Source organism: Phaeobacter sp. QD34_24 (genome assembly GCF_028890115.1).
In the GTDB taxonomy this organism is placed as follows: domain Bacteria; phylum Pseudomonadota; class Alphaproteobacteria; order Rhodobacterales; family Rhodobacteraceae; genus Phycobacter.
This window is the reverse complement of the sequence record NZ_JARCJD010000001.1, coordinates 1-56,008: the sequence shown is the minus strand read 5'-3', so window position 1 is coordinate 56,008 and position 56,008 is coordinate 1. Positions and strand designations below refer to the sequence as shown.

Annotated in this window: 51 protein-coding genes and 2 tRNA genes (1 of these 53 cut by a window edge); 29 read left to right on the top strand and 24 right to left on the bottom strand. The window is 61.4% G+C overall.

Translation table 11 applies throughout. The annotated features are described in order from the left end of the window. Nucleotides 1–554: the 5' portion of a DsbA family oxidoreductase gene (locus PXK07_RS00265; RefSeq protein ID WP_274846181.1), read on the bottom strand. Its footprint begins 115 nt before the window's first position; only the first 554 of its 669 coding nucleotides appear in the window; the start codon lies at nt 552–554; its stop codon lies beyond the left edge, outside the window. Between the two features lie 7 nt (nt 555–561). Next, nucleotides 562–2,070, bottom strand: coding sequence for a class I adenylate-forming enzyme family protein (locus PXK07_RS00260; protein WP_274846180.1), 1,509 nt, complete (start codon nt 2,068–2,070; stop codon nt 562–564). A 64-nt stretch (nt 2,071–2,134) separates the two neighbouring features. Between PXK07_RS00260 and PXK07_RS00255 the strand changes: the two genes are divergently transcribed. Continuing rightward, complete coding sequence (locus PXK07_RS00255) at nt 2,135–2,761, top strand: helix-turn-helix domain-containing protein (RefSeq protein ID WP_274846179.1); 627 nt, start codon at nt 2,135–2,137, stop codon at nt 2,759–2,761. A gap of 50 nt (nt 2,762–2,811) precedes the next feature. Here PXK07_RS00255 and PXK07_RS00250 read toward each other — a convergent pair whose 3' ends face one another. Together PXK07_RS00250 and PXK07_RS00245 are read right to left on the bottom strand one after the other, a co-directional pair. Then, nucleotides 2,812–3,048: a hypothetical protein gene (locus PXK07_RS00250; protein WP_274846178.1), complete on the bottom strand. Its 237-nt coding sequence runs from the start codon at nt 3,046–3,048 to the stop codon at nt 2,812–2,814. Nucleotides 3,049–3,204: 156 nt separating this feature from the next. Continuing rightward, nucleotides 3,205–5,025, bottom strand: coding sequence for an extracellular solute-binding protein (locus PXK07_RS00245; protein ID WP_274846177.1), 1,821 nt, complete (start codon nt 5,023–5,025; stop codon nt 3,205–3,207). A gap of 341 nt (nt 5,026–5,366) precedes the next feature. On the opposite strand from PXK07_RS00245, the gene PXK07_RS00240 reads away from it, so the two are divergent. Then, nucleotides 5,367–6,140, top strand: a complete 774-nt coding sequence (locus PXK07_RS00240) for a 3-hydroxybutyrate dehydrogenase (protein ID WP_274846176.1) — start codon at nt 5,367–5,369, stop codon at nt 6,138–6,140. A gap of 80 nt (nt 6,141–6,220) precedes the next feature. On the opposite strand, the gene PXK07_RS00235 is transcribed toward PXK07_RS00240, so the two are convergent. The 4 genes from PXK07_RS00235 to PXK07_RS00220 form a co-directional block, all read right to left on the bottom strand. After that, complete coding sequence (locus PXK07_RS00235) at nt 6,221–6,913, bottom strand: DUF502 domain-containing protein (protein ID WP_274846175.1); 693 nt, start codon at nt 6,911–6,913, stop codon at nt 6,221–6,223. A 92-nt stretch (nt 6,914–7,005) separates the two neighbouring features. After that, a complete protein-coding gene (locus tag PXK07_RS00230; RefSeq protein WP_274846174.1) occupies nt 7,006–7,920 on the bottom strand; it encodes a pseudouridine-5'-phosphate glycosidase in 915 nt (304 codons plus the stop codon). Continuing rightward, on the bottom strand, nt 7,917–8,840 hold the full coding sequence (locus tag PXK07_RS00225; RefSeq protein WP_274846173.1) for a PfkB family carbohydrate kinase: 924 nt from the start codon (nt 8,838–8,840) through the stop codon (nt 7,917–7,919). Before PXK07_RS00225 ends, PXK07_RS00230 begins: the two co-directional genes overlap by 4 nt. Nucleotides 8,841–8,927: 87 nt before the next feature. Beyond that, the gene (locus PXK07_RS00220) at nt 8,928–9,560 is read right to left on the bottom strand and encodes a thiamine phosphate synthase (RefSeq protein ID WP_274846172.1); all 633 of its coding nucleotides are present in this window, start codon (nt 9,558–9,560) and stop codon (nt 8,928–8,930) included. Nucleotides 9,561–9,738: 178 nt separating this feature from the next. Here PXK07_RS00220 and PXK07_RS00215 point away from each other — a divergent pair, with 178 nt between their 5' ends. The 3 genes from PXK07_RS00215 to PXK07_RS00205 all read left to right on the top strand — a co-directional run bounded on the left by PXK07_RS00215 (nt 9,739) and on the right by PXK07_RS00205 (nt 13,178). After that, nucleotides 9,739–10,485 (top strand): RNA methyltransferase, encoded by a 747-nt coding sequence (locus PXK07_RS00215; RefSeq protein ID WP_274846171.1) that lies wholly within the window; start codon nt 9,739–9,741, stop codon nt 10,483–10,485. Between the two features lie 70 nt (nt 10,486–10,555). Then, a complete protein-coding gene (ctaA, locus tag PXK07_RS00210; protein WP_274846170.1) occupies nt 10,556–11,704 on the top strand; it encodes a heme A synthase in 1,149 nt (382 codons plus the stop codon). A 4-nt stretch (nt 11,705–11,708) separates the two neighbouring features. Further along, nucleotides 11,709–13,178, top strand: a complete 1,470-nt coding sequence (locus tag PXK07_RS00205) for a carboxypeptidase M32 (RefSeq protein ID WP_274846169.1) — start codon at nt 11,709–11,711, stop codon at nt 13,176–13,178. A 54-nt stretch (nt 13,179–13,232) separates the two neighbouring features. On the opposite strand, the gene PXK07_RS00200 is transcribed toward PXK07_RS00205, so the two are convergent. Beyond that, complete coding sequence (locus PXK07_RS00200; RefSeq protein ID WP_274846168.1) at nt 13,233–13,583, bottom strand: DUF6614 family protein; 351 nt, start codon at nt 13,581–13,583, stop codon at nt 13,233–13,235. Nucleotides 13,584–13,715: 132 nt separating this feature from the next. Then, on the bottom strand, nt 13,716–16,433 hold the full coding sequence (gene gyrA, locus PXK07_RS00195) for a DNA gyrase subunit A (RefSeq protein ID WP_274846167.1): 2,718 nt from the start codon (nt 16,431–16,433) through the stop codon (nt 13,716–13,718). Nucleotides 16,434–16,638: 205 nt separating this feature from the next. On the opposite strand from gyrA, the gene PXK07_RS00190 reads away from it, so the two are divergent. Then, nucleotides 16,639–16,908, top strand: coding sequence for an usg protein (locus PXK07_RS00190; RefSeq protein WP_274846166.1), 270 nt, complete (start codon nt 16,639–16,641; stop codon nt 16,906–16,908). Nucleotides 16,909–16,914: 6 nt separating this feature from the next. On the opposite strand, the gene PXK07_RS00185 is transcribed toward PXK07_RS00190, so the two are convergent. Continuing rightward, nucleotides 16,915–17,868, bottom strand: a complete 954-nt coding sequence (locus PXK07_RS00185; protein WP_274846165.1) for a radical SAM protein — start codon at nt 17,866–17,868, stop codon at nt 16,915–16,917. 146 nt (nt 17,869–18,014) lie between these two features. On the opposite strand from PXK07_RS00185, the gene zwf reads away from it, so the two are divergent. Continuing rightward, nucleotides 18,015–19,490, top strand: a complete 1,476-nt coding sequence (gene zwf / locus PXK07_RS00180; RefSeq protein ID WP_274846164.1) for a glucose-6-phosphate dehydrogenase — start codon at nt 18,015–18,017, stop codon at nt 19,488–19,490. Further along, the gene (pgl, locus tag PXK07_RS00175) at nt 19,487–20,158 is read left to right on the top strand and encodes a 6-phosphogluconolactonase (RefSeq protein ID WP_274846163.1); all 672 of its coding nucleotides are present in this window, start codon (nt 19,487–19,489) and stop codon (nt 20,156–20,158) included. The genes zwf and pgl overlap by 4 nt, the downstream gene beginning before the upstream one ends. 9 nt (nt 20,159–20,167) lie before the next feature. Here the strand turns inward: pgl and PXK07_RS00170 are convergent, their stop codons facing one another. Beyond that, nucleotides 20,168–20,650 (bottom strand): acyl-CoA thioesterase, encoded by a 483-nt coding sequence (locus PXK07_RS00170; RefSeq protein ID WP_274846162.1) that lies wholly within the window; start codon nt 20,648–20,650, stop codon nt 20,168–20,170. A gap of 122 nt (nt 20,651–20,772) precedes the next feature. Continuing rightward, nucleotides 20,773–20,846 (bottom strand) — tRNA-Gly (locus tag PXK07_RS00165). A gap of 184 nt (nt 20,847–21,030) precedes the next feature. Here PXK07_RS00165 and PXK07_RS00160 point away from each other — a divergent pair. Further along, a tRNA-Arg gene (locus PXK07_RS00160) sits at nt 21,031–21,107 on the top strand. Between the two features lie 212 nt (nt 21,108–21,319). Here the strand turns inward: PXK07_RS00160 and PXK07_RS00155 are convergent. After that, entirely contained in the window at nt 21,320–21,889 is a 570-nt protein-coding gene (locus PXK07_RS00155; RefSeq protein ID WP_274846161.1) for a YcbK family protein, read from the bottom strand. Between the two features lie 362 nt (nt 21,890–22,251). On the opposite strand from PXK07_RS00155, the gene PXK07_RS00150 reads away from it, so the two are divergent. The 4 genes from PXK07_RS00150 to PXK07_RS00135 are packed head-to-tail and all read left to right on the top strand — an operon-like array spanning nt 22,252 to nt 26,535. After that, nucleotides 22,252–23,877, top strand: coding sequence for a L,D-transpeptidase family protein (locus tag PXK07_RS00150; RefSeq protein WP_274846160.1), 1,626 nt, complete (start codon nt 22,252–22,254; stop codon nt 23,875–23,877). Nucleotides 23,878–23,918: 41 nt separating this feature from the next. Beyond that, nucleotides 23,919–24,992 carry a UDP-3-O-(3-hydroxymyristoyl)glucosamine N-acyltransferase gene (lpxD, locus tag PXK07_RS00145; protein ID WP_274846159.1) on the top strand — a complete coding sequence of 358 codons (1,074 nt, stop codon included), beginning with the start codon at nt 23,919–23,921 and terminating at the stop codon, nt 24,990–24,992. A gap of 48 nt (nt 24,993–25,040) precedes the next feature. Next, the gene (locus PXK07_RS00140) at nt 25,041–25,298 is read left to right on the top strand and encodes an acyl carrier protein (protein WP_274846158.1); all 258 of its coding nucleotides are present in this window, start codon (nt 25,041–25,043) and stop codon (nt 25,296–25,298) included. A 28-nt stretch (nt 25,299–25,326) separates the two neighbouring features. Further along, nucleotides 25,327–26,535, top strand: coding sequence for a beta-ketoacyl-[acyl-carrier-protein] synthase family protein (locus PXK07_RS00135; protein WP_274846157.1), 1,209 nt, complete (start codon nt 25,327–25,329; stop codon nt 26,533–26,535). A gap of 145 nt (nt 26,536–26,680) precedes the next feature. Here the strand turns inward: PXK07_RS00135 and PXK07_RS00130 are convergent, their stop codons facing one another. Beyond that, nucleotides 26,681–27,295, bottom strand: a complete 615-nt coding sequence (locus tag PXK07_RS00130) for an invasion associated locus B family protein (RefSeq protein WP_274846156.1) — start codon at nt 27,293–27,295, stop codon at nt 26,681–26,683. Between the two features lie 492 nt (nt 27,296–27,787). On the opposite strand from PXK07_RS00130, the gene PXK07_RS00125 reads away from it, so the two are divergent. Continuing rightward, nucleotides 27,788–29,335: a helicase HerA-like domain-containing protein gene (locus PXK07_RS00125; protein WP_274846155.1), complete on the top strand. Its 1,548-nt coding sequence runs from the start codon at nt 27,788–27,790 to the stop codon at nt 29,333–29,335. Nucleotides 29,336–29,404: 69 nt separating this feature from the next. Here the strand turns inward: PXK07_RS00125 and PXK07_RS00120 are convergent, their stop codons facing one another. The 5 genes from PXK07_RS00120 to PXK07_RS00100 all read right to left on the bottom strand — a co-directional run bounded on the left by PXK07_RS00120 (nt 29,405) and on the right by PXK07_RS00100 (nt 34,657). Continuing rightward, complete coding sequence (locus PXK07_RS00120; RefSeq protein WP_274846154.1) at nt 29,405–30,730, bottom strand: branched-chain amino acid ABC transporter permease; 1,326 nt, start codon at nt 30,728–30,730, stop codon at nt 29,405–29,407. Next, a complete protein-coding gene (locus PXK07_RS00115; RefSeq protein WP_274846153.1) occupies nt 30,727–31,737 on the bottom strand; it encodes a branched-chain amino acid ABC transporter permease in 1,011 nt (336 codons plus the stop codon). Before PXK07_RS00115 ends, PXK07_RS00120 begins: the two co-directional genes overlap by 4 nt. Nucleotides 31,738–31,740: 3 nt before the next feature. After that, nucleotides 31,741–32,574, bottom strand: a complete 834-nt coding sequence (locus tag PXK07_RS00110) for an ABC transporter ATP-binding protein (RefSeq protein ID WP_274846152.1) — start codon at nt 32,572–32,574, stop codon at nt 31,741–31,743. After that, on the bottom strand, nt 32,571–33,359 hold the full coding sequence (locus PXK07_RS00105) for an ABC transporter ATP-binding protein (RefSeq protein WP_274846151.1): 789 nt from the start codon (nt 33,357–33,359) through the stop codon (nt 32,571–32,573). The genes PXK07_RS00110 and PXK07_RS00105 overlap by 4 nt, the downstream gene beginning before the upstream one ends. Before the next feature lie 104 nt (nt 33,360–33,463). Next, on the bottom strand, nt 33,464–34,657 hold the full coding sequence (locus tag PXK07_RS00100) for an ABC transporter substrate-binding protein (protein WP_274846150.1): 1,194 nt from the start codon (nt 34,655–34,657) through the stop codon (nt 33,464–33,466). Between the two features lie 198 nt (nt 34,658–34,855). On the opposite strand from PXK07_RS00100, the gene PXK07_RS00095 reads away from it, so the two are divergent. After that, nucleotides 34,856–35,965, top strand: coding sequence for a PQQ-dependent sugar dehydrogenase (locus tag PXK07_RS00095; protein WP_274846149.1), 1,110 nt, complete (start codon nt 34,856–34,858; stop codon nt 35,963–35,965). Between the two features lie 8 nt (nt 35,966–35,973). Here PXK07_RS00095 and PXK07_RS00090 read toward each other — a convergent pair whose 3' ends face one another. After that, on the bottom strand, nt 35,974–36,975 hold the full coding sequence (locus PXK07_RS00090) for a GlxA family transcriptional regulator (protein ID WP_274846148.1): 1,002 nt from the start codon (nt 36,973–36,975) through the stop codon (nt 35,974–35,976). Nucleotides 36,976–37,158: 183 nt separating this feature from the next. Between PXK07_RS00090 and PXK07_RS00085 the strand changes: the two genes are divergently transcribed. Then, the gene (locus PXK07_RS00085; protein WP_274846147.1) at nt 37,159–38,541 is read left to right on the top strand and encodes a class II 3-deoxy-7-phosphoheptulonate synthase; all 1,383 of its coding nucleotides are present in this window, start codon (nt 37,159–37,161) and stop codon (nt 38,539–38,541) included. A 233-nt stretch (nt 38,542–38,774) separates the two neighbouring features. On the opposite strand, the gene PXK07_RS00080 is transcribed toward PXK07_RS00085, so the two are convergent. Then, nucleotides 38,775–39,593 (bottom strand): PAS domain-containing protein, encoded by an 819-nt coding sequence (locus PXK07_RS00080; protein WP_274846146.1) that lies wholly within the window; start codon nt 39,591–39,593, stop codon nt 38,775–38,777. 266 nt (nt 39,594–39,859) lie between these two features. On the opposite strand from PXK07_RS00080, the gene PXK07_RS00075 reads away from it, so the two are divergent. From PXK07_RS00075 to phoB, 11 genes are all read left to right on the top strand, one after another. Continuing rightward, nucleotides 39,860–40,756 carry a YicC/YloC family endoribonuclease gene (locus PXK07_RS00075; protein WP_274846145.1) on the top strand — a complete coding sequence of 299 codons (897 nt, stop codon included), beginning with the start codon at nt 39,860–39,862 and terminating at the stop codon, nt 40,754–40,756. Nucleotides 40,757–40,800: 44 nt separating this feature from the next. Beyond that, nucleotides 40,801–41,442, top strand: coding sequence for a guanylate kinase (gene gmk / locus PXK07_RS00070; protein WP_274846144.1), 642 nt, complete (start codon nt 40,801–40,803; stop codon nt 41,440–41,442). Beyond that, nucleotides 41,439–41,963, top strand: a complete 525-nt coding sequence (locus tag PXK07_RS00065; protein ID WP_274846143.1) for a gamma carbonic anhydrase family protein — start codon at nt 41,439–41,441, stop codon at nt 41,961–41,963. The genes gmk and PXK07_RS00065 overlap by 4 nt, the downstream gene beginning before the upstream one ends. Continuing rightward, on the top strand, nt 41,964–43,148 hold the full coding sequence (locus tag PXK07_RS00060; RefSeq protein WP_274846142.1) for a trans-sulfuration enzyme family protein: 1,185 nt from the start codon (nt 41,964–41,966) through the stop codon (nt 43,146–43,148). A gap of 53 nt (nt 43,149–43,201) precedes the next feature. After that, on the top strand, nt 43,202–44,242 hold the full coding sequence (locus PXK07_RS00055) for an ATP-binding protein (protein ID WP_274846141.1): 1,041 nt from the start codon (nt 43,202–43,204) through the stop codon (nt 44,240–44,242). Between the two features lie 216 nt (nt 44,243–44,458). After that, a complete protein-coding gene (locus PXK07_RS00050; protein ID WP_274846140.1) occupies nt 44,459–45,514 on the top strand; it encodes a substrate-binding domain-containing protein in 1,056 nt (351 codons plus the stop codon). A 104-nt stretch (nt 45,515–45,618) separates the two neighbouring features. After that, a complete protein-coding gene (gene pstC / locus PXK07_RS00045; RefSeq protein ID WP_274846139.1) occupies nt 45,619–47,097 on the top strand; it encodes a phosphate ABC transporter permease subunit PstC in 1,479 nt (492 codons plus the stop codon). Then, nucleotides 47,097–48,464, top strand: a complete 1,368-nt coding sequence (pstA, locus tag PXK07_RS00040; RefSeq protein WP_274846138.1) for a phosphate ABC transporter permease PstA — start codon at nt 47,097–47,099, stop codon at nt 48,462–48,464. Before pstC ends, pstA begins: the two co-directional genes overlap by 1 nt. Nucleotides 48,465–48,475: 11 nt before the next feature. Next, on the top strand, nt 48,476–49,270 hold the full coding sequence (pstB, locus tag PXK07_RS00035; RefSeq protein ID WP_274846137.1) for a phosphate ABC transporter ATP-binding protein PstB: 795 nt from the start codon (nt 48,476–48,478) through the stop codon (nt 49,268–49,270). Nucleotides 49,271–49,291: 21 nt separating this feature from the next. After that, entirely contained in the window at nt 49,292–50,002 is a 711-nt protein-coding gene (gene phoU / locus PXK07_RS00030; RefSeq protein ID WP_274846136.1) for a phosphate signaling complex protein PhoU, read from the top strand. Nucleotides 50,003–50,004: 2 nt separating this feature from the next. Further along, nucleotides 50,005–50,694, top strand: coding sequence for a phosphate regulon transcriptional regulator PhoB (phoB, locus tag PXK07_RS00025; RefSeq protein ID WP_274846135.1), 690 nt, complete (start codon nt 50,005–50,007; stop codon nt 50,692–50,694). 82 nt (nt 50,695–50,776) lie between these two features. Here phoB and PXK07_RS00020 read toward each other — a convergent pair whose 3' ends face one another. Beyond that, nucleotides 50,777–51,688, bottom strand: a complete 912-nt coding sequence (locus PXK07_RS00020; RefSeq protein WP_274846134.1) for a LysR substrate-binding domain-containing protein — start codon at nt 51,686–51,688, stop codon at nt 50,777–50,779. Nucleotides 51,689–51,795: 107 nt separating this feature from the next. Here PXK07_RS00020 and PXK07_RS00015 point away from each other — a divergent pair, with 107 nt between their 5' ends. Continuing rightward, nucleotides 51,796–53,016 carry an acyl-CoA dehydrogenase gene (locus PXK07_RS00015; protein ID WP_274846133.1) on the top strand — a complete coding sequence of 407 codons (1,221 nt, stop codon included), beginning with the start codon at nt 51,796–51,798 and terminating at the stop codon, nt 53,014–53,016. 45 nt (nt 53,017–53,061) lie between these two features. Here the strand turns inward: PXK07_RS00015 and PXK07_RS00010 are convergent, their stop codons facing one another. Continuing rightward, nucleotides 53,062–53,217: a hypothetical protein gene (locus tag PXK07_RS00010; RefSeq protein ID WP_274846132.1), complete on the bottom strand. Its 156-nt coding sequence runs from the start codon at nt 53,215–53,217 to the stop codon at nt 53,062–53,064. 537 nt (nt 53,218–53,754) lie between these two features. Here PXK07_RS00010 and PXK07_RS00005 point away from each other — a divergent pair. Next, nucleotides 53,755–55,506 carry a SulP family inorganic anion transporter gene (locus PXK07_RS00005; protein WP_274846131.1) on the top strand — a complete coding sequence of 584 codons (1,752 nt, stop codon included), beginning with the start codon at nt 53,755–53,757 and terminating at the stop codon, nt 55,504–55,506. Nucleotides 55,507–56,008: the final 502 nt, after the last annotated feature.

The window sequence follows — 56,008 nt, the reverse complement described above, 5'->3', positions numbered from 1 at the left end:
GGCACCGAATTCACCCCCATCTTGCGGGAATGGGCATCGCGGGACTGGATCGCGTCGCGGTCGCTGTCACCCTCCAGCAGTTTCAGCACCACGTCCCGGTCCATGCCGATCTCTGCGGCGATATCGGCCAGGGTGCCGTGATCGCCGATATCCTGTCCTTTGGTGAAATAGGCCTCGAACAGGGCATCCACCGCGGCGGTCTGCTTGCCTTCGATCCCGGCCCAATGGATCAGCCGGTGCGCATCCAGCGTGTTCGGGGTGCGCTGCATGGCCTCAAAATCGATCGAAAGCCCCGCTTTTTCAGCATGTTCCACCACCGGGGCATAGGCGCGTACGGCCGCCTCCTTGCCGCCGAACTTGCCTTCCAGATAGGCGCGCCGGTCCATGCCTTCTACGGGCATCTCGGGGTTGAGCTGGAACGGATGCCATTCGATCACAAAGGGATGGTCCGGCACCTCGGCCAGCGCCTTGTCGAGGTGGGTCTTGCCGATATAGCACCAGGGGCAGATCGGATCCGAAAGAATGTCGAGCTTGACCGTGGGGAGTTGCGTCATGGGGCGGTTATCCTTCGAAATAGGCGGGCAGGGCGCGGCGCAGAAGTTTGCCGTTGGCGCCCGTGGGCAGGGCGTCCAGATGCACATAGGCACGCGGTTGCTTGTACCGGGCAAGCCGGGAGGAGGCAAAGTCCATAAGCGCCTCGGTCGCGATAACGTGAGTGCCTGTGTAAAAGGCGACGATAATATGGGTGTCTGCCTTAACCTCGACCGAGGCCACGCCCACCTGGGCAATATCCGGATGGGTGGCCAGGACCGTTTCCACCTCGATGGGAGACACCCGGAACCCGCCCGCGTTCATCATGTCATCGGCCCGGCCCAGATAGGTCACCTGGCCATCAACGGCCATGGCGCCTTGATCGCCGGTCAGGAACCACTCTCCCTGCATGCGGGCCTCGGTCTCTTCCGGCGCGTTCAGATAGCCCAGCATGAGGCCTGGATCGCTGCGGTGAACGGCAATGGTGCCTTCGGTACCCTGCGGCACCGGGCCATCGGGGCCAAGGATGGCGACCCGGCGCCCGGGCTGCGGCTGGCCCAGGGCATCGCCGCGCGCGGGATGGGCCGGGGAGGCGGAAATGAAGGTGGAGCATTCCGACATGCCATAGGCTTCATAGAGCGCGGTTTCGCTGTGCTGGCGCCACTGCTCGGATAGGTGCTGCGACAGTTTCTCTCCGGCGCATAGCCCATGACGCAGGCTTGGAATGCTCAGATCGCCACCTTGGCTGAGGATCTTTCGATAAACTCCTGGTGCAGCGGCGAAAATCGTCGCCTGATACTGGCGCAGCAAGGCTGGTATTGCAGTGGGGTCTGTCTCCGGCTCGGGGATCAGGGCGGTGGCGCCCATGGCCCAGGGATCCATCAGCCCGGTGCCAAGGGTGAAGGTCCAGTTGAAGGCGCCCGCATGCAGCAGCCGGTCGGTTTCGGTGAGGTCGTACCAGTCGCGGATCATCATTTGCCGCGCCCAGATCGCCCGGTGGGCATGGGCCACGGCGCGTGGCTTGCCACTGGTGCCGGAGGTATAGACCACGTAGGCCAGCCGCTCCGGGTCGCCCATCTGATAGTCACAGGGCGGCAGGCTGCGCATTGCCGTCAAATCCTCCAGGGGGATCTCCTTGCGGTGTTCGGTCGAGGCCACGGCGGGATCGCGCAACACGGCTGCAACATCCAGTTCCGCGACCATCTTGGCAATTTCCGGCGGTGTCAGCTGCGATGAGGTGGGAACGGGGATGATCCCGGCTGCGATGGCACCAAGATAGGCGATGGGAAAGTCGACCGTATTGCCAAGACGCATCAGCACGATATCGCCGGGCTGCAGGCCAGCCTCCAGCAGGCCGGTGCCGGTGCCCCGCACGGCGGCCTCCAGATCGGCGTAGCTCCAGATCTGGGACGCGGTTTGCCCAAGCACCTCCAGGGCGATCTTGCCGGGGTGATCGACGGCGGGGCGCAACACATGGGCGGCCAGGTTGAAGGGGGCGGGGCAGGGCGCAAAGGCGCCTTTGTCAAATATCGAGATCATAGGGCGTGGCTATAGCGGGACGTGGCGCGTTGCAAGCGGCAGTCCTGCGTCCTATAGAGGCGGAATGACAACCGGACGCGACCCCAAATCCCTGATTACCATCGCCCGTTCTGGCGGAGACAGCCCAGAGGCCGAACCCCTGGACCTGGGCGCCCGTGTGCGCGAACTACGCAAGGCCCGCGATTGGACGCTGGAACATGCGGCCAATCAGGCCGGGCTGGCGCGCTCGACCCTGTCCAAGATCGAAAACGGCCAGATGTCGCCCACCTATGAGGCGTTGAAAAAGCTGGCGGTGGGGTTGGAAATCTCGGTGCCGCAGCTGTTCACGCCGCCGCAGCGCGAGCAGGTCAACGGCCGCATGACCGTGACCAAATCCGGCGAAGGCTCCGCCCAGGCGACGGCCACCTATGAACACGAATTGCTGGCCGAGGGGCTGACCCGCAAGCAGATGCTACCCTATCGCGCCCGTGTACGTGCCCGCTCGATGGAAGAATTCGACGGCTGGGTTCGCCATGATGGCGAGGAATTCCTCTATGTGCTGACCGGTGTCATCATGCTGTATACGGAGTTCTACGAACCGGTGGAAATGCGCCGGGGAGACAGCGCCTATTATGACGCCGCCATGGGGCATAATGTGATCTCGGTCAGCCCCGAGGACGCCACCATCCTATGGGTAACCTCTCTGGTCTAAGTTATTATAAGGGAGCATTTTCCACAACATCGACAGCCGTGATCCGGCGGTCAGATGTTGTCGAGTTCCAGTTCCAGCTCTTCGTGCAGGCTTTCCCAGAACAGGAAATCATCGGCCTCTTCGCGGGCCTCGGTCAGGGTCAGGTGATGGGATTGCGCCAGATAGGCGATGAAGCCGTCCTTGTCCCGCACCGGGCAGGGCGCCAGGCGACGCTGCAGATAGGGAAACCGCTGTTTTGCGCGGGGAAAGCGGACAGCCCAGCTGGCAGAGGCGAACAGCTCCGACATGTGTCTCTCCCACGTGAACAAACACCCAATTACCGCCCCATGGTAGCAAATGTGGAAAAAAAGAAAACATTTCTGTTAGAGACGTCAATTCCCGGGCGCCTTCACGCGCAATGATGCCACTCAGGCTCAGGAGCCATTTCCGGTGGAGTCTGGGCGCTACTTGTTGGGCTGGTACCACCAGACGTCCGGGAAAAACTCGGTACGGTCGCCGTAGATCGGCAGGGTTTCAGGGTGGTGAAGCTCGGAGAGATGCGCGATGCGGCCCTTGTCATATTGCCAGATCGGGATCACGTAGCGGCCAGCCGTCAGGATCCGGTCAAGGGCACGCACGGCGGCGGTGAACGCCTCTGTGGTTTCTGCCGACAGCATGTGGTCGATCATCGCGTCGACCGCCGGGCTGTCGATGCCCATCAGGTTGCGGCTGCCCGGCTGGTCAACGCCAGCGCGGCCCCAATACAGACGCTGTTCGTTTCCGGGGCTCAGGGACAGGTCACGGCGCAGGCGCGTAAGATCAAAATCGAATTCGGATTGGCGTGCCACATATTGTGCATTATCAACAAGTTCCGGCGAAAGTGTGATCCCAAGCCGCTCCAGGGCGCGGGCATAGATCTCCACCACAGTCTTCATTTCCGCATCGCCCTGGCGCAGCAGCACCGACAGCACCAGAGGCTCACCATCCTGGTTTTTCAGGACACCTTCGCGGACCTCCCATCCGGCCTCTGCCAGCAGCTTTACGGCGCGCCGCAGATTCTTGCGGTTGCGGCTGGTGCCGTCGCTTTGAGGCAGCTCATATCCCTCGAGGGTGCCGGGCAAGAGCTGATCGGCAAAGGGGGCAAGCAGATCCCGCACCTGCCCCGTGGCTGGCCCGGGACCCAGGCCCAGGTCGGAGTTGGAGAAATAGGAGGTGATCCGGGGCTGCACGCCGCCGGTGACGGTGCCATTGATATATTCGAAGTTGAAGGCCAGGAGCAGCGCCTCGCGCACGCGCCAGTCATCCAGCGGCGCCCGGCGGGTGTTCATGGCCAGACCGGTCATGCCCGATGGGCGTTGATGGGGGATCTCGGTTTTGGTGATATCCCCGCGCGTTACGGCGGGAAAGTCATAGGCGTTGGCCCATTTGTCCGGGTTGAACTCGCGATAGGCGCTCAGCTCCCCGGCCTTGAAGGCCTCGAACAGGACGGTTTCATCGCCAAAGAAATCGATCCGCAGCTCGTCGAAATTCCGGGTGCCGCGCCGAAGCGGCAGATCGCGGCCCCAGTAATCGGGATTGCGGGTCAGGGTGACATGGCGCCCGGCCTCGAAATCGCTCACCACATAGGCGCCCGTGCCGATGGGGGCTTCGCTCAGGCCCGATGCGGCAAAGTCCTTCCCCTGCCACTGCGCTTTCTTCAGGATGGGTCTCAGCCCCGCGATCAGCGCCAACTCGCGGTCGGCGACATTGAAGCTGAGGCGCAGGCTGCGCGGGCCGGTTTGCTCGATTGTGTTAACCTTTGACCAGAAACCGCGATACCTCAGGTGGCCCTCGGTGCCCAGGGTCTGATAGGACCAGATCACATCCTCGACCGTGACCGGGCTGCCATCCGAAAACCGGGCCTCGGGGCGCAGGGTGAATTCCACCCAAGAGCGATCGTCAGGAACTACAACTGATTCGGCCAGTAACCCATACAAGGTAAAGGGTTCATCCCAGGAGCGGCCCATCAGGCTTTCATAGGCCCAGGACCGAAGCTGCCAGGGCGGCGTGCCTTTCTGCGCAAAGGGGTTCAGGGTATCGAAGCCGCCGGTATTGCCGACCACTAACCGCCCGCCTTTGGGCGCATCTTGGTTAACGTAAGGGAGCGCTGAAAACCCCGGATCCAGGGCAGGTTTTCCATACATTGCAATGGCATGGGATGATTCTGCAGATGCAGATACCGCCCCGAGTGACAGGGCGATTCCAAATGTGAGGGCGCGAACGGCAGGGAAATAATCAGAACTCACTTTGGCAACAATCCCATTCTACCCTTATTTTGCTGAGGCTTAACGCTAAAGCCTCATCTTCCTCATTTCAAACTTTTAGCTTGGAGGGAAGCCAGAAATTGCGTATAAGAGAGTTACTGCTCGATAGGTTTCTTGCCTGTATGAAACCTGCCTCAATAACTTAACGCCCGCCTTGTGCGGGCGTTTTTTTCTGGGTTTTTCCCGGGATTGCGGCTGGCGGAAAATCCCTCTCATAGAGTTGTGAACTCTCAGGTGCAACTCAGTAGTCCTACGCGTTTTCTTCCGGATGCCCGCATGGCAAAATGGCGCGCAAACACACTCTGTTCGAAGGACTATCTAGCATGACACTAAAGGGTAAGACGGCTGTTGTGACCGGATCCAATTCCGGCATTGGCCTTGGCGTTGCACGCGAACTGGCCAAGGCCGGTGCGGATGTGGTTCTGAACTCCTTTACGGATCGGGATGAGGATCATGCGCTAGCGGCTCAGATCTCCGACGAGTTTTCCGTCTCGGCGCGATATATCAAGGCCGACATGTCCAAAGGCACCGACTGCCGCGCCCTGATCGAGCAGGCGGGTAGCTGCGATATCCTGGTCAATAACGCCGGGATCCAGCATGTCGCCCCGATCGACCAGTTCCCGCTGGACAAATGGGACGCGATCATCGCGATCAATCTTAGTTCCGCCTTCCACACAACCGCAGCGGCGCTGCCGCTGATGCGCGCCGCCGGATGGGGCCGGGTGGTCAATATCGCCTCGGCCCATGGCCTGACCGCCTCGCCCTATAAATCGGCCTATGTGGCGGCGAAACACGGTATTGTCGGCATGACCAAGACGGTGGCGCTGGAAACCGCGGAAGAGCCGATCACCGCCAATGCGATCTGCCCCGGCTATGTGCTGACCCCGCTGGTGGAGGCACAGATCCCCGACACCATGGAGAAATACAACATGGGTCGCGAAGAGGTGATCAAGAAAGTGATGCTGGAGCGCCAGCCCTCGCGCGAGTTTGCCACTGTCGAACAACTGGGGGGCACCGCGGTGTTCCTGTGCTCCGATGCGGCGGCACAGATCACCGGAACCACCATCAGCGTGGATGGCGGCTGGACTGCGCTCTGACAGATAGCTTCCGACAGATCAACAAAGGCGGATCTTACTCAGGTCCGCCTTTCGTTTTATCGCTTGGACCTTGAGGCCTGTTACCCGGCCTGCTTGTCTGCTGGCGGCTGGCTCGGATCCTTGGGGTTTGGGTAGACCAGCCCGGCCGAGATCACCAGCTTGGCGGCGTCCTCCACCGACATGTCCAGCATGGTCACATCCTCTTCCGGCACGAACAGCAGAAAGCCCGAGGTCGGGTTGGGGGTGGTCGGGATGAAGACGCTCATCAGCCCGCCGGAGGTCTGTGCCCGCTTGGCGATTTCACCCTTCGCCTTGGTGGAGACGAATCCGATCGCCCAAATGCCGCGGCGCGGGTATTCGATCAGGCAAGCCTGGTCAAAGCTGCTTTCGGCCTGGGCGAATACGGTTTCCGAGATCTGCTTGATGCCGGAATAGATCGACCGGACCACAGGCATCCGGTTGACCAGGTTCTCGGCAAACCCGATCAGCGACCGCCCGATAATCCCCTTGGCGATCCAGCCGACCGCGATGGTGAACAGCAAAAAGAAGATCAGCCCGACGCCGCGCAGGTTGATCCCGATATATTGCTCGGGACGCAGGTTGTGGGGCACCAGCGGCAGAACCACGCCATCGATCCAGCCCATAACGGTCCAGAGCAGCCAGAGCGTCAGCCCCACCGGGGCGATCACCACGATACCGGTCAGAAAAGACGAGCGCAGCCGCGCAAATAGCCCGGGTTTGCGTTGGGGTTCGTGGTCAAAGGGCGTGGTCATTTTTGTTTTCTTGGCGCAGTCGCAGGGAAGGTTGCCGGGAACCTAGGCACTGTTGTCCGGCAGAGCAATGGGCTTGCTTGGCAAAACCGGGATCAGGGCGCAATTGCGTTCAATTCCTGTGCGATCTTTGCCGCAAGGCGGGCATTGTTGCGGACCAATGCGATATTGGCGACCAGCGACCGTCCTTCGGTCAGTTCAAATATCCGCTGCAACAGGAAGGGGGTCACGGCCTTGCCGGAAATGCCTTCTGCATCGGCCTCTGCCTGGGCCTGCGCGATCACGGGGGTCAGCTCCTCTGCCGGGATCTCTGCCTCGGTCGGGATGGGGTTCGCGATCAGCTGTCCGCCCGGCAGCTCCATCGCCCTGCGCAGGGCATGGGCGCGCGCGATATCGCGGGCGCTGTCCATGCGCAGCGGTGCCGCGAGATCGGACTGCGAGGACCAGAAGGCGGGAAAGGCATCCTGACCGTAGGCAATCACCGGAACCCCTTGTGTTTCCAGAACTTCCAGGGTTTTGGGGATGTCCAGGATCGCCTTTGCACCGGCCGCCACAACGGTGACCGGGGTCTGTGCCAGTTCCAGCAGATCGGCGGAGATATCAAAGCTGGTCTCGGCTCCCCTGTGAACACCGCCAATGCCGCCGGTGGCAAACACCTCGATCCCTGCAAGCCGCGCCGCGATCATCGTGGCCGCCACGGTTGTTGCACCGGTGCCGCCGGTGGCGATACAGGCCGCCATATCGGCGCGCGAAACCTTTGCAACCCCGCTTGCCTGTCCCAGCTCCTGCAGCTCATCCTGCTCTAGCCCCACATGCAGAGTCCCATTGAGGATCGCCATGGTGGCCGGGACAGCCCCCGCATCGCGGATCTCCTGTTCGACCTCACCTGCGGTATCGACGTTCTGCGGGTAGGGCATGCCATGGGTGATGATGGTGCTTTCGAGCGCCACCAGCGGCTTGCCCTCTGCCTTGGCTTCAGCAACTTCGGTGGAATAGCGAATGGGGATCACAGCGGGGGTTCTCCTGAAACGTAGCTGGCAGCCGCTGCCAGGGCAGAGGCAAGGGCCGTATCGGCCGCCTCGCCGCGGGCCTCGGCGGCGATATGGGCGGCCATGAAGGTATCGCCCGCACCGGTGATGCGCGCGACACGGACCTTTGGGGGCTCAAGCGTGTGAACTTGGTCTTTGTCTGCCTTGGTTGCAGCGCTGCTGCCATCGGTCACCAGCACCCGCGCGGCGCCGCGATCCAGCAGGGCCCGCGCGGCACTCTCGCTATCGGTGAAGCGGTCCTGGCACAGGAGACCGGCCTCCTCGAGGTTGACATACAGTGTGCCCCGGCCATGCACCAGAAACGGACGCAACCGCTCTGCCTTGCCGGGAGAGGCCGGAGCCACCCGCAGATCGGCGGCGGCAAAGGCCGGGCTGATGGCAATCTCATCCAGCAGCGACAGGGTCAGGTTGCCATCCAGCGCAATGGGCCCGCCATAGGGCGCGACCTCTGACCCCAGGGTGCCATCAAACAGTGGGTTCAGGATCTTGGCGCCTGCCGCCTCCAGCGAGTGGGCATCGGCAATGGCGGCGATCAACCCGTTGGCGCCTTCGACCGCCATATAGCGATCGGTGGGCAGGTCCGCCGAGCGATAGAGGTAACCGGTTTCAAGGCCCAGGTGGCCACAGGCCGCAATCAGTTCGGCGCCTTCGGCGTCTTGCCCAACCGCGCTCAGCAGCACCGGCTTCATCCCAAAGCGCGCCAGGGTCATGGCGATATTCATCGCAACACCGCCGGGCAACCGGGTGATCCGCCCCGGCCTATCGGCGCCATGGGGCATCTCTGCGGGGCACCGGCCGATGATGTCCCAGAGAACCGACCCGATACAGAGCACCTGCGCCGGGTCTTGCTGCAGGGGCTGTGAAGAAGAATGTGACGTCATTCCTTCGTCTTGCCGCCTTTTGCCGCCCCTCGCAAGCGGTATCACGCGCCATTTACCAAAGAGGACAAACCTCTGTCGGTTGGGCTCTTAGCCCATCGCCTTGAGAAAGGATTGGAGGGTTGCGGCGGGATCGTCGCTGCGCCAGATCTCGTCACCGATGCCAAAGAAATCGGTGAAGGGGGCGAAGCGGGTGATCAGCTCTTCGGTCAGGCCGCCCTCGGCCACCACCGGCACCTCGATCATCTCGGACCACCACTGGAACAGGTCCAGCTCGGGCTGGGCGCCATCGCCCAGGCCGGAGGTGCCCACCGGGCCAAAGCTGACGTAATCGGCGCCGGCCTCACCGGCCGACATGCCGTCATGGCGCGAGGCACCGCAGAAACTGCCGACGATGGCGTCTGCGCCAAGTGCCTTGCGGGCGCTGCGCACCGATTTCGAGGCATCGCTCAGATGTACACCGTCCAGACCCAAGCGTTCGGCCAGGATCTGATGATCCGAGATCACGATGGCCACGTCGCGGGCATGGCAGACCTCGCGCAGGGCATCCCCGGCACGGCTGAGCGTATCTTCATCACGGCTGGCCATATCGAGGCGCACACAGGCGATCTCGACGCTGTCGAGCACTTTTGCCAATTGATCGGGGAACCGGCCCAGCTCAAAACTTGGCGGCGAAATCAGATAGATCTGAGGTGTTTCTACTGTATCCGCGGCGGTATCCATGACGGGGCGCTCCTGTTCTTTCATGGCAGGTGTTTAACGCATCTTACGCCGGACGCAAGGATCCGGCATGCAGGCGGCGCTTTCATTGCCGCCCTGGCAAGCCTTGCCGTTCCCGCGCCCTGCCATTAGAGCAGGGAAAATCGCCTAAAATTGCCCCAGCGGCGCAACGGAGAAAGACATGCCCAGCGAGACCCCTCAGCCCGCCTTTGTTCTGGTCCGCCCGCAGATGGGGGAAAACATCGGTGCCGCCGCCCGCGCCATGTGGAACTTCGGCCTGGACCGGATGCGGATCGTGGCGCCGCGCGATGGCTGGCCGAACCCGAAATCGGTGGCCATGGCCTCGGGCGCGGGCAGGCTGCTGGACGAGGCGCAGCTGGCGCCTGATGTGCCCGGCGCGCTGGAGGATTGCTCCTTTGTCTTTGCCACCACGGCGCGGCCGCGTGAGCTCACCAAACCCGTCTACAGCCCTGAAGCGGCGATGAAATTGGCGCTGGAGAAGATCCGGAGCGGCGAAAAGGTGGCGGTGATGTTCGGCCCCGAACGGGCGGGCCTTGAGAATGACGATATCGCCAAGGCCAATGCCATCATCACGGTGCCGGTAAACCCCGAGTTCCCCTCGCTGAACCTTGGGCAATGCGTGCTATTGACCGCTTATGAATGGCGCCGTCAGGCCGATGAGATCCAGCATGAAAACTTTGAAATCGGCAAATCCGACTGGGCCACGGGTGTCGAAGTCGAGGCGCTGGTGAAACACTATGAAGAGCGCCTGGATGAGGCCGGCTATTTCTTCCCGCCGGAAAAGGCACCGGGCATGAAGGTTGTGTTCCGCAACCTCTTTAGCCGCATGCGCCTGACCCGGGCCGATGTGCAGATGCTGCACGGGATCATGCGGCAGATGGTCCGCTGGAAGAAAAATGGCGAATGACCCCTGACCGGGGCCTTGCGATGATCTATATCTCGCGCGCAAGCGAGACCCGCAATCAAGAGAGACGAGCATGAGCAGCAAGCGCAATATCTTCGAAGAGGTGAGTGAAGCGCAGCCGGTACAACAGGCCGCGCAGCCGGGTGCAATCGACCGGGGCAGGGGCGGTACACGCCGGGCGATCCGGCTCTGGCTGATGCTGCTCTTTGTGCTTGTGATGGCGATGATTGCCGTGGGCGGGCTGACCCGGCTTACGGATTCCGGCCTGTCGATCACCGAATGGCGCCCGGTGACCGGTGCCATTCCGCCGCTAAGCGAGGCCGACTGGCAGGCGGAATTCGAGAAATACAAGCAGATTGACCAGTGGCGGCTGCACAACCAGTGGATGGATCTCTCTGATTTCAAACAGATCTACTGGTGGGAATGGGGGCATCGCCAACTGGGCCGGGTGATCGGCTTGGTCTGGGCAATCGGTTTCTTCGGCTTCCTTCTGGCACGCAAGATCCCCACGGGCTGGACCGGGCGCCTGATCCTGCCCGGCGCCCTTGGCGGTGTTCAGGGCGCGATTGGCTGGTGGATGGTGGCCTCGGGCGTGACCCAGGGCGAGGGCGTGACGACGGTTGCCTCTTATCGGCTGGCCACCCACCTGGGGCTGGCATTTGTGATCCTGGGCTATATCGCCTGGTATGCCTTCCTGCTGGCGCGGGAAGAGCGCGAGCTGATGCAGGCCCGCCGCGCCAAGGAAGCCAAGCTTTTTGGTCTCTCGACCGGGCTGTTGCATTTTGCAGGGCTGCAAATCCTGCTCGGCGCGCTGGTGGCAGGCATCGATGCCGGCCGCTCTTACACCGACTGGCCCTTGATGGGCGGGCAGGTGATCCCGCCGAACCCGTTGATGATTGAACCAATCTGGAAGAACTTCTTTGAAAACCCGGGCCTTGTACAGTTTATCCACCGGATCTGCGGCTATCTCCTGTTTGCCTTTGGCGTGGTTGTCTGGCTGCGGGGCCGCAAGAGCGCCCATGGCCACACCCGGTTTGCCTTCAATGCGGTCTTTGCAGCCCTGTCGGTGCAGATCCTTCTGGGCATCGTTACCGTGATCTACGCCGCCCCCTGGCAGGCGGCGATCCTGCACCAGGTCATGGCTGTGATCCTCTGGGTGTTGATCCTGCGGGCGCGCTTCCTGGCGGCCTATCCCATTGCAACCTCGATCAAGGACGTTTGAGCCCATGACCGCATTCGATCAATTGATGGCCTATGAGCGCGACACCCAGGCGCTGGGGCAGATTTCCGGCCGCCTGGGCTGGGATCAGGAAACCGTGATGCCGCGCGGCGCCACCAGCCAGCGCGGTGCCGAGATGGCCGCGCTTGAGGCGGTTCTGCACGCCCGCCGCAGTGCGCCCGAAGTCGGAGCCTGGCTGGAGGCCGCCGAAGCCCCGGACGAGGTCGGTGCAGCGCACCTGCGGGAAATCCGCCGCAGCTATGAGCGCGCCGTGAAGGTTCCGGCCGATCTGGCCAAGAAACTGGCGCAGGTCACCTCTGAAGCGCAAGGAAAATGGGCACAGGCCCGCGCCGATGAAGACGTCGCCGCCTTTGTTCCGGTCCTGGAAGAGGTCGTTGCCCTGAAGCGGCAAGAGGGCCAGGCGCTGGCAGCCGGGGGGGATCTCTATGACGCGCTGGTCGCCGATTACGAGCATGGAACGACTGCGGCCGAGATTGCCGCGATCTTTGAAGCGATGCGCCCGGCGCTGGTTGATCTGCGCGCCCGCGTTCTCGACCGTCCGGCGCCCAAGGGGTTGGACGGCAGCTTTGACGAATCCAAGCAGATGAAACTGGCCCGCAAACTGGCGCGTGCCTTTGGCTATGACATGGCGCATGGTCGCGTGGACAAGGCGGTGCACCCGTTCAGCTCTGGCTCGGGGTTGGACGTGCGGATCACCACGCGTACCAGCGAAAGCGACCCCTTCAACTGCTTCTACTCCACCATCCATGAGGTCGGCCACGCCGCCTATGAGCAGAACATCAGCCGCGATTACCTGCTGACGCCGCTGGGCCGGGGCGTGTCGATGGGGGTGCATGAAAGCCAAAGCCGGATCTATGAGAACCAGCTGGGCCGCAGCCGTGCCTTCACCGGCTGGCTGTTCGAGCAGATGAAAGACAGCTTTGGTGATTTCGGGATTGCCGATGCCGATGCCTTCTACGCGGCGGTGAACAAGGTTCACAACGGATACATCCGGACCGAAGCGGACGAGCTGCAATATAACCTGCACGTGATGCTGCGTTTCGATCTGGAACGGGCATTGATGCAAGGCGATCTGGAGGTCTCTGACCTGGAGGCGGCCTGGAATGATCGTTTCAAGGCGGACTTCGGCTATGCGGTGGACAAGCCCTCCAACGGCTGTCTGCAGGACGTGCATTGGTCTGTGGGCCTGTTTGGCTATTTCCCGACTTATTCCCTGGGCAATGTCTATGCCGGCTGCCTGCACGAAGCGCTGCGTCGGGATGTGCCGGATCTGGATGACCAGCTTGCCCGGGGTGACACCTCGACAGCTACCGGATGGCTGGGCGAAAACCTGCAACAGCACGGCGGTTTGCGCAGCCCGCGCGACACGATTGCACAGGCCGCCGGCATGGCTCCGGATCATGCGCCTCTTTTGGCCTATCTGGACCGGAAGTTCGCTGACCTCTACGACCTGTAACAGAAAAGGCCGGGCGTACTGCCCGGCCTTGTTCCTGTTCCGATTTCGATCCGCTCAGATCAGCGCCATGCGTTCGGCGCGTTCCGGATCGGGGAAGGGGCGGTACAGCCCGAAATCCGAATGGGCCACCAGCGCCGAGACGTTGGCATATAGCTTCTCGATCTCTTCGTCCTTTTCGCCAAGCACGCGAAAGGCTTGATCCAGCTGGGTCATATTCTCGAATTCGATCTCCAGCAGGAAATCGCGGCAGGAGTCGCTGGCAAGGTTCAGCTTGCGGCGCAGCAGGCGCCAGCCTTTGATCACCTTGCGCTCCTTCAGATAGGACATCCACTGGTCCACCGCGCTGGAAAACGCCAGGGCCTTGGCTTCGTGCTGCAGGTCGATATAGCAATGATAAAGGTTCATCGGGCGCTCCCTCCCGTAAAGACAATCGTTTGCGCAGGAGCTTAGGGGAAATTGTTTAGTCTTTGGTAAAGAGAAATGCCGCCCCGGTTTGGGACGGCATTTCCTGAGTTTCGTTCACCGAGCAGAGCCAGATCAGCCTTCGCTGGCCTCGCCCTCTTCCTCGTCGCCGCTGTCGGCAATCCAGGCGACCGAGACGACCTCTTCGCCCTTGCCGGTGTTGAAGACGCGCACGCCACCTGCCGAGCGGGAGCGGAAGGAAATGCCTTCGACTGGCACCCGGATCGACTGCCCCTTGGAGGTCGCCAGCATGATCTGATCTTCCAGTTCAACCGGGAAGGAGGCCACCAGTTCACCGCCGCGCATGCCCTTGTCCATGGCGGTGACACCCATGCCACCGCGCCCACGTACCGGGTAATCATGGCTGGAGCTGAGCTTGCCCTGGCCGCCCTTGGTGATGGTCAGGATCAGGTTCTCGGAGGCCGACATCTCGGCATAAAGCTCGGTCGAGAAGTTGGGATCCGCCACCACATCCTCATCCGAAGTCTCGGCATCATCGGCAATCCCGGCCATGGCGCGGCGCATCTTGAGATAGGCAGTGCGCTGCTCCGGCGTGTATTTCGAATGGCGGATCACCGACATCGAGACGACCTCGTCGCCCTCGTTCAGCTTGATGCCGCGCACGCCCACCGAATTGCGGCTGTTGAAGACGCGCACCTCGGTCGACGGGAAGCGGATCGCGCGGCCGGTGTTGGTGACCAGCATGATATCGTCATCCTCGGAGCAGATCCGCGCATTGATCAGCTTGGTGTCGGCGTTGTCATCCTCGAACTTCATGGCGATCTTGCCGTTGCGCATCACATTCGTGAAGTCCGAAAGACGGTTACGACGCACAGTTCCAGCAGAGGTTGCGAACATGATCTGCAGGTCGGCCCATTCATCCTCGTCCCGGTCCACCGGCATGATGGCGGCAATCGAGACGCCAGTGGGGATCGGCAGGATATTGACGATCGCCTTGCCCTTGGAGGTACGTCCCCCTTGCGGCAGGCGCCAGGTCTTCAGCTTGTACACCATGCCATCGGTGGTGAAGAACAAGAGCTGCGTATGGGTATTGGCCACAAAGAGGGTGGTGACCACATCCTCTTCCTTGGTTTGCATGCCCGAGAGCCCCTTGCCACCGCGTTTCTGGGCGCGGAAATCGGCCAGCGGCGTGCGCTTGATGTAGCCGCCCGAGGTCACGGTCACCACCATGTCCTCGCGTTCGATCAGATCCTCGTCATCCATGTCTCCGGACCAATCGACAATCTCGGTCCGGCGCGGCACGGCGAAATTATCGCGGACCTCGCGCAGCTCATCGGCGATGATCCCCATGATACGTTCACGAGAACCAAGAATTTCGAGGTATTCCTTGATCTTGGCAGCCAGATCTTCAAGTTCGTCGGTGACTTCCTTGACGCCGATCTGGGTCAGGCGTTGAAGGCGCAGTTCAAGGATAGCGCGGGCCTGGGTTTCCGACAGGTTGTAGGTGCCGTCCTCGTTCATCGTGTGGGTCGGATCGTCGATCAGGCGGATGTAATCGGCGATGTCCATCGCGGGCCAGCGCCGGGTCATCAGCTTTTCGCGGGCCTCTGCCGCATCTGCTGACGAGCGGATGGTGGCAACGATTTCATCCACGTTGGACACGGCAACCGCCAGACCGCAGAGGATATGGCTGCGCTCGCGCGCCTTGCGCAAAAGGTAGGCGGTACGGCGCGCCACCACATCTTCGCGGAAGTCGATGAAGGAGGTCAGGAACCGGCGCAGGGTCAGCTGTTCGGGGCGGCCGCCATTCAGCGCCAGCATGTTGCAGCCAAAATGCGTCTGCATCGGCGTGAAGCGATACAGCTGGTTCAGCACCACCTCGGCGGTGGCGTCGCGCTTCAGCTCGACAACGACACGCACCCCGTTACGGTCCGATTCATCCTGCACATGGGCCACGCCTTCGATCTTCTTGTCGCGTACCTGTTCGGCGATCTTCTCGATCATCGAGGCCTTGTTCACCTGATAGGGAATCTCATCCACGACAATGGCATAGCGGTCTTTCCTGATCTCCTCCACGCGGGTCTTGGCGCGGATGATGACGCTGCCGCGCCCCTCCAGATAGGCCTTGCGCGCGCCAGAGCGGCCCAGCATCACACCGCCGGTGGGAAAGTCCGGCCCCGGCACATAGTCGATCAGCTGTTCGCTGGTGAGATCCGGTTCCTCGATCAGCGCGAGCGTCGCATCGATCACTTCGCCCAAGTTATGCGGCGGGATATTGGTCGCCATGCCCACGGCGATACCGCCGGCGCCATTGACCAGCATGTTCGGGAACCGGGCTGGCAGCACCGTCGGTTCCTGGTCCTTGCCATCGTAGTTGTCCTGGAAATCGACGGTTTCCTTGTCGATATCTGAGAGCATGAAGGCGGCCGGCTTGTCCATGCGCACCTCGGTGTAGCGCATGGCAGCGGGGTTATCGCCATCCATGGAGCCGAAGTTGCCCTGGCCATCGAGCAGCGGCAGAGACATGGAGAAATCCTGTGCCATGCGCACAAGAGCGTCATAGATCGCGCTGTCCCCATGGGGGTGGTATTTACCCATGACATCGCCCACCGGACGGGCCGACTTGCGATAGGCCTTTTCGTGAGTATTTCCAGTCTCGTGCATCGCGTAGAGGATGCGCCGATGGACCGGTTTCAGACCGTCGCGCAGGTCCGGAATGGCCCGGCTGACGATGACCGACATGGCATAGTCCAGATAGGAGGTGCGCATCTCGGATTCGATGGATACCGTCGGGCCATCGTAGGCTGGCTTTGACGGTGGGGTTTCATCCATATTTTCAGGAGTTTCCGGCGTATCGCTCACGTTTGCTGCCCGTTCTGTGGTAGGGGTCTGTCTTGTGTCAGGACACCCTATCAGACACCCCATGTGGGGCGCAAGCAAGGTGAGCCCGCGCCATGCCGCTGCCTCCGCCTTTGGGGACTGTTAACCTTTGTCGGCCTAGGATTCCTGTTGGGGGGCTTCACAAAGGAGGCCACAGATGGAGACGCGTGAAACCGAACTCATGCTCAAGGGCTACGGGCTCACCACCGCGGAATTCTGCTATCACATGCCAGACCATCCGCATGTTCTGAACACCTTTATCTGGCAGGACTACGATCTGGCACCCGACCATGATCGCATGTTCAAATTCATCGAATTCTGGCACCGGGAAATAGACGGACCGCTGCATTCGGTCCGCTTTACCCATCGCAAGATGATCAGCGCGGGGGAATGGCGCCATGTGACCGGTGAATTTCGCATTCACTGAAGGGGGTTAAGCCGAACAGCTTGCCCCGCCAAGGACGCAGAACTTGGCGCAATGAGGGTGGTTCAGGGCCACCGGGCGCTCGGCTGCAGCCAATGTCGCACCCAGTTCGAACTCGGGCGCATAGGGCAACAGGGTGCAGGCCAGAACCACGGGCCCAGCGGCCCCTTTGCGCTTTACCACCATGCGCGAGGAGGCGCACATGACATCATCCGGGGATTTGTTCAGGATCCCCCAGCACGCGGTGGTGATTTCAGGCACTTCGACGCTTTCATCCATTTCCGGAAACAGCACAGTCTGACCGGGGTCTGCCGCATCCACCGCAAACCCATGCGCGGCAAAGAGATCGGCAAAACCGCTGCGCGCCTCGGCCTCGCTTTCGGCAAAGGTGATCCGGCCGGCAACCGCCATCTGAAACCCATTGTCGCGCAGCCAGCCCATGCCCTCCAGCGTCTTGGCGAAACTGCCCGCTCCGCGCTCTGCATCGTGAATCGGGCCAGTGTGGTGATCCAGCGACACGCGTAGGGTCATCTTGCCGGGAAAGGCCTGGTTCAGCCGCAACAGATCGCGCCGCACGGATTTGCGCATCATCGGGCGCATGGCGTTGGTGAGGATCAAGACCTCATAGCCGCGCAGAAGGGCAGCCTCGGTCATCGCGCACATATCAGGGTTCATGAAGGGCTCACCGCCGGTGAAGCCGATTTCCCGGATCGGCCAGCCTTGGGCCTCGATCTGGTCCAGATAGGGTTCCACCTCTTTGGTGCTCAGATAGACCAGCGCATCATTGCGGGGAGAGCTGAGGATATAGCAATTCGCACATTCAATGTTGCAAAGGGTACCGGTGTTGAACCACAGGGTTTCGGGTCGGCTCAACGCCACAGTGGCCCGGTCACTACCGTCGGCCGTCACCAGACTGTCTTGAAATTTGCCTAGATTGGCAGCGGGCTGAGGCAGATCTTTCACGTGAATGTCCTTATGGGCCGTTCCTTTCACCAAAGGCTAGCCTATACTGCCGCAAAAGTGAAAGCCGCCAGTGGTCATATTGACGTGGATGTGAAGATGAAATTCCCGCATGATCAGCCGCTTGGCACAGGAAATTGGAACAGGTCATGTCCCCTCGTGTGATTCCGGTCGACCCTTTCGATCTGGTGATCTTTGGCGGCACCGGCGATCTGGCCCAGCGGAAGATTCTCCCGGCTCTTTATCGCCGGTTCTGCGGCGGTCACTTCCCGGATGACGCCCGTATCATCGGTGCCGCCCGCAGTGACATGAGCGATGACGACTATCGCGCCTTCGTGGCCGAGGCGATCACCAGCACGCTGACCGACCATGGCCCGGATGCCAGTGCCATGCCCGACTTCCTGAGCCGCGTCAGCTATGTGTCGCTCGATGCAAATGAGGATCGCGGCTGGGAGTATCTGGCGGGGCAGATCAAGGCGCGGTCAGAAAAACCGATCCGGGTGTTCTACTTTTCCGTTGCACCCTCTCTGTTCGGCCCCCTGGCCGAGCGCCTGCAGGCCCACGGGCTGTCAGACGCGGAAAGCCGGATCGTGGTGGAAAAACCCTTTGGTCATGATCTGGCCTCGGCGCGGGCACTGAACGCGACGCTGGCGGGCTATTTCTCAGAAAACCAGATATTCCGGATCGATCATTACCTGGGCAAGGAGACGGTGCAGAACCTGATGGCGATCCGCTTCGGTAACATGTTGTTCGAACCGCTGTGGAACAGCCAATACGTGGATCACATCCAGATCACCGTCGCAGAAACCGTCGGCGTGGCCGGGCGTGAAGATTATTACGACCGCGCCGGTGCGATGCGGGACATGATGCAGAACCACCTGATGCAGCTTCTGTGCCTGATCGCCATGGAGCCGCCCGCCAAATTCGATCCGGACGCGGTGCGCGACGAAAAGCTGAAGGTGATCCGCGCGCTGGAGCCGCTGGAGCCACATCATATCGTGCGCGGTCAATACTCAAAGGCGCCAGGGGATGACAGGGCGGACACCAATTACCGGGAAACCGTTGGAAATCCGCGCTCTACCACCGAAAGTTACATCGCCTTCAAGGCCCATATCAGCAACTGGCGGTGGGCGGGCACCCCCTTTTACCTGCGCACCGGGAAACGGCTGGCCGCGCGGTCCTCGGTGATCAATGTGTTGTTCAAGGATGCGCCCCATTCGATTTTCGGAGAGTCCGCCGGACGCCATGCCAACCACCTGAAAATCCGCCTGCAACCCAATGAGGGCATCACCCTCAGCGTGACCATCAAGGAGCCTGGTCCCGGCGGCATGCGGTTGATCGATGTGCCGCTGGACATGAGCTTTGCCACCGCGCTTGGCGCCGACGGCCAGAACCCGCCCGATGCCTATGAGCGCCTGATCACCGATATGATCCGTGGCAACCAGACCCTGTTCATGCGCGGCGATGAGGTCACCGCCGCCTGGGCCTGGACGGATCCGATCATCGCGGGCTGGCAGGCGCGGGGTGACGTTCCCAAACCCTATGACACCGGCAGCACGGGCCCCGGCGACGCAGATCTGCTGATGCGCCGCGATCGACGTGAATGGAGAGGGATAAACCCATGAATATCATCGATTATCCCGATCAGGAAATTCTTGCCATCGATGTTGCAAAACGCATCGCCGAGGATCTTGAGACGCATCTTTTACATCACGACAGCGCCTCCCTGGCGGTGGCGGGCGGGACCACGCCGGGGCCGATTTTCGACGATCTCTGCGCCGCTGCTTTGGATTGGGACCGCGTGCATGTGATGGCCAGCGATGAACGCTGGGTGCCCTCTGACAGCGATCGTTCCAATGCGCGGCTGATCCGGAACCGTCTGCTGACCGGACCAGCCGCCGCGGCCCGGTTCCTGCCGTTCTATGTGCCGGGCCGTCCCCCGGAAGAGGTGTTGGCGGAGGTCGAGGCGCTGATCATCCCGGAACTCCCTCTCTCCGTTGTGCTTCTGGGCATGGGAGAGGACATGCACACCGCCTCGCTGTTTCCCGGTGTTGCCGGGTTAGAGGCGGCCCTTGCCCGGGATGCGACGCCCCTGGCGGTACTGCGCCCCGAAAGCCAGCCCGAGGCCCGCGTCAGCCTCACAGCAGAGGTTCTGAACGGGGCGCTCTGCAAGCATCTGGTGATCTTTGGCGCCGCCAAGAGAGAGGCGCTGGAGCGCGCCTTGTCGCTGCCGCCGGAAGAGGCGCCGATACAGGCTGTTCTCAGCGGTGCCGAGGTGCATTGGGCGCCCTGACAGGCGCGCTCAATCCCGGCTCAGGTCGTCTGCCCCGTCCAGATCCCGGAATTGCTGCAGCAGGCTGTCGGGGATTGGATAGCCCTGGCTGCCATCGGGTGTGCGCAGGACCATGACCGCCTCCAGCCGCGCGCGCAGGTCGCCGGAGTAGATCAGTTGTTCCATCACATAGGAGGTGCGCCGGAACGAGATCACCCGCGCCGTGGTGACATAGCTTTCGTCCTGGAGCATCTCTTTGACATAATGCACGTTTGCATTGCGCATAACTGTGCGTGGCTCCGGCATTCCTGCAAAGTGCGACAGGCAGAACTGCTCGAAATAGGTGACGCGTGTGGTTTCGAACCAGCCAAGATAGGCCTTGTTGTTCACATGGCGCAGCATGTCCAGCTCGGAAAACCGCACCCGATCCGCCACGGCAAGCGGGCAGGGGGCTGACAGCCCGGCTGCCAGTTGCTCTTCAGGGGGCAGCGGCGTGAGATATCTTAGGGTCATGCTGCCGGAGTAGCCATGCCCCGCGGCTATTTCAATATGAATTTCGGCAAGGTGACAATTCTACCCGGGGCGCGGCACGGCAGGCGGCGACTTTTCAAAGTTCAGTGGATGTCGGGGAGGCCTGGAGCGGGTGAAGGGAATCGAACCCTCGTCGTCAGCTTGGGAAGCTGCTGCTCTACCATTGAGCTACACCCGCGTGCAGTTGCTGGTTAGCATTGCCCCCCAAGCGCCGCAAGCCGATTTCGCGTGATATCGCGTGCGGGGCGGGGTGGAATTGCGGCGCGCGGGGCTCTGCCCTGGTGGAGCAGATGGAAACGGAGGCCGATGCAACTTTGTCATTGCAGCGCCTGTGCGCCGCAGGTATACCGCCGGGCAGACAGGCACCTGTAGCTCAGCTGGATAGAGCGCTGCCCTCCGAAGGCAGAGGCCAGAGGTTCGAATCCTCTCAGGTGCGCCATTTCCCACATATCCAAGCGCGTCAAAGATCCCGCCAAGGGCCTGACATTCCATGGGTTCGGCCCAAGGGTTCGGCCCAAGGGTTCGGCATGGCTGTGAAGCTGCGAGCGCTGGCAGGTGGTGCTGGAAACGATGCCCCGAAATCAAAAACGACGCCTGAAAAGGCGCCGTCTGCAAATGGAAGTCTGATTAAGGATTGGGGTGGAGCTGGGCTCAACCGTTCCAGTCGCGCACGACGCCACAATCCATGTGCACGAAGTTGGAGCGGTAGTATTTACCAACCCCGCCTGCACGGCAGGCCATGGCCGCCTTGGCCATCTGCGAAACGGAACGCGACGCCAGCCGCAGATCGGCAGCCTGGCCCCGCATATGCAGGGAATTCTTCGCTACACCGCGCGAGCGGCTGCGCAGCATGGCATTGGTCTTGGGGCTGCGATAGCCGGACAACAGCATATAGGGTTCACTGACATCCAGCAGGTTATGCGCGGCCGCCATGATATCGATGGTGCGCAGATCGATCTCTTTCACATCATCCGTCCGCCAGTCGCGCATGAAGTGGTTCACCTCGCGCACTGCGTCCTTGATGTACTTTCCCTCGATCCAATAGACCATGTCGATCCGCTCACCGGTCCGACCTGAATACATCCGAATGCGGCGGATATCGCCACCGCCCCGAAGGAATCCTGCTGCATTGGAGAAGGTTGGCGCCGCAGTGACGGCGGATGCCGCGAATGCGCCTAGAAGTGCCCGACGGGTAAGCCCCGCATTTTGTAGTTCTGCCATTTTTTAGTCGCCATCCCGAACGATTATTAGCCTGCCTATGCCCGATGTTACGGGCTGGCCGTGTTTTCCAACACGCGGGAGATATGCCACACGGGGAATCACGATCCAAGATTCGATTGGTCCAGTCTCATTTTGCATCGGTTTTTCGGCAATTTTTTGCGCAAAAGGGGACGTTGCTCTCTGTTTTCCCCGCCGAAACCCGTGCTTTGCTCTGGTCATGAGGCCTGGAAGCACCACAAATAGGGTCTCAGTTAATGGTTTACGAAATGTGAATAGACAGGCGCGGCGGGATTTTTTACCAGAATTTCACGTCGTGTAGGTCACCATGAGTATCCAGCGTTTATTGGGGGAATATTGAACAGATGAAAGCTGCTTTTTATCAGAACCTTCCGTCGGCCCTGCGCTCCAGCGTCCTGGCGCTGGCCCTGTGTGGCGCCGGTCTGGCCCTGACCCCCACCCCTGCCACCGCAAAGGTGACAGCCTTCAAACAGGCGGTTGCCGCCCATGCCTCGGCCAATGACGCGGTTGCGCAGTTCTACCGTGAAAACGGCTATGAGCCGATCTGGACCGGCAGCGATCAGGCCTCCCAGCTGCGCCGCGCCGCCTTGTTGCGCGCCTTGGAGGAGGCCTCGGCCCACGGGTTGCCGGACCGTTCGTCGCTGGCGACCGGGCTGATTGAGCAGATGCGCAATGCCCGCACCGTACGCGATCTGGGCGAGGTCGAGGCGGCCCTGAGCCGCGCCTTTGTCGAGTATGCGACGGATCTGCAGACCGGCCTTCTGAACCCGCAGTCGATCGACGACGGGATCGTGCGCAAGAAGCATCAGACCGACGCGGTGGACTATCTGACAGGCATCCGTGACACCCAGCCGATGGCCTATATGCGGGCATTGGTTCCGGCATCATCCCAATATCGCGCCCTGATGCGCGAGAAGCTGCGTCTTGAACAGCTGGTGGCCAGCGGTGGTTGGGGCGAAACCGTGCCAAGCGCCAAGCTGGAACCCGGTGACAGCGGCCCCAGAGTGGTCGCCCTGCGCAATCGCCTAATGACCATGGGCTATCTAGAGCGCAGCGCCACGGCAGACTACGACACCTCGATCCAGCAAGCGGTTCAGCGCTTCCAATCCGATCACGGGCTGGAAGCCGATGGCGTGGCCGGCAAGGGCACCATCGCCGAGATCAACGTCCCTGCGTCTGCGCGGCTTAAGTCGGTGATCGTGGCGATGGAGCGGGAACGCTGGCTCACACCTGAGCGGGGCGATCGCCATATCCTTGTGAACCAGACCGATTTCACCGCCAAGATCATCGATCGCGGCGATGTCACGTTTGAAACCCGTTCGGTCATCGGCAAGAACCAGCACGACCGCAGATCGCCTGAGTTCTCCGATATTATGGAACATATGGTCATCAATCCCAGCTGGCACGTGCCGCGTTCGATCATCACCAAGGAATATCTGCCGAAACTGAAGAACAATCCGAATGCGGTCAGCCACATCCAGATCACCGACAGCCGGGGCCGGGTGGTGGATCGCAGCGCGGCGGATTTCACGCAATATACCGCGCGCAGCTTTCCCTTTGCGATGCGGCAACCGCCAAGCAGCCGCAATGCCCTGGGCTTGGTGAAGTTCATGTTCCCCAACAAGCACAACATTTACCTGCACGACACGCCGCATAAGAACCTCTTCGCCCGTGAGGTGCGCGCCTACTCCCACGGCTGCATCCGTCTGGCGCAACCCTTCGAATTCGCCTATGCGCTACTGGCCCGTCAGACCGAGGACCCCAAGGCCTTCTTTCACCGCATCCTGAAGAGCGGCAAGGAAACCAAAGTGGATCTGGAGCAGAAGGTGCCTGTTCACATTATCTATCGGACCGCTTATGTCTCGGGCAAAGGACGGGCCGAATTCCGCCGCGACGTCTACGGACGTGACGCCAAGGTATGGGCCGCCCTGCAAGCGGCCGGTGTGGCCCTGCCGGGCGTGCAAGGCTAAACTCTGGGCCCGCCGCCAACTGTTGTGAGGAAGGGCCCTAAATGTACACGATCCGCCAGATTGCCGAGGCGCTTGGCGCGCAATGTGAGGGCGATCAGTCCCTCGTGATCGCCAGCACCAAGGAGCCGCAGGATGCAGGCCCGCAGGATCTGGCGTTGGCGACGGCCCCGAAATACGCCGAAAACCTCTCTCAGGGGACGGCTGAGGCCGCTTTGCTGTGGGAGGGTGCGGATTGGCGCGCCATGGGACTGAAGGCGGCGATCTTTGCCACCCGGCCGCGCATGGCCATGGCGGGGCTGACCAGCATGATGGATCTGGGGCAGGGCTTCCCATCAGGTATCCACCCCTCGGCGGTCATCGATCCAAGTGCAGAGCTGGGAGAGGGCGTCAGCGTTGGACCCCTGGCGGTGATCGGTCCGCGGGCGCAGATCGGGGCGGGATCGGTGATCGGTCCGCACTGCTACATCGGCGCCGATGTGGTGATCGGTGGCGCAGCGCAGCTGCGTGAGATGGTCTCGATCGGGGCACGGGTGACCATTGGCGCGCGCTTCCGGGCCCAGCCCGGCGCCCGCATCGGCGGTGACGGCTTTTCCTATGTCACCCCCGAGGTCTCTGGCGCCGAAACCGCGCGCAAGACGCTTGGCGATCAGGGCGATGCAAAACCGCAAAGCTGGCTGCGCATCCACTCGCTTGGCTCGGTCACCATCGGGGATGACGTGGAATTGGGCACCAACTGCACCATCGACAACGGCACCATCCGCGACACGGTGATCGGCGATGGCAGCAAGCTCGACAACCTGGTTCACGTTGGCCACAACACCCGCGTGGGGCGCGACTGTCTGCTTTGCGGGCAGGTCGGCATTTCCGGCTCGGTGGAGATTGGCAACAATGTGGTCCTGGGCGGCCAATGCGGTGTGGTCGACAATATCTTCATTGGCGACGGGGTGATCGCCGGAGGCGGCACCAAGATCCTGTCCAACGTTCCCGCGGGTCGCGTCATGATGGGATACCCGGCTGTCAAAATGGAGACACATACCGAAGTCTATAAGGCACAACGCAGGCTGCCCCGGCTGATGCGCGATATAGACGCGCTGAAGAAGGCAGTTTTCAAATAAGCGCGCAGGCACTACATCTGCGCCAGCCTAAAGGATCAGGAAACCGCCATGAGCATTCAGGACAAGGTCATCGCAATCATCGCAGAACAGGCCGTGCTGGAGCCGTCCGATGTGACACTTGAGAGCACGCTGGAGGATCTTGGTATCGACAGCCTCGGCCTGGTCGAAAGCATCTTCGCCATCGAGGAAGAATTCGACATCACCGTGCCGTTTAACGCCAATGCGCCCGAAGAAAGCGATTTCGACATTTCAAATGTCGCAGCCATCATCGCCGGTATCGAAAAACTGACCACCGAAACGGCCTGAGTCGTCACCTCGGGCGAGGATGAGCATCATGAAACGTGTAGTCATAACCGGCGCGGGCACGATCAACGCGCTTGGCCATTCGGTCGCGGCGACGCTGGACGCCATGAAGGAAGGGCGCTGCGGCATCGGCCCGTTGGAGTTCCGCGATGTGGACCGGCTGTCGATCAAGATCGGCGGCCAGGTGCGCGGGTTCGAGGCCGAGGGGCGGTTCAATCGCCAGCAGATGAGCCTTTATGACCGCTTCACCCAGTTCACCCTGACCGCCGCCAAGGAGGCGATCAGCCAGTCCGGCATCGAATTTCACGGCGAGTTGTCGGCGAAATCCGGCGTTGTCCTGGGTACCGCCGGCGGTGGGGTCTCGACCTGGGATGACAATTACCGGTCGGTTTACGAGGATGGCAAGAACCGGGTGCATCCCTTTGTCGTGCCAAAGCTGATGAACAATGCGGCCGCCAGCCATGTGTCGATGGAGTTCAACCTCAAGGGGCCAAGTTTCACCGTCTCCACCGCCTGTGCCTCCTCCAACCATGCGATGGCGCAGGCGTTTCAGATGGTGCGCAGCGGCATGGCCCCGGTCATGGTCACCGGCGGCTCGGAATCCATGCTCTGTTTCGGCGGGGTCAAGGCCTGGGAGGGGCTGCGGGTCATGTCGCGCGATGCCTGCCGCCCGTTCAGCGCCAATCGCAACGGCATGGTGCAGGGCGAAGGCGCCGGGATCTTTGTCTTCGAGGATTATGACCACGCCAGGGCGCGCGGCGCAGAGATCCTCTGCGAGGTGATCGGCTTTGCCATGTCCTCGGATGCGGCCGATATCGTGATGCCCAGCAAACAAGGGGCGGCGCGAGCCATCGCGGGGGCGCTGCAGGACGCGCAGATTGCGGCAGACAAGGTTGGCTATATCAACGCCCATGGCACCGGCACCGCGGCCAATGACAAGACTGAATGCGCGGCAGTCGCCGATGTCTTTGGCCCGCATGCGGACCGGCTGATGATCTCGTCGACAAAATCCATGCATGGCCATCTGATCGGCGGCACCGGCGCGGTCGAGCTTCTCGCCTGTATCATGGCCCTGCGCGATGGCGTCATTGCTCCCACCATCGGCTACCAGGAGCCGGACCCGGAGTGCGCGCTCGACGTGGTGCCGAACGAGGCCCGCGAGGTTGAGGTTGAGGTGGCGCTCAGCAATGCCTTCGCCTTTGGCGGATTGAACGCCGTCCTGGCGTTGAAGCGGATCTAAGCCCCTGGGAAAGACCTGGCTGTGAAAGCCAACGATCAAAAGGTCCGGATTTGCACAAAAAGGCCACCGACAGCGCTGTTGCTGCGGTGGCCTTTATCTTATTCCCGAACGCCGGACTTACGCGCGTCGGGTACCCTTGTGGCGGTTACTGGGACACCACATCCACGACGTCATAGCCGGCGGTGAAGCCCGCCAAGGACATCTTCATTTCCACCAGCTGATCCGGTGCCGGGGCAGGGCGCAGGGACAGGATCGCCTCGGTTCCCTTCTTGAAGGCATCGATGTCGCCCTGGGTAAAGCCGATCTGCGCAACACAGCCCAGCTGGTTGCAGAAGGAGTAGTTGTACCGCTTGCCGGGCGCGCCATCGACCGAGATGGTCAGCGCAGACGGCAGCAGGGTTTCCAGAGGCACGATAACGGTGGCACCGGCAACCGCCTGGCCGCCCTGCTGATCGATGCGGAACAGGGACACCTCGGCCATCGGGTTGCCATTGGGATCGGTCAGGATCTGCAACAGCGAACAGGGGTCCGTCTCCGCTTCGGTCTTGATGCAGGCCAGATCCCAGTCGCCATGCTCTTCCTTGAGGTAGCGATCACCGATTTGCGGCGCGCCGCCATCCACCGGCTGGCCCAGATCCAGCATTTGATCCGCAGATGATTCGCCGCTCGAATTGGCGGTGTTCGCGGTCTCCTGTGCCGCCAAAGGCGCGGTTGTGGCAACAATCGCGGCCAGTGCAAAGGGGGTCAGGGACTTGATCATGAGTGCCTCTTTCGTATCAGGACGTCCGTGCACCGATCTACCACGATGCAGGTCATCTGTCAGGTCAATATCAGGCCATCGGCGGGGAAATGCACCGTATCTTGGATCAATAGTCAAGACCTTGGAAACAGAGGCAAAAAAAGGGAACCTAGAGGGTTCCCTTTCTTTATTTTTGTCTCCCCGTCGGACTGGCCGACTTAGTTATTGCCAAGGACGTTACGAAAGCCCCGGCCCGTGGTCAACATGCAATGGCAAAAAAAGTGACACAAAGCGCCACATTCTGATTATTGCTCGTTTTACGATCTTTACCGGGGCTTTTGACAAAAAAAGGGCCGTGCACATCGGCACGGCCAGTCTGACAGGGAGGAAATGACCGTCCCCACAACCGTATTTGCGAGGACGGGCAATTCATACTATGCCGTTTAAAGGTTAATTATTCATTGTGCCGGTACAGAAGAAGAACAACGGCCAACAGGTGGTAGGACAGACAGGATGACAGATCGGATTTTTCTCGGTGGCGGCGGTGAGGACTACGGCACGGCGCAGGAGTTGTCGCTGGAGTATGCCAACCGGCACGGGCTGATCGCCGGCGCCACCGGCACCGGCAAGACGGTGACGCTGCAGATCCTGGCAGAAGGCTTCTCCAATGCGGGGGTTCCGGTGATCCTGTCGGATGTGAAGGGGGATCTCTCCGGTCTCGCCAAAAGCGGTAGCCCCACCCAGAAGTTGCACGAGGCCTTTACCAGCCGGGCACAGAAGATCGGTTTTGACAGCTATTCCTATCATGACACCCCGGTGACCTTCTGGGATCTATACGGTCAGCAGGGTCACCCCCTGCGCACCACCGTCGCCGAGATGGGCCCGCTCCTGCTGTCGCGCCTCTTGGAGCTGAGCGAGGCACAGGAGGGCATCCTCAATATCGCCTTCCGCCTGTCCGACGAGGAAGGCCTGCCGCTGTTGGATCTGAAGGATCTGCAATCGCTGCTGGTCTGGATCGGCGAGAACCGCGCCGAGCTGTCCTTGCGCTATGGCAATGTATCCCCCGCCTCCATCGGCGCCATCCAGCGCCGCCTGCTGGTGCTGGAAAATCAGGGCGGCGCGCAGCTGTTTGGCGAACCGGCGCTCGATCTGGCGGATTTGATGCGTTGCGATGCAAATGGCCGGGGCATGGTCAATATCCTGGCGGCGGACAAGCTGATGGCGGCGCCGGGGCTCTATGCGACCTTCCTCCTGTGGCTGCTCAGCGAATTGTTCGAGGAACTGCCCGAGGTGGGCGATCCCGACAAGCCGAAACTGGTCTTCTTCTTTGACGAGGCGCATCTGCTGTTCGACGACGCCCCCAAGGCATTGGTGGACAAGGTCGAACAGGTTGCTCGGCTGATCCGCTCCAAGGGGGTTGGCGTCTATTTCATCACCCAGCATCCCGCCGACATCCCCGAAGACATCCTGGGCCAGCTTGGCAACCGGATCCAGCACGCCCTGCGCGCCTTTACCGCGCGGGACCGCAAGAACCTGAAACTGGCCGCCGAAACCTATCGCGAGAATCCGCGGTTCTCGACCGAGGACGCCATTCGCGAGGTCGGTGTCGGCGAGGCGGTCACATCGATGCTGCAGAAGAAGGGCGTGCCCGGCGTAGTGGAGCGCACCCTGATCCGTCCGCCATCATCGCAATTGGGGCCGATCACGGCTGAAGAGCGCAAGGCGATCCTGGCGGCCTCTGATATGGCCGGAAAATACGACAAACCGCTGGACCGGCACTCTGCCCATGAAATCCTGGCGCAGCCGGCCGAGGCTGCCGCGAAAGCGGCGGAACAGGCCGAAGAGCAGGCCGAAGTTGCCGCCAACCCCATGGCACGGGAATTCAATGCGGCGCGGCGCTATTCCGGCGGGCGGGTCAGCCGCTCCTCCGCGCGCAGCTATGGCAAGCCCAAGGATAGCTTTGGTTCGGCCCTGCAAGAGGCCGTCATCAAGGAGTTGAAAGGCACCACGGGGCGGCGCATCGTGCGCGGGATCCTGGGCGGCCTGTTCAAGGGACGCTGAGACACCGCGATCCTTGCAAAGGAAAACGCCGCCCCGGATCCTGGGGCGGCGTTTTTTTTTGTTTCGGGGTTACTTCTCGGGTATCAGGCCCCTTGGGCTGAACCTCAGCACCAGGAGCAGGATCAGACCCATGGTCAAAAGGCGCATATGGGATGCGTTCTCGATCAGGTGGGCCTTCAGCCAGTTGTCATCGGCCATGAAGGTGGTCAGCAGTTCGATCAGCTCGATTCCCATGGGTTCGACCTTGATCCAGAAGAACCAGATCAGCATGCCGCCCAGCACCGCGCCAAAGTTGTTGCCGGAGCCGCCGACGATCACCATCACCCAGATCAGGAAGGTGAAGCGCAAGGGGTTGTAGGTGCCCGGTGTCAACTGGCTGTCCAGCGTGGTCATCATCGCGCCCGCCAGGCCGCAGATCGCGGAGCCCAGCACGAAGATCTGCAGATGGCGGCGGGTCACGTCCTTGCCCATGGCCTCGGCCGCGACCTCATTGTCGCGGATGGCACGCATCATGCGGCCCCAGGGGCTTTTCAGCGCCATCTGCGCCATCCAGAGCAGCGCCAGCAGCACAACGGTGAACAGGATCGAATAGCCAAGCTTCACAAAGATCGTGGAGCCTTCCACCGGATCCAGACCAAAGGTCGCCGCGCGCTCCACGAAGGAAGGATCGTTCTGCAGATCCACCTCGTAAGGCACCGGGCGGGGCAGGCCGACCACGTTCTTCACACCGCGCGACAGCCAGTCCTCGTTCTTCAGCACCGAGATGATGATCTCGGCAATCCCGAGGGTAGCAATCGCCAGGTAATCAGACCGCAGGCCCAGGGCCGTCTTGCCGATCAGCCAGGCAGCACCGGCAGCGAGCAGCCCGCCCGCAGGCCAGGCCAGCAATACCGGCAGGCCAAGGCCGCCAAGGTTGCCTTCCAGCGCGGGGTTGATCGCCTCCACCGCCTCGACCGAGGGGTCAAAGATGGCGCGGTAGATGAAGAAGCCCGCGATCAGCACCGCCAGCAGCACCAGCGTGCGCGCAATTCCGGGCTTCATGAACTTGTAGATCGCAACCGCGCCCACAACCGTCAGCGCCCCCATGACAAGCGCCATCAGGATGCCCATGCCACCTGCGGCAAAGGCACCCGGCGTCGGACTGGTGGAGACCAGCACCACCGCAAGGCCACCAAGGGCGGTAAAGCCCATGATGCCCACATTAAACAGCCCGGCAAAGCCCCATTGCAGGTTCACACCCAGCGCCATGATGGCCGAGATCAGCCCCATGTTGAGGATCACCAGCGCCGAGTTCCAGGAACCGGAGAAAATGCCCGCAAAACTCGTTGCCCCTTCCATCAGGATCAGAAGGCCGACAAAGGCGAACAGCAGGGAATGTTTCACTGTATCGCTCATACCGATTTTCCTTTGAAGATGCCCGTGGGTTTGAACAACAGGACGATGATCAGGATCGCGAAGGACACCGCGAATTTGTAATCCGTGCTGAGAAGCTGCACGAGACCATCCGGCGCCATGGTTTCAGGCAGCACGTAGGTGGCCACCTTCTTCCAAGCATAGGTGATCGTGACTTCGGAAAAGGCGATGATGAACCCGCCCGCGATCGCCCCGATGGGGCTGCCAAGGCCGCCGACGATGGCGGAGGCAAAGATTGGCAGCAGAAGCTGGAAATAGGTGAAGGGTTTGAAGGACTTGTCCAGCCCGTACAGAACCCCGGCAATGGTCGCCAGCGTTGCCACGATCAGCCAAGTGTACATCACCACCCGTTCGGGGTTGATGCCGGACAGAAGCGCCAGATCCTCGTTATCGGAATAGGCGCGCATGGACTTGCCGGTGCGGGTCTTGTTCAGGAACCAGAACAAGAGCGCCACAACGATGATCGCTGTCACCACGGTGATGCCCTGGCTGGTCTTGATCGCCAGCCCTTCATCAAGTCCGGTCATCTTCTTGAAATCGCGCGCCGAAATGATGAACCGCTCGCCATCGGCAAAGCGCTGGTCGCCGGGGCCGATGATGAAGCGGACAAGGCCGTTCATCATGAACATCACACCAAGCGAGACCATGACAAAGACAACCGGTTTGGCTTTCTGCTCACGATAAAACCGATAGACGGTCCGATCGGTGAACAGCACCAGCCCCATGGTGACCGCGATACCAAAGGGCAGCGCCAGAAGGGCGGTGGGCAGCGGACCGAAACTGATCCCCGCGCCCTGAAACAGCCAGGTTACCAGGATCGTCACCATGGTGCCAAAGGCCATGGTATCGCCATGGGCAAAGTTCGAGAACCGCAGCACGGAGTAGACCAGCGTCACCCCCAGCGCGCCGATGGCAAGCTGGCTGCCATAGGCGATGGCGGGCACGCCAACGAAGTTTGTAAAGGCCACTAGGGCGTTCAGGAGTTCCATGCCTCAGCCCCCCAGGAAGGATTTGCGCACTTCGGGATCGGCCAGCAGTTCCTGACCGGTGCCCGTATAGGCGTTGCGCCCCTGGACCAGGACATAACCTTTGTCCGCGATCTCAAGGGCTTGTTTGGCGTTCTGTTCCACCATCAGGATTGGCAGCCCGGTGCGGGCGACCTCGATAATGCGGTCGAACAGCTCGTCCATGACGATGGGCGAGACGCCCGCTGTAGGCTCGTCCAGCATCAGGACCTTGGGCTGGGTCATCAGCGCGCGGCCCACGGCCACCTGCTGACGCTGACCGCCGGACAATTCGCCCGCAGGCTGGTTGCGCTTTTCCTTCAGGATCGGGAAGAGGTGATAGACCTGCTCCATCGTGTTCGAGAAATCATCGGTGCGGATGAAGGCGCCCATTTCCAGGTTTTCCTCCACCGTCATCGAGGTGAAGATATTGCTGGTCTGCGGCACAAATCCCATCCCCTTGACCACGCGGTCCTGCGGGGTGAGCTGGGTGATGTCCTCGCCATCCAGACGTACAGAGCCGGAGCGCACGTTCAGCATGCCAAAGACGGCCTTCATCGCGGTGGATTTGCCGGCGCCATTAGGCCCGACGATCACGGCGATCTCGCCCGGGTTCACGGCGATGGTGCAATCATGCAGGATGTCCGGCCCCTTGCCGTAGCCGCCGGTCATGCAATCGCCAATCAGGAAGGGGCTGTCGCCCTCGACCTTTTTCGTGGGTCCGCTCTTGCGGTGGGCAGGCTGCATCGTGCCTGCGCCATGGGTGTTGGTGATCGTGGCGTCCTTGTTGCCGCGATCCTCCTGATACGGGTTGCCGCTCATGCGTCTGCCCCTATTTTATCTTTGTTTTTCAAGCCGGTGCCCAGGTAAGCTTCGATCACCTGTTCGTTGGCCTTGATCTGATCCAGGGTGCCTTCGGCCAGCTTCTTGCCCTCGGCCATGCAGATCACCGGATCGCAGAGACGGCCGATGAATTCCATGTCATGTTCGATGACCACGAAGGTATAGCCGCGTTCCTCGTTCAGGCGCTTGATCGCATCGGCGATGGTATAAAGCAGGGTGCGGTTCACGCCGGCGCCGACCTCGTCGAGGAAGACGATCTTGGCATCCACCATCATGGTGCGGCCCAGTTCCAGCAGCTTCTTCTGCCCGCCCGAGACTTCGCCCGCCTTCAGATCCGCGATATGGCTGATGGTCAGGAACTCCAGCACCTCATCGGCCTTGGCACGCAGGGCACGTTCCTCGTCGGCAATGCGCTTGCGTCCGAACCAGGTGTTCCACAGGCTCTCACCCGACTGGTTGCCCGGCACCATCATCAGGTTCTCACGGCAGGTCATCGAGGAAAACTCATGCGCGATCTGGAAGGTGCGCAGCAATCCCTTGTGGAACAGCTCATGCGGGGGCAGGCCGGTGATATCCTCACCATCCATGGTAACCCGCCCGGAGGTGGGTTCAAGAACGCCCGCAATCACGTTGAAAAGAGTGGTTTTTCCCGCGCCATTTGGCCCGATCAAACCGGTTATGGAGCCCTTTGCGATTTCCAGCGACGCGCCATCAACCGCATGGAACCCGCCGAAGTGCTTGTGCAAGTCCTCGACGACGATCATATCATTTCATCCCCTAACTGCTTGGTTTTTATCAGCAGTCTTTAAATTTGGAACAGCCCGGACGATGCCGGGCTGATCTGTTGTTTCGGGTATCCGGGTCAGGATTAGCGGAATTTCACCGTGGCGTTCACGCCGTCCTTGACTTCGATCTCGCGGTAGGAGCCTGCGCTCTCACCGGGGCCGATCAGCTCAACGCCGGTGGCACCCTGGTAGTCGATCTCACCGCCAGTGGCGAGGATTTCCAGTGCCTTGCCCAGCTCACCGGGGTTGATCGGCTCACCGGGGGCGTTGGCCACGTCCATGATCTTGGCGCCGTAGTCAGCCGGGTTGCTGGAACCTGCCGCCTGCATGGCCAGCAGGAACAGGGCGGCCGCGTCATAGGATTCAGGCGCATAGGCCGAGGTGCCGTCAAAGCCCTTTGCCTTGGCCAGTTCCGCGAAGACTTCCGCACCCTTGGAGTCGGAACCCGCGATCTGGCCGAAGGAGCCATCGAGATCCGAACCGACGTTCTTGGGCAGGCTGTCGCCGATCATGCCGCCGGGCAGGCCGAAGGTTTCATAGGCGCCGCTGTCCAGGGCCGATTGGATGATTCCGAGACCACCCTGATCGAGGTAACCCGCAACCACCAGGATGTCGCCGCCGGCAGAGGCCAGCGAGGCGACCTCGGCAGAGTAGTCACCCTTGCCGTCTTCATGGGCGGCCACGATGGTGACTTCACCGCCAACGCCTTCGAAGGAGGTCTTGATCGCGTCGGCGAGACCCTTGCCATAGTCGTTGTTGGTATAGGTCAGGGCGATCGACTTGATGTCACGTTCCTGCAGGATTTCCGCCATCACCTGACCTTCGCGCGCGTCGGACGGCGAGGTGCGGAAGAACAGACCATTGTCTTCCATGGTGGACAGACCCGGCGAGGTGGCCGAGGGAGAGATCATCACCATGCCGTTCGGGATGGCAACGTTCTGCAGGATCGCGCCAGTCACACCGGAGCAGTCGCCGCCCACGATGCCGTTCACGCCATCGGCGATCAGCTTTTCACCATTTGCAACCGCCAGACCGTTGTCGATACAACCGGTGTCTGCGCGGATCGAGGTCACTTTGGCGCCGCCCAGAAGCTTGCCGGAGGCGGTGACTTCGTCCATTGCCATCTCTGCACCGGTGCCCATGGCAGCGGTCAGCGATTCAATCGGGCCGGTAAAGCCGAGCAGAACGCCCAGCTTGATTTCCTTGCCATGTCCATCCGCGAATGCGGTGCCGGCGGTCAGGGCGATAGCCGCGGTGGCCGTCATCAGTTTTTTCATTGTGTAACTCCCGTGTTGGAACATTTCAGTTCACATTGGACCCTAGGCAAGGTGCGACAAAAAGGGAAGTCCAATTGGACATCGCTTGGGTTGAGACGCAGCCTCGGGTCATACTCCTCCTGATCAGGCCCATTTTTCGTGATTTGGCCTGATTGGGGCGTGCGTTTACAGTGTTCCCAGGCAAAGGGGAAGATGGCAATGCGATTATTCTGGGTCACTCTTATTGCAGGGCTGGCGCTCAGCCTGGGCGTGCAGGCTGCGCAAACCACATCCGTTTCCAGCAGCCAGGGCAAGCTGCAGATCAGCCGGATGGCAGAAGGGTTTGATATTCCTTGGGCCTTTGCCTTTTTGCCCGATGGCAGCCTGCTGGTGACAGAACGCGAAGGCGCGCTGTATCTGGTGAAAAACGGGCGTCGCACCAGGGTTTCTGGCCCGCCGCGCGTGGCTGCGCAGGGGCAAGGCGGGCTGCTGGATGTGATGATTCCGCGGGATTTCGCCCAAAGCCGCGAGCTGTTTCTGACCTTTTCCAAGCCACAGGGACGGGGGGCCAATACCGCCCTTGCGCGCGCGGTTCTGAGCCCGGATGGCAAGTGGCTCACCCAAGTGAAGATCCTGTTCGAAGCCGCCGCGGGCGCGACCGGCGGGCGGCACTTTGGCTCCCGCGTCATCGAGGCCGCCGACGGCACCCTGCTGATCACCGTCGGCGACCGGGGCGAGAGGCCCAGCGCCCAGGACCCCGCCAGTCACCAAGGCAAGGTCTTGCGGATCAATCGGGATGGTAGCATCCCCAGTGACAATCCCTTTGCATCCACGCCAGGCGCCCGGCCCGAGATCTGGACTCTGGGACACCGCAACCCGCAAGGCATGGCGCGGGACGGGCAGGGGCGGATCTGGACGGTCGAACATGGCGCCCGGGGCGGCGATGAGGTGAATCTCATCCGCAAGGGCGCCAACTATGGCTGGCCGGTGATTGCCTATGGGCGGCACTATTCCGGCGCCAAGATCGGCGAGGGAAGGCAAAAGCCCGGGATGGAGCAGCCGCAGTGGTATTGGGATCCCTCCATCGCACCGTCCGGCATGATGATCTACTCCGGCAAGATGTGGCCTGCCTGGCGTGGCGACTTCTTTGTCGCCTCCTTGAAATTCGACATGATCTCAAGACTGTCGGGCACCCCGTTGCGGGAGGTCGAGCGGCTTCAAAGCGATCTCACGGGCCGGATCCGCGATATTCAGGAGGCACCGGACGGCAGCATCTGGTTCGCCTCCGAGACCGAAGGCGCGCTGTTTCGCATCTCCAACGGGGACTAGAGCGGCCCTTAAGAGAGCCGCACTGCCTTGCTGCCGCGCTCCCGATAGGGGGTGGTGTCATAATGGGCGCGGTAGCATTTCGAGAAATGTGACGGCGAGGCAAAGCCACAGGCAAGCGCCACATTGATGACGCTCATATCGGTCTGCATCAACAGGTTACGCGCCTTTTGCAGGCGCAATTCCATGTAATAGCGTTTCGGACTGCGGTTCAGATAGCGGCGGAACAGGCGCTCCAGCTGGCGCGTGGACATGCCCACGTCCTGCGCCAGGATCGAGGGGCTGATCGGTTCTTCGATATTGGCTTCCATCATCTGGATCACCATTGACAGTTTCGGATGGCGCACCCCGATGCGGGTCGGGATCGACAGGCGCTGGGTGTCCTGGTCGGTGCGGATCGAGGAATAGATCAGCTGATCCGCCACCGCATTGGCCAGTTCCTCGCCATGATCATCCGCGATCAGTTTCAGGATCATGTCGATAGAGGCCGTCCCCCCGGCCGTGGACAGGCGATTGCCATCCAGCACAAAGACCGATTTTGTCAGCTCGACGTCCTCGAACTCCTCGGTGAAACTATCGGCGTTCTCCCAGTGGATGGTCGCACGCCTGCCATCCAAAAGCCCCGCCTTGGCCAGAGCATAGGACCCGGTGCACAATCCCCCGATCATCACCCCCTTGCGGGCCTCGCGGCGCAGCCACGCCAGCAGTTTCTTGCTGCTCACCTCCTGCACGTCCAGGCCCGCGCACAGAAGAACGGTGTCATCGCGCTGCAGATCGACCAGATCTCCATCCAGCTGAAAGGTGGTTTCGGCCGAACAGGTCACGGTTTCACCGCCTTCACCATGTATCGCCCAGGTATAGAGCTTTTGCCCGCTCATCCGGTTTGCGATGCGCAGACATTCCACTGCCGAAGCAAAGGAAAGCATCGAGAACTTTTCCAACAGAACGAAGACAAACCGCTTGGGCTGGATGCTGCGGTTTTCGAGCTCGACATGTTTGCGTCGGATTTGCATGGTGCGGGCCCCATCATGAGTTTCGGATCGTGCAGGGAGTCGGGCCACTCCTGACTGAAGGAAACCGTGCTCACAGGATCGCTATCGGGTCAAGACATTCGAATTCTGAACTGGTCAGCGGTCGCGGCTTTTTGTATATGTGTTCTCCGTATTGAACAAAGACCTCTTGAGCGGAGACAAGCGATGAGTGAGTGGCAAAAATCGACCTGGCGCCAGAAACCGCGGGTTCAGATGCCCGACTATACCGACGCGGCGGCCCTTGCGGCCGTCGAGACGCAGCTTTCGAAGTATCCGCCGCTGGTCTTTGCCGGTGAGGCCCGACGCCTGAAACACCACCTGGCTGCGGCCGGGCGCGGCGAAGCCTTCCTGCTGCAGGGGGGCGATTGCGCCGAAAGCTTCGATCAGTTCAGCGCCGATGCCATTCGCGATACCTTCAAGGTGATGCTGCAAATGGCGATGGTTCTGACCTATGGCGCCAAGGTGCCGGTGGTCAAGGTGGGCCGCATGGCCGGCCAATTCGCCAAGCCGCGCAGCGCGCCAACCGAAACCGTCGATGGTGTGGAACTGCCCAGCTACCGGGGCGATATCATCAATGACCTCGCCTTCACCGAGGCTTCGCGCGTACCGGATCCGGCACGGATGCTGCAGGCCTATACCCAGGCCGCTGCAACGCTGAACCTGTTGCGCGCCTTTTCGACCGGCGGTTACGCGGATGTGCATCAGGTCCACGCCTGGACCCTGGGCTTCACCGAAAGCGAGAAGGCAGAAACCTACCGCGAGATGGCCAACCGGATTACCGATACGCTGGACTTCATGAAGGCGGCCGGCGTCAATAGCGACACGGCCCATACCCTGCAGACGGTGGAATTCTACACCAGCCACGAAGGGTTGCTGCTGGAATATGAAGAGGCGCTCACGCGGCTTGACTCGACCTCCGGCAAATGGCTGGCGGGCTCTGGCCACATGATCTGGATCGGCGACCGCACCCGTCAGCCCGACGGCGCCCATGTGGAATTCTGCCGCGGCGTGCTCAACCCGATCGGGCTGAAATGTGGTCCGACCACCACGGCCGAGGACCTGAAGGTGCTGATGTCCCGGCTGAACCCGGACAACGAAGAGGGGCGCCTGACCCTGATCGCCCGCTTTGGCGCGGGCAAAGCAGCGGATCACCTGCCGCGGCTGATCAAGGCGGTGAAGGAAGAGGGCGCCAAGGTCACCTGGGTCTGCGATCCGATGCATGGCAACACCATCAAATCCACCACAGGCTACAAGACGCGCCCCTTCGACAGCGTGCTGCGCGAAGTGCGCGACTTCTTTGCAGTCCACGGCGCCGAGGGCACCATCCCCGGCGGTGTGCATTTCGAGATGACCGGTCAGGACGTGACCGAATGCACCGGTGGCGTGCGGGCAGTCACGGATGAGAACCTGAGCGACCGTTACCACACCGCCTGTGATCCGCGTCTAAACGCCAGCCAGTCGCTGGAACTGGCCTTCCTGGTGGCCGAAGAACTGTCCGGCCTGCGCGACCAACGCGCAGCAGGTGCCACGCAAGCCGAAGCGGGTTAAGGCCGCGCGTCGCAATACTGCGTGTAAAGAAACGGAAAGGCCGCCCTGGAATTGGCGGCCTTTTTCAATTGGATGCAACATATTCCTAAAGTCGTGAGCTCCGGCAATGCGGCAGGCCAGATCAAACAGTCCCCGGAAACGGGAAACGCCCCGGGAATTCTTCCGCGGGGCGCGTTTCTGGTGCTATGACCTTCGACCAGAATTTGAGAGCCGGACCGGTCCGGCATATGGGTTCAGTCGCGGCTGACGACCAGGCGCAGGTGAGAGCCGCGCTTCTTGGGGCTGTTGCCAGAGGCCGGGTTCTGGCTGATCTCAGCCTTGGGCTCAGAGCGCAGGGATCCGCGATCCGCAAGCGAGCGGGCCTCGTCGAGGATGGATTTCTCGGTCTTGAAACGGGCCTCGGTTGCGGCAAAGCCGGGGTTCGGCGTGTTGATGTCTTCCTTTTCCTCGCGCGGCTTGGCTTTGAATTCGGCATCGGACGCGGCCTGCGAGATGGTGCGCATCTCGATCGACGTCACCGAGAAGCGCTGCGAGGTGCCGGTGGGGTTGCCTTCAGAGACGAAGACACCCAGCGCACGGCTCACGTCGCCCAGATCGCTGCGCAGCGGCAACAGCAGCATGCGTGCGCCGCGGCTGCCGTGCAGGCGGGTTGCCTGGGTCTGCAGCTCCAGTTCCACGATGGCGGGCGCGTCGAACATATGCTCAAGCGCGGCGCTCAGCTGTTTGCGGGCCTCCGGCGTAAAGAACGCGGTGATCGGCATGCCGCGCACTTCCATGCCGGCCATTTCGTTCACTTTTTGCCCGGCAAGACGGAAACGGGCGATCCCCGGTGCCACGCGCTCCAGGATAAAGGTCTGAGACAGGATGTTCTCAAGACCGCGCGGATCGATCTGCGAACGGCTGGGGATATCGTCACCCCGGCGCAATGCTGTCCAATAGGCTTCTGCCTGGCGCAACGCCGACACAGGGGTGCGGCTGCGGAAGTTGTTCATCGGAACCACCTTGTCGTGACCCTTGTTCTGTCCAGAGCTCTTGCGACCACCGAAAAACATGTCCTTCGTCCTTTGCTTGCACCGGCGAATTGCCAGTTGTTGGCGGTGGTGTTCAAGCATTCTTAAGACTGCTTAACGTTTTCCACCATAATCCTTACTTCTCCGTTAATATGGCACAATCTAATTCAAATTGTGACTAATTCTGCATGCAATGGTTAACGAGAAGGATTAGCCGCCCTATACCAATGAAATCGCCGCCTATCCGTTGTGTCAGGCACTGGCTTTGTGGCAGTCTGCGGTGAACGAATACACAAAGGGCAGCGCGCATGGGCGTGAACAGCATGACAGGATTCGCATCCGCGCAAGGCGGGCAGGGCGCCCACAGCTGGAGCTGGGAGATTCGCTCGGTGAATGCAAAGGGCCTGGACCTACGGCTGCGAATCCCGGACTGGCTGGAAGGCCTGGAACCCTTTGTGCGCACGACACTTTCCAAGTCTCTGGCCCGTGGCAACGTCTCCGTCTCCCTCCGCATGAGTCGCAGCGAAGAAGGGGCCGGCCCCTTGTCTGTCAACCAAGGCGTGCTGGCCTCGGTCCTGCAGGCGCTGGCACAGGCGGAATCCGCGGCCCAGAGCATGGGCGTCGATCTGAAACCGTCTTCGGCGGCGGATCTTCTGGCCTTGCGCGGGGTGCTGGAACAGGCCGCGGTCCAGGATGATCCGGCGCCGCTGGTGGCCACTCTGAAGGGTGAGTTCTTAACCATTTTGGCGGATCTTTCGGCCATGCGCGCGGCAGAAGGTGAAGAACTGTTGAAGGTTCTGAGCCGCCAAACCGGCGCGGTCGAGCAGCTGAGTCTGACCGCGACGCAGCTGGCAGAGGCGCGAAAACCCCATATGGCGGAAGCCCTGCGCGCAAACCTGCAGCGGGTCTTGCAGAATGCCGACGGGATCGATCCCGACCGGCTGGCCCAGGAATTGGCGCTGATCGCGGTGAAATCCGATGTGACCGAGGAAATCGACCGTCTAGGCGCCCATGTGCGCGCGGTGCGCGACCTGCTGGAGGCAGGCGGCCCCATCGGGCGGAAGCTGGATTTCCTGATGCAGGAATTCAATCGCGAGGCCAATACGCTCTGCTCCAAATCGCAAAGCAGCGATCTGACCGCCGTCGGGCTTGAACTGAAGGCGGTGATCGATCAGATGCGCGAACAGGTTCAGAACGTCGAATAACCGGTATATACAGCCAATAGAAACAGACAGAGGGAGAGCAGCAGATGGCGGATCGCCGTGGCCTCTTGATCATCCTGTCGTCGCCTTCGGGTGCCGGCAAATCCACCCTGGCCAAGCGCCTGCGCGCCTGGGACGACAGCATCCGCTTTTCCGTCTCGGCGACCACGCGCGCCCCGCGCCCCGGCGAGGTGGACGGGCAGGACTACCATTTCAGCAGTGTCGACGATTTCAAGACCGCCGTTGCCGAAGGCGAGATGCTGGAACATGCCCATGTGTTCGGCAATTTCTACGGCTCGCCCAAGGGGCCGGTGCGCGATGCCATCCACGCCGGTCAGGATGTGCTGTTTGACATCGACTGGCAGGGCGCCCAGCAGATCCGCAATTCGGATCTGGGCCAGCACACCCTGTCGATCTTCCTGCTGCCGCCCTCGATCCACGAGCTGCGCCGCCGCCTGGAAAGCCGCGCCCAGGACGATGAAGCCACCATCAAGCGCCGCATGGAGAAAAGCTGGGACGAGATCAGCCACTGGGGCAGCTATGATCACGTGTTGATCAACGATGATCTGGATGCCACCGAACAGGCGCTGCGCACCATCATTACCGCAACCCGCCTGCGCCGCATTCAGCAGCCCCATCTGATGGAGCACGTGCGCGGCCTGCAGGCCGAATTCGAGGATATGCAATGACCCTTTACGCTCTGGGCGCCGACGCCCCCCAAATCCATGCCGACACCTGGGTCGCCCCCGATGCCAATCTGGTCGGCAAGGTGGTGATGGAGGCGGGCTCCTCGGTCTGGTTCGGCTGCACCATCCGCGCCGATCACGAGGAAATCCGCATCTGTGAAGGATCCAACGTGCAGGAGAACGTCGTCATGCATATTGACGCCGGTTACCCATTGCACATCGGCAGGAATTGCACCATCGGTCACAAGGTGATGCTGCATGGCTGCACGATTGGCGAAAACTCCCTGATCGGGATGGGGGCGACCGTTTTGAACGGGGCAAAGATCGGCAAGAACTGCCTGATCGGCGCCGGCGCTCTGATCACCGAAAACAAGGAGATCCCGGACAATTCGCTCGTGATGGGGGCGCCGGGCAAGGTCGTTCGTGAGGTGGATGCCGCCACGATCGAAAAGCTGAAGTGGAGCGCCCTGCATTACCAGGAGAACATGCGCCGCTTTCGCGAAGAAATGAAGAAGGTTGACTGAATGAGAAATTCCAAAGGCTCGCTGATGCGGCCCGATCCGCTCCCCTCGAGTGCCAGCCGCCCGGTGGTGACACCGCTCAGCCCCTCGGTGGTCTATGCCAGCGAAACCCCTGATGCGCTGGACGACCAATACGAAGGCCGTGTGCACGGCTACACCTATTCCCGCGAGGGCCACCCGAACGCGGATGTGGTCGCCAAGCGGTTGGATGCGATGGAAGGCATGGCCGGCGGCGTCGTCACCGGCTCCGGCATGGCGGCGGTTTCGGCCGTTTTGCTGGGTCTCACCCAGGCGGGCGACCATGTGATCGGCGGCAACCAGCTTTATGGCCGCTCGCTGCGGCTGATGAAGGAAGACCTGCCGCGCCTTGGTATCGAAACCTCGCTGGCGGACCCTGCCGACGTGGAGGCGGTGCGCGCCGCGATCCGCCCGGAAACCAAGATGATCCTGGTCGAGGCCGTGTCGAACCCGACGCTGGCCGTCGCCGATATCGACGGCCTGGCGGCCCTGTGCAAGGAAAAGGGTATCCTCTTGGTGGTGGACAATACCTTCACCACGCCACGCGGGTTCAAGCCCTTCGACCATGGTGCGGATATCGTCATCCACTCGATCACCAAGCTTCTGGCCGGCCATTCCGATGTGATGCTGGGCTATGTGGTGGCGCGGGACCCCGCGCTCAATGACCGGATGCGGATCTTCTCGGTGACGACCGGCATGACGCCCAGCCCGTTTGATTGCTGGCTGGCCGAACGCGGCATGCTGTCGTTCGAACTGCGGTTCGAGCGCAGCCAGGCCACGGCGGTGGCACTGGCCGATCACCTGGCGGGGCTGCCGGGGGTCAAACGGGTGATCTACCCGACCCGCAAGGATCATCCCGACCACGCGCGCGCCATGGAGCTGCTGCAGGGTCAGGGGTGCAACATGGTCTCCTTCGAGCTGGAGGGCGGGCGTGCTGCCGCCAATGCCTTTACCCGCGGGGCAGACGGTCTCAGCTTTGCGCCGACCCTGGGCGATGTGGGCACCACCCTGTCCCATCCGGCGTCCTCCTCGCACCGCGCCTTGACGGCAGAGGAACGCGCCGCGCTTGGCCTGAGCGAAGGGTTCTTCCGGATCTCGGTCGGTCTGGAGGATCCCACCGCATTGCTCGCAGTCTTTACCGATGCGGTGGCGGCGGCGCGCGACGCGTAACAAAACGGTTACATTGGGCGGGTAGAGGGGCTGAACCGCAATCGGAGAGGGCCATGACGCAAGAGCTGATCGAAGGGTTTCTGGAAGCCATCCCGCTGCCTGCGGTGCTGGTGGATCAGACCGAACGCTTCATCGGCGCCAATGCGGCTGGCACCACCCTTTTGGGGCAGCAGCTGAAGGGGCGGCATTTCGCCACCATCCTGCGCCAGCCCAATGTGACCACCGCCATCGAGGCGTCTTTACGCGACAAGGCCGCCCGCAGTGCGCGGCATCTGTCGAATGACGGTGCGCAGGACACCACCTTCGAGGTGAGCCTGCGCTACGTCCCGGGCATCGGCGCCGTCAGTGGCGGTGCCGTGCTCCTGTGCTTTACCGATGTGACCGAGCGCGAACAGGCCAGCCAGATGCGCCGCGATTTCGTGGCCAATGTCAGCCACGAGCTGCGCACGCCGCTGACCGCGCTGATGGGCTTCATCGAGACCCTGCGTGGGGCGGCGCGCGACGACGCCGCCGCGCGGGACCGGTTCCTTTCCATCATGGAGGGGGAGGCCAGCCGCATGAATCGCTTGGTCGGGGATCTCCTGTCGCTGAACCGGGTGGAAAGCGAAGAGCGCATGCGCCCCAAGGAACAGATGGACCTGACCGCCCATCTGCGCTCGACGTTGAAGACCATGCAGCCCCTGGCCGACTCCGGCAAGGTCACCCTGACCCTGAACGCGCCGGAAGAGCCTGTGCAGGTCACCGGCGACGCCGATCAGCTGCAGCAGGTCTTCACCAACCTGATCGAGAACGCCATCAAATACGGCGGCGACAAGGTCGATGTGGTTGTCACCCCGATGGAACGCGACCCGGCGCTGCGGGCACCGGCCGTGCGTATCCAGGTGATCGACAATGGCCCCGGCATAGATCCCGTGCATCTGCCGCGGCTGACCGAGCGTTTCTACCGTGCCGACAGCCATCGTTCCCGAGAACTGGGCGGCACCGGCCTGGGCCTTGCCATCGTCAAACACATCATCAACCGCCATCGCGGGCGGCTCCGTGTGGAAAGCGACCTGGGGGCAGGGGCCAGCTTTACCGTGATCCTACCGCAATAATCCGCAGCCACCGGCCCGGATTTATCTTCCGAAACCGCGTCCCGCCCCTCGGCCAGGGGTGTAGGAGAAGTTTTTTGTCATAAAACCGCCCGGAAATCGGGCTTTGTCACACAGCTGTTACATAGCTGTCACAAAAGCCTCATCAGCTGTCTGTAGCAGGAGGCCAAGATCATCGTGGGGGTGATCGAAACCTTCTAACACCTCATGGAGACCTAGATGTCCTTTGTGAAACTTTCCGCTTCCGCCCTGGCAATCGCTGCCGTTTCGGCCACCGCTGCCGCTGCTCGTGATCAGGTGCAGGTTGCCGGCTCCTCGACCGTTCTGCCCTATGCCTCGATCGTTGCCGAAGCCTTTGGCGAAAACTTCGACTTCCCGACACCGGTTGTCGAATCCGGTGGCTCCTCGGCCGGCCTCAAGCGTTTCTGCGAAGGCGTAGGTGAGAACACCATCGACGTTGCCAACGCATCGCGCAAAATCAAAGACAAAGAGATCAAGGCCTGCGCCGATAACGGTGTGACCGACATCATCGAAGTCCGCATCGGTTATGATGGCATCGTCTTTGCTTCCGACATCAACGGCAACGGTTTTGAATTCACCCCGACCGACTGGTTCCTGGCCCTGTCCGACCAGATCATGGTCGACGGCCAGATGGTTGCCAACCCGAACAAGACCTGGGCCGACGTGAACCCCGCCTTCCCGGCGCAGCCGCTGCAGGCCTTCATCCCCGGCACCAAGCACGGCACCCGCGAAGTGTTCGAGGACAAGGTGATCCTGGCCGGCTGTGAAGCCACCGGCGCCTTCGAGCACCTGCTGGCCCACGCGGAAGGCGACAGCGACAAGGCCAAGAAGAAAGCGGCCGAGAAAGCCTGTATCTCGCTGCGCACCGATGGCGTCTCCGTCGATATCGATGGCGACTACACCGAGACCCTGGCCCGCATCGAGAGCAACAAGGACGGTATCGGCGTCTTTGGCCTGGCCTTCTACGAGAACAACACCGACAAGCTGCAGGTCGCAACCATGTCCGGTATTGTTCCCTCCACCGAAAGCATTGCAACCGGCGAATACCCGGTGTCGCGCCCGCTGTTCTTCTACGTGAAGAAGGCCCACATCGGCGTGATCCCTGGCCTGAAGGAATACGCTGAATTCTTCATCGCCGACGAAGTTGCAGGCCCCGACGGCCCGCTGGCCGAATACGGCCTGGTGTCCGACCCTGAACTGGCGAAAACCCAGGAAGCGGTTGCAAACGAAGACGTAATGGGCGGCAACTCCTAAGTTCCCCCCTTGCCGAATGTGATTTGGCCGGGGGATTGCTCCCCCGGCCATTTCCGTCCAAACGACCTGTGTTAACCTAGATCCGCCATCAAACGGAGTTGTCGATGCCGACATTCTCGCTTGTCCTGATTGTATGTGCCATTGCGGCCGCCGGTTTCCTTCTGGGCCGCCACCGCGCGCTGGCTTCGGCTGGCGGAGACGCAAGGACCCTGCATTCGCTGCCGTCCTACTACGGCTATCATGTGGGGCTCAGCGCCCTTATCCCTGCCCTGGGCGTGCTGGTGATCTGGCTGTTGGCACAGCCTGCGCTGATCGAAAGCCGGGTTTCCTCGATGATCCCCGCCGAAGCGGTGCCGGAAAACGCATCGCTCAGTCTGGTGATGAGCGACGTGCGCCGCGTCGCCGAAGGGTTGGAGCTTGCCGTCGCCGAAGGGGCGCTGAGCAATCGCGACATCCGCGCCTTTGACAGCCAGACCACCGACCTGCGCGCCATCCTGGGCGACCTGGGCGTTGCCCTGGGCGCCGATGTGCGCCCCGAGGTGCTGGAGGCTGCCCGCAGCTATCGCGGATCCTCGAAAACCGGGCGCCTAGCGATGACCGTGGTGGTGATTGGTCTCGCGCTTGCCGGTCTCGGCCTTGCCTATCGTGCCACGCACAAGGATTTTCGCGCTCGCAATGTGGTAGAGCGGGTGATCATGGCGCTGTCGATCCTCGCGGCCTCGCTTGCGATCCTGACAACCGTGGGCATCGTGCTGTCGATGCTGTTCGAGACGCGCAACTTCTTTGCCCTGCATTCCTGGACCGATTTCTTCTTCGGCTCCACCTGGGCGCCCAACTTCCGCGGCGATAGCGAACTGTCGATCCTGCCGCTGCTGTGGGGCACGCTTTACATCTCCTTCATCGCGCTGCTGGTGGCGGTGCCGGTCGGGCTCTTTGCCGCGATCTACCTGTCGGAATACGCGGGCCCCGCCGTGCGCGCCTTTGCCAAGCCGCTGCTGGAAATTCTCGCGGGCATTCCCACAATCGTTTACGGCCTTTTCGCCCTCTTGACCGTCGGCCCGCTGCTGGTGCGCTTCTTCGGGCAGGGAGAGAACGGCATTCTGGGCGTCGAATGGATGAGCGGCGCCACATCGGTGCTGACCGCCGGCGTTGTGATGGGCATCATGCTGATCCCCTTTGTCTCCTCGCTGTCGGATGACATCATCAACGCGGTGCCGCAGGCGATGCGCGATGGCTCGCTTGGCCTTGGCGCCACGCAATCGGAAACCGTGCGCCAGGTGGTGCTGCCGGCCGCGCTGCCGGGCATTGTCGGCGCCATTCTGCTGGCTGCCTCGCGCGCCATCGGGGAAACCATGATCGTGGTGATGGGGGCGGGGGCGATTGCAAAGTTCTCTGCCAACCCGCTGGAAAGCATGACCACGATCACCACCCGTATCGTCAGCCAGCTGACCGGCGACACCGACTTTGCCAGCCCTGAAACCCTTGTGGCCTTCGCGCTTGGCCTGACCCTTTTCGTTCTCACGCTGGGGCTCAATGTTCTGGCGCTTTATATCGTGCGCAAATACCGGGAGCAGTACGACTAATGACCGATATCAGCCAATCCCCGACCCCCATGGGCGGCGCTGCAGGGCAGACCAAAGGCGGCTCCCTTCTGACGCAGAATGCCCGCACCCGCAAACGCAACGCCGCCGAAATGCGCTTTCGCGGCTATGGCATCGCGGCCATCGTGGTGGGCCTGATCATGCTCCTGGTGCTGGTCACCACCATCGTCAGCCGTGGCACCGGTGCCTTTCAGCAGACCTTCATCACCCTTGATGTGGAACTGTTGGAGAGCAAGCTCGACAAGAAGGGCAATCGCGATCTTGACGATATCAAGAAGGTCACCACCTTCGGCTACGCACCGCTGATCAAGGGCGCGATGGAAAGCACGGTCGATGCTCTTGGCATTGAAACCGGCCTCAAGTCCAAGGAGTTGGCCGGTCTGCTGTCCAAGGACGCTGCCGCGCAGCTGCGCGCCTATGTGATCGAGAACCCCGATCAAATCGGCCAGACCGTCGAGTTCCGCTTCCTGGCGCAAAGCCGCGTCGATGGCTACCTGAAGGGCCGCGTCAGCCGCGACAGCATCGAGAACGACAAGAATATCTCGGCAGGGCAGCTGGATCTGGTGGATGCGCTGGTCGCCGCCGGTGTGATCGAGAAGACCTTCAACCTTGATTTCATCATCGGCGCGGATGCCTCCGACCAACGGCCCGAAGCGGCAGGCATCGGGGTTTCCATGATGGGTTCCCTGTTCATGATGCTGGTGGTTCTGGCCCTGGCCCTGCCCATCGGCGTGGCCGCCTCGATCTATCTTGAGGAATTCGCGCCCAAGAACTGGCTGACGGACATCATCGAGGTGAATATCTCCAACCTCGCCGCGGTGCCCTCGATCGTCTTTGGTATCCTCGGCCTGGCCGTCTTCATCAACTACATGCACCTGCCGATGTCGGCGCCGCTGGTGGGCGGTCTGGTGCTGACGCTGATGACCCTGCCGACGATCATCATCTCCACCCGCGCCGCGCTGAAGGCGGTGCCGCCCTCGATCCGGGATGCGGCACTTGGGGTCGGGGCCTCGAAGATGCAGGCGGTGTTCCACCACGTGCTGCCGTTGGCCGCCCCCGGTATCCTGACCGGCACCATCATCGGCCTGGCGCAGGCGCTGGGAGAAACCGCGCCGCTGTTGCTGATCGGCATGGTGGGTTTCATCGCCTCCAATGCGCCGGAAACCATCGCTGACGGGTTGCTGGCGCCCAACTCGGCCATGCCCGCGCAGATCTACGAATGGGCCAAACGCGCCGACCCCGCGTTCTACGAACGCGCCTGGGGCGGCATCATTATCCTTTTGGTTTTCCTTGTAACCATGAATACGGTGGCTGTGATCCTGCGCCGCCGGTTTGAACGCCGCTGGTAAGGGGCATCGACATGAACGACATGAGCAGACTGGACAAGACTGTGACCAATACGACCAAAATCTCGGCGAAGAACGTCAACGTCTATTATGGCGACACCCATGCGATCAAGGACGTGAACGTCGAGATCGAGGACAACACTGTCACCGCATTCATCGGCCCCTCGGGCTGCGGCAAGTCGACCTTCCTGCGGTGCCTGAACCGCATGAATGACACCATCGATATCTGCCGCGTCACCGGCGAGATCCTGCTGGATGGCGAAGACATCTATGACAAGCGCGTCGACCCGGTACAGCTGCGTGCCAAGGTCGGCATGGTGTTCCAGAAACCCAACCCGTTCCCGAAGTCGATCTATGACAACGTGGCCTATGGCCCGCGCATTCACGGCCTCGCGCGCAACAAGGCCGACCTGGATGAGATCGTCGAGAAGAGCCTGCGCCGTGGCGCCATCTGGGACGAGGTCAAGGACCGCCTGCACGCCCCCGGCACCGGGCTTTCGGGTGGTCAGCAACAACGCCTGTGCATCGCCCGCGCCGTGGCCACCGAGCCCGAGGTTCTGTTGATGGATGAACCCTGTTCGGCGCTGGACCCGATCGCGACCGCCCAGGTCGAAGAGCTGATCGACGAGCTGCGTGCCAGCTATTCGGTGGTGATCGTCACCCACTCGATGCAGCAGGCCGCTCGCGTCAGCCAGAAAACCGCCTTCTTCCACCTCGGCAACCTGGTGGAATTCGGAAACACCGGTCAGATCTTCACCAACCCCGAAGATCCGCGCACCGAAAGCTATATCACCGGCCGGATCGGCTGATCCCCTCGCAAGGACTGAGACATGGAAGAACAACATATCGCATCCGCATTCGACCGGGATCTTGAAGCCATTCAGGCCCGGATCATGAAGATGGGCGGCCTGGTCGAGGCGGCCATCATGGAATCCGCCCGCGCCCTGGAAACCCGCGACGAAGAGCTGGCCCAGAAGGTGCGCGCTGACGACAAGGCGATCGACGGTCTGGAAGAGCTGATCAACGAGGACGCCGCGCGCGTTATCGCAATCCGCTCGCCTGCCGCCGTGGATCTGCGCGTGGTGCTGTCGGTGATGAAGATCGCCGGAAACCTGGAGCGCATCGGTGATTATGCCAAGAACATCGCCAAACGCACCGGTGTGCTGATCCAGGGCAATGACAACCCCGAAAGCGCCGCCGCACTGCGCCGGATGGCGCGCGAGGTGGAGCTGATGCTGAAGGATGCGCTGGATGCCTATATTCAGCGCGATACCGAACTGGCCCGAGACGTGATCAGCCGCGACCGCGACGTGGATCAGATGTATAACGCCATGTTCCGCGAATTCCTGACCCACATGATGGAAGATCCGCGCAATATCACCCCCTGCATGCACCTGCATTTCATTGCCAAGAACATCGAGCGTATGGGCGACCACGTCACCTCGATCTGCGAGGAGCTGATCTATCTGGTCACCGGCAGCCGCCCCGAGGATGACCGGCCCAAGGCCGACATGACCTCGACCACGCCGCAGGAGGTCTGACCATGGCAGCCGATCAGCCCACTGTTCTGGTCGTCGAAGACGAACTCGCCCAGCGTGAAGTGCTCGCCTATAATCTGGAGGCCGACGGGTTTCGCGTGATCCGCGCGGAAAACGGCGAAGAGGCGCTGCTTCTGGTCGAGGAAGACACGCCCGATATCATCGTGCTGGACTGGATGATGCCCAATCTGAGCGGGATCGAGGTCTGCCGCCGCCTGAAGTCGCGCCCCGAGACCCGCGCCATTCCGATCATCATGCTCTCGGCGCGCTCCGAAGAGGTGGACAAGGTACGCGGCCTTGAAACCGGCGCCGATGATTATGTGGTGAAACCCTATTCGGTGATCGAACTGATGGCCCGGGTGCGTACCCAGCTGCGCCGCGTGCGCCCCTCCACCGTGGGGATGCGCCTGGAGTTCGACGATATCATTCTGGATGCGGAAACCCATAAGGTGAGCCGTTCGGATCAGCCGCTGAAACTGGGACCGACCGAATTTCGCCTGCTTTCCACCTTCATGGAAAAACCGGGCCGGGTCTGGAGCCGCGAACAGCTGCTGGACCGGGTCTGGGGCCGCGACATCTATGTGGACACCCGCACCGTCGATGTTCACATCGGTCGATTGCGCAAGGCGCTGACCCAACACGGCGGTGACGATCCCGTGCGCACCGTGCGTGGCGCCGGCTACGCGCTCGGCTAAGGGGATTACCCGGCTATCGCACCGCTGCATGGGCGGTGCACGGATGATGTACAGGGGGTGCACAGGTTGCACACCCTGTTTTTCAGCGCGGCAGCGGGTCTTCGGGCTGCGCCTTTGTGGCCAGCCAATCGCGGAATTTGGCCAGTTCCGGCATACGCGATTTGCTACTGGGCCAGACCAGATAATAGGCGCCGCGCGTCTCGCTCGGGGCAGGGTGCAGGGCCACCAGCCGCCCCGTCGCCAGATCCTGCTCCACCAGGTAATCCGGCATCAAGGCGACCCCCAGCCCGTGCAGGGCCGCCTGGGTGATGGTTGCAAATTGATCATACATGCTGCCGCTGCCGGTCTTTGGCGGCATGACGCCCTTGTCGGTGAACCAATCCGACCAGGCATCGGGGCGGGTCTGGATATGCAAGAGCGGCAGGGACCGGATCTGTTCCGGGGTCTTGATCTCCTGCCCGCGCAGCAAATCCGGCGCGCATACCGGGATCAATTGCTCGCTCTTTAGCAACAGAGAATCCGTGCCCGGCCATTCTGCCTCGCCAAAATGGATCGCTGCATCAAAGACTTCCGCCGCAAAATTGAATGGCTGCAACCTGGTGGTCATATTGATGGTGACATCCGGGTGCAGCCGGGCAAACTCCGGCAGCCGCGGCATCAGCCAGCGCATGCCAAAGGCCGGCAGGATCGCCAGGTTCAGTGTCCCCGCCAAAGGTGCGGTTTGCAGGCGCAGCGTCGCCTGCGCGATCTGGTTCAGGGCCATCCTGACTTCTGACGCATATTCAACCGCTTGCGGAGACAGAGACAGCGTCTTGCCGTCTCTCTGCACCAGGTCCAGCCCCAATTGCCGCTCCAGTGTTTGCAGCTGGCGGCTGACAGCGCCCTGTGTCAGCGACAATTCCGCTGCCGCGGCTGAGGCGCTGCCCAAGCGCTCAAGCGCCTCCAGCGCACGCAGGGAAGAGATCGAGGGGAGAAAACGACGGGGTGCGGGCATGTATTACATTTACTCATATGTTATTGCCAAAGTCTCGCTGTTTTTTTTCTTAACCCGGGATTAGGATGTGCGACAGTTTGACCATTCCTAAACCACGGAACACGACAATGACCGATGCACCTAAACTGCGGGCCAAGGATGCCCCCGATCTTGGCAGCTTCAACTGGGAAGATCCGCTGCGGCTGGAAGATCAGCTGACCGAGGACGAGCGAATGATCTCCGCCTCGGCCCGCGCCTATGCCCAGGAAAAACTGCAGCCCCGCGTCACCGAAGCCTATGAGAACGAACAGACCGATCCCGCGATCTTCCGCGAGATGGGCGAGATGGGCCTCTTGGGCACCACCATTCCCGAGGAATACGGCGGGCTGGGCGCGGGCTATGTGTCCTACGGCCTGGTTGCCCGCGAGGTTGAGCGCGTCGACAGCGGCTATCGCTCGATGATGTCGGTGCAAAGCTCGCTGGTGATGTACCCGATCTATGCCTATGGCAGCGAGGAACAGCGTAAGAAATACCTGCCGAAACTGGCCTCTGGCGAATGGATCGGCTGCTTTGGCCTGACAGAACCCGATGCGGGCTCGGACCCTGCCGGCATGAAGACCCGCGCCGAGAAAACCGCGACCGGCTACAAGCTGACCGGATCCAAGATGTGGATTTCCAACGCGCCGATCGCGGATGTCTTCGTGGTCTGGGCCAAGTCCGAAGAGCATGGTGGCAAGATCCGCGGCTTCGTGCTGGAAAAAGGCATGAAGGGTCTCTCTGCTCCGAAGATCCAGAACAAGGCCTCGCTGCGCGCCTCGATCACCGGTGAGATCGTCATGGATGGTGTTGAAGTGGGCGAAGATGCGCTGCTGCCCCATGTGCAGGGGTTGAAAGGCCCGTTCGGCTGTCTGAACCGCGCGCGTTACGGCATCAGCTGGGGCGCCATGGGCGCGGCCGAGGCCTGCTGGCATGCGGCCCGTCAATACGGTCTGGACCGCACCCAATTTGGCCGTCCGCTGGCCAACACCCAGCTGTTCCAGCTGAAGTTGGCAAACATGCAGACCGAGATCGCGCTTGGCCTGCAATCGTCCTTGCGGGTGGGGCGCCTGATGGATGCCGCCAACGCAGCACCCGAGATGATCTCCATCGTCAAGCGCAACAACTGCGGCAAGGCTCTGGATATCGCGCGCATGGCGCGGGACATGCACGGTGGTAACGGCATCAGCCTGGAATTCCAGGTCATTCGCCACATGGTGAACCTTGAAACCGTTAACACCTACGAGGGCACCCATGACGTTCACGCGCTGATTCTGGGTCGCGCCCAGACGGGTTTGCAGGCGTTCTTTTAACCTTTGAACCTCCCACGCCCTGTGTCCAGCGCGGGGCGTGCGGCATCAGCCACTGAGTTTCACAAGACCGCAAGGCCTGTCGGCTTTGCGGTCTTGCTTTTTGGATTTGCATTTTTCCAAAACCCATTCATCTCCACAGTTTTGCAATGTCAAAACGGTTGTTAGATCCAGGTCTTCTTGGCGCATCGTATCCAAAATCATGAAGAGAGATCTTAACAGGCGCGATCATGACTGGCCGACTGCACCTTGTCCTCTTGATCGCACAGATTGATCTTCGGTAAGGAAGGTTAAGGTGGGAAGGCGCCTTCATCGTTTCCGCGGCAGTCAATCAAGGATCCCCGTTCCAAAGACCACAAAAGCGCAAATGCCGATTTCAGGCTGGGAAAGCGCAGGCAAACCGCTATTTCTGCAAATGGGCGCAAGAGCGTTTCGGAGAGTTCATCGGCAAGACCAGCAGAATTTTCGGCGCTCTGCAAAAATGCAAATCAAGCCCTGCCGGAATACGGGTGCGAAATTGCAATGCAAAACACCCAATGAACGCCAATCCTTTGCGTAAGCACCTGAGTATTCACTTATTTTTAACATCTCACAGGCTGTCGGTCGATCCCCAAACGCAGATAAATTTAACAAAAGGGGTTTTCTCCAGCCTCAAGCAGTTATATGTGGTTTTTGGAATATGTTAAGCCGATCTGCGCGCCCGACCAGGCCCTGCGGCGCTTGTTGAGGATCGTCACCCAAATGCCATCGCCCTTGTCACGCCTCGATCTGAAATCCCTGTTTCCCGTGCTCGACTGGGGCCGACGCTATGATCGACCGGACTTTGCCGGGGATATGACAGCGGCGGTGATCGTCACCATCATGCTGATCCCGCAGTCGCTGGCCTACGCGTTGCTGGCGGGGCTTCCGGCCGAGGTCGGGCTTTACGCATCGATCCTGCCCCTGGTGGCCTATGCGATTTTCGGCACCTCGCGCGCTCTGGCGGTAGGGCCCGTGGCGGTTGTTTCGCTGATGAGCGCCTCAGCTCTGGCGCCCTTGGGGCTGGAGACGGTGGCAGAATTCACCGCGTCGGCCGGGGTTCTGGCGCTGCTGTCGGGCCTGATGTTGGTGGCCATGGGGGTGCTGCGACTGGGCGTTGTCGCCAATCTGCTGTCCCATCCGGTGATCGCAGGGTTCATCACCGCCTCAGGCCTGCTGATTGCGGTCAGCCAGTTGAAACACCTGCTGGGCATTCCAGCCCATGGGCACAATTTGCCCGAGATCCTGTATTCGCTGGGGCAGGGGGCGGATGCAACCAACCTTTGGACCCTGGCAGTTGGCGCTGCCGCCCTTGGGTTTCTGTTCTGGGTCCGCCGCTCCATGGCGGGCGTCCTCCATACACGGATTGGTCTTTCGAAAGAGGCAGCCGGAACCGCAGCCCGGGTCGGTCCGGTATTCGCGGTGATCGGCACCATCCTGCTGTCCTGGGCGCTGAATCTGCCGGAACGGGGCGTTGCCGTGGTTGGCGCGGTTCCGACCGGCCTGCCGCCTCTTGGTCTGCCCGACATCGATTGGGCGCTTATCCCGGCGTTGATCGGGCCTGCGGCCTTGATCACCATCATCGGCTATGTCGAAAGCGTCTCGGTCGCCCAAACCCTTGCCGCCAAGCGGCGTCAGAAAATCGATCCGAACCAGGAACTTAAGGCGCTCGGTGCAGCCAACCTCGCCTCAGCTCTGTCCGGGGGCTATTCGGTCACGGGCGGCTTTGCCCGTTCGGTGGTGAACTTCGATGCTGGTGCCCGAACCCCCGCAGCCGGGGCCTTTACCGCCGTGGGCCTGACATTCGCGGCGCTGTTCCTGACACCGCTGTTGTACTTCCTGCCCAAGGCGACCCTGGCGGCGACGATCATCATCGCGGTGCTGTCGCTGGTGGATCTGAAGATCCTGAAAACAGCCTGGACCTATTCCAAGGCCGATTTTGCCGCGGTCCTGACGACCATTCTTTTGACGCTGATCGTCGGGGTTGAAATGGGCGTGGCCGCGGGCGTCCTCGTGTCTTTGCTTCTGTTCGTCTGGAAAACCTCGCGTCCGCATGTCGCCGAAGTGGGGCAGGTGCCCGGGACCGAACATTTCCGCAATATCCACCGCCACGAGGTTGTGACCGATCCGTCCCTGGTGACGCTGCGCATCGACGAAAGCCTGTATTTCGCCAATGCCCGGCGGATGGAGGACATGATCCTGGCGCGCGTTCATGCCGGGCGCGATCAGATCAAACATGTAGTGCTCATGTGTTCGGCAGTGAATGAAATCGACTTGAGCGCATTGGAATCGCTAGAGGAAATCAATCAACGCCTGTCTGACATGGGGGTGATTCTGCATTTGTCCGAGGTCAAGGGGCCTGTGATGGATCGCCTGAAGCGCAGCCATTTCCTTGATGCATTGACCGGAGAGATCTTCCTGTCCCAGAATGAGGCCTTCGAAAGCCTGAAATCGGTGGAGAAACTGCCAGGCTAAACCATCGGAAGCCTGGCCCGAGATCTTCGCCGTGGGGCATTCACGTCCCGGGAGGGTCTCACGTGAGAGCAACATCCGATGATGCGCCAGGTCGTGTTTTGTTGGCGCTCAGACGTTATGGACTGTCAAAGTCTGCGTTGGCATCTGTCACGTCTCAAACCCAGATCGTTACAGATCTGGGGATCTGGGGTGATGATTGGGATGACTTCTACCCACTTCTCAGGCATGTTTACGGAACAGATTTTTTGGTTCCGCAGGAGTGTGTTCCAGGTGAATTTGATTGGCAAAGAACATTGAAAGGATGGCAACCTTGGATGCCCTTGAAACGGGCAGTTCCCACCAGATCGCTTACGACCCGTGAATTGGACTGCGTGATGCGAGGGGAGCCGGATCCCTGGAAGGGCAGCCATAGATGACCCGACGCGTGATGGTTCAAGGGTCGTTGCGACGTTTTTCTCTATCTTAGCTTCATCATCTCTTCTCTGAATGCCTCGCTTGGGGT

What these genes read in the sequence shown, in the direction of transcription:
- PXK07_RS00260 (WP_274846180.1), bottom strand. Translation starts at nt 2,070, where the DNA reads ATGATCTCGATATTTGACAAAGGCGCCTTTGCGCCCTGCCCCGCCCCC.
- PXK07_RS00095 (WP_274846149.1), top strand. Translation starts at nt 34,856, where the DNA reads ATGCGATTATTCTGGGTCACTCTTATTGCAGGGCTGGCGCTCAGCCTG.
- PXK07_RS00085 (WP_274846147.1), top strand. Translation starts at nt 37,159, where the DNA reads ATGAGTGAGTGGCAAAAATCGACCTGGCGCCAGAAACCGCGGGTTCAG.
- phoB (WP_274846135.1), top strand. Translation starts at nt 50,005, where the DNA reads ATGGCAGCCGATCAGCCCACTGTTCTGGTCGTCGAAGACGAACTCGCC.
- ctaA (WP_274846170.1), top strand. Translation starts at nt 10,556, where the DNA reads ATGAGCAGCAAGCGCAATATCTTCGAAGAGGTGAGTGAAGCGCAGCCG.
- PXK07_RS00235 (WP_274846175.1), bottom strand. Translation starts at nt 6,913, where the DNA reads ATGACCACGCCCTTTGACCACGAACCCCAACGCAAACCCGGGCTATTT.
- zwf (WP_274846164.1), top strand. Translation starts at nt 18,015, where the DNA reads ATGTCCCCTCGTGTGATTCCGGTCGACCCTTTCGATCTGGTGATCTTT.
- pstA (WP_274846138.1), top strand. Translation starts at nt 47,097, where the DNA reads ATGACCGATATCAGCCAATCCCCGACCCCCATGGGCGGCGCTGCAGGG.
- PXK07_RS00150 (WP_274846160.1), top strand. Translation starts at nt 22,252, where the DNA reads ATGAAAGCTGCTTTTTATCAGAACCTTCCGTCGGCCCTGCGCTCCAGC.
- PXK07_RS00130 (WP_274846156.1), bottom strand. Translation starts at nt 27,295, where the DNA reads ATGATCAAGTCCCTGACCCCCTTTGCACTGGCCGCGATTGTTGCCACA.
- lpxD (WP_274846159.1), top strand. Translation starts at nt 23,919, where the DNA reads ATGTACACGATCCGCCAGATTGCCGAGGCGCTTGGCGCGCAATGTGAG.
- gmk (WP_274846144.1), top strand. Translation starts at nt 40,801, where the DNA reads ATGGCGGATCGCCGTGGCCTCTTGATCATCCTGTCGTCGCCTTCGGGT.
- pstB (WP_274846137.1), top strand. Translation starts at nt 48,476, where the DNA reads ATGAACGACATGAGCAGACTGGACAAGACTGTGACCAATACGACCAAA.
- PXK07_RS00135 (WP_274846157.1), top strand. Translation starts at nt 25,327, where the DNA reads ATGAAACGTGTAGTCATAACCGGCGCGGGCACGATCAACGCGCTTGGC.
- PXK07_RS00215 (WP_274846171.1), top strand. Translation starts at nt 9,739, where the DNA reads ATGCCCAGCGAGACCCCTCAGCCCGCCTTTGTTCTGGTCCGCCCGCAG.
- PXK07_RS00060 (WP_274846142.1), top strand. Translation starts at nt 41,964, where the DNA reads ATGAGAAATTCCAAAGGCTCGCTGATGCGGCCCGATCCGCTCCCCTCG.
- PXK07_RS00050 (WP_274846140.1), top strand. Translation starts at nt 44,459, where the DNA reads ATGTCCTTTGTGAAACTTTCCGCTTCCGCCCTGGCAATCGCTGCCGTT.
- PXK07_RS00190 (WP_274846166.1), top strand. Translation starts at nt 16,639, where the DNA reads ATGGAGACGCGTGAAACCGAACTCATGCTCAAGGGCTACGGGCTCACC.
- phoU (WP_274846136.1), top strand. Translation starts at nt 49,292, where the DNA reads ATGGAAGAACAACATATCGCATCCGCATTCGACCGGGATCTTGAAGCC.
- PXK07_RS00120 (WP_274846154.1), bottom strand. Translation starts at nt 30,730, where the DNA reads ATGAGCGATACAGTGAAACATTCCCTGCTGTTCGCCTTTGTCGGCCTT.
- PXK07_RS00240 (WP_274846176.1), top strand. Translation starts at nt 5,367, where the DNA reads ATGACACTAAAGGGTAAGACGGCTGTTGTGACCGGATCCAATTCCGGC.
- PXK07_RS00125 (WP_274846155.1), top strand. Translation starts at nt 27,788, where the DNA reads ATGACAGATCGGATTTTTCTCGGTGGCGGCGGTGAGGACTACGGCACG.
- PXK07_RS00055 (WP_274846141.1), top strand. Translation starts at nt 43,202, where the DNA reads ATGACGCAAGAGCTGATCGAAGGGTTTCTGGAAGCCATCCCGCTGCCT.
- PXK07_RS00250 (WP_274846178.1), bottom strand. Translation starts at nt 3,048, where the DNA reads ATGTCGGAGCTGTTCGCCTCTGCCAGCTGGGCTGTCCGCTTTCCCCGC.
- PXK07_RS00090 (WP_274846148.1), bottom strand. Translation starts at nt 36,975, where the DNA reads ATGCAAATCCGACGCAAACATGTCGAGCTCGAAAACCGCAGCATCCAG.
- PXK07_RS00200 (WP_274846168.1), bottom strand. Translation starts at nt 13,583, where the DNA reads ATGAACCTTTATCATTGCTATATCGACCTGCAGCACGAAGCCAAGGCC.
- PXK07_RS00105 (WP_274846151.1), bottom strand. Translation starts at nt 33,359, where the DNA reads ATGATCGTCGTCGAGGACTTGCACAAGCACTTCGGCGGGTTCCATGCG.
- pstC (WP_274846139.1), top strand. Translation starts at nt 45,619, where the DNA reads ATGCCGACATTCTCGCTTGTCCTGATTGTATGTGCCATTGCGGCCGCC.
- PXK07_RS00010 (WP_274846132.1), bottom strand. Translation starts at nt 53,217, where the DNA reads ATGATTTTGGATACGATGCGCCAAGAAGACCTGGATCTAACAACCGTT.
- PXK07_RS00155 (WP_274846161.1), bottom strand. Translation starts at nt 21,889, where the DNA reads ATGGCAGAACTACAAAATGCGGGGCTTACCCGTCGGGCACTTCTAGGC.
- PXK07_RS00205 (WP_274846169.1), top strand. Translation starts at nt 11,709, where the DNA reads ATGACCGCATTCGATCAATTGATGGCCTATGAGCGCGACACCCAGGCG.
- PXK07_RS00170 (WP_274846162.1), bottom strand. Translation starts at nt 20,650, where the DNA reads ATGACCCTAAGATATCTCACGCCGCTGCCCCCTGAAGAGCAACTGGCA.
- PXK07_RS00080 (WP_274846146.1), bottom strand. Translation starts at nt 39,593, where the DNA reads ATGTTTTTCGGTGGTCGCAAGAGCTCTGGACAGAACAAGGGTCACGAC.
- PXK07_RS00115 (WP_274846153.1), bottom strand. Translation starts at nt 31,737, where the DNA reads ATGGAACTCCTGAACGCCCTAGTGGCCTTTACAAACTTCGTTGGCGTG.
- PXK07_RS00140 (WP_274846158.1), top strand. Translation starts at nt 25,041, where the DNA reads ATGAGCATTCAGGACAAGGTCATCGCAATCATCGCAGAACAGGCCGTG.
- PXK07_RS00005 (WP_274846131.1), top strand. Translation starts at nt 53,755, where the DNA reads ATGCCATCGCCCTTGTCACGCCTCGATCTGAAATCCCTGTTTCCCGTG.
- PXK07_RS00225 (WP_274846173.1), bottom strand. Translation starts at nt 8,840, where the DNA reads ATGACGTCACATTCTTCTTCACAGCCCCTGCAGCAAGACCCGGCGCAG.
- PXK07_RS00100 (WP_274846150.1), bottom strand. Translation starts at nt 34,657, where the DNA reads ATGAAAAAACTGATGACGGCCACCGCGGCTATCGCCCTGACCGCCGGC.
- PXK07_RS00020 (WP_274846134.1), bottom strand. Translation starts at nt 51,688, where the DNA reads ATGCCCGCACCCCGTCGTTTTCTCCCCTCGATCTCTTCCCTGCGTGCG.
- PXK07_RS00065 (WP_274846143.1), top strand. Translation starts at nt 41,439, where the DNA reads ATGACCCTTTACGCTCTGGGCGCCGACGCCCCCCAAATCCATGCCGAC.
- PXK07_RS00075 (WP_274846145.1), top strand. Translation starts at nt 39,860, where the DNA reads ATGGGCGTGAACAGCATGACAGGATTCGCATCCGCGCAAGGCGGGCAG.
- PXK07_RS00015 (WP_274846133.1), top strand. Translation starts at nt 51,796, where the DNA reads ATGACCGATGCACCTAAACTGCGGGCCAAGGATGCCCCCGATCTTGGC.
- PXK07_RS00110 (WP_274846152.1), bottom strand. Translation starts at nt 32,574, where the DNA reads ATGAGCGGCAACCCGTATCAGGAGGATCGCGGCAACAAGGACGCCACG.
- PXK07_RS00220 (WP_274846172.1), bottom strand. Translation starts at nt 9,560, where the DNA reads ATGGATACCGCCGCGGATACAGTAGAAACACCTCAGATCTATCTGATT.
- gyrA (WP_274846167.1), bottom strand. Translation starts at nt 16,433, where the DNA reads ATGGATGAAACCCCACCGTCAAAGCCAGCCTACGATGGCCCGACGGTA.
- PXK07_RS00255 (WP_274846179.1), top strand. Translation starts at nt 2,135, where the DNA reads ATGACAACCGGACGCGACCCCAAATCCCTGATTACCATCGCCCGTTCT.
- pgl (WP_274846163.1), top strand. Translation starts at nt 19,487, where the DNA reads ATGAATATCATCGATTATCCCGATCAGGAAATTCTTGCCATCGATGTT.